The sequence below is a fragment of the Mesorhizobium sp. YR577 genome, assembly GCF_900116595.1.
Taxonomy (GTDB): domain Bacteria; phylum Pseudomonadota; class Alphaproteobacteria; order Rhizobiales; family Rhizobiaceae; genus Mesorhizobium_M.
Map to the genome: position 1 here is coordinate 1 of NZ_FPBI01000029.1, position 57,436 is coordinate 57,436.

Here is a 57,436-nt window from a genome sequence, read left to right on the forward strand (position 1 = left end):
GTTGGCTGTTGCCGCGCTTAGCCGATCTCATGGCCCACCTCCCGGGGATTGACATCCGGCTCAATGCTCAGGGGGCTCGCTTGCAAGGCGACAGATTGCCTTGGACCCCTTTGACCGATGCGCCGGCTGACATTCAAATCGTCTATGGAGATGACATTTGGAAGGATAGAGCCTCACTTCTACTCTCCGAATCTTTTCAGCCGTTTTGTGCTCCGAAACTTCTGGAGGAGCACCAACTGGATTCCCCTCAATCGTTGTTAAAACAGACCCTCATAAGCACATTTCATAACCAGCTTTCCTGGGAAGAATGGTTGAACATACAAGGCATTCACCTCGATAAGACACCCATCAACAAAATACAGTTGGATCCCTCTCATCTTGCTATAGGGGCTGCCGTGGAAGAGTTGGGCATCATTCTTGAAAGCAATGTTTTAGTTGAACGTGAATTGAGTGCAGGAAACCTGGTCCCGCTATTGCCCGATCTTAGCCGCCCAGGGCTCAGCTATTGGATATTTACGCCGTCGACGGAGAGATCGCGCTCTACAATTGACGCTGTTGTCGATTGGCTCAAAGATGAGGCGACCAATGTACATCCGTGGTGGAGCTAGCCCCAACCGTTGAGGTTGGTAAAGGTAAGCGGCCTAGTGCGCCATTTTGGTTATCCCTAGCAGCATCCGCAGTTGCTACCCGGTTCGTCGCGCAGATTAAAGATTGAACGATACTCCAGACGCCAAGCGTCTCTCGCGAGCCGAAGAGCTTGTGCACTTCCGGTCTCCAAGCTGACGAATTATTTTCATCAGTTAGAGCGAAGTATTTGCGCTTTAGATTGTCGCCGCTGGGGCTACGATGCTTGAAGAATGTGATGTCAAATCCGCCGCATCGTGAAAAAGCAACCACAAACTAGAGAGTTTATTTCGTCAATGAATGCAGATGAGCAGACTGCGATCAAGGCCAATAGGTACCTTCTGCGGTATATGGGCGTCGGTGGGGATTTCATACCTTTTGTACCCGAGCGTGCTGAGGGTTCTTGGCTTTACGACTCGTCCGGGCGCCGAGTTCTTGATTTCACGTCTGGACAGATGAGCTCAGTCCTTGGGCACGCCCACCCGGAACTGGTCGAGACCATACATGTCGCCGCTGGCCGCCTCGACCACCTGTTTAGTATGATGCTTTCCAGGCCGATTGTGGACCTGGCTGCGGCCCTGGCGGAACTCGTTCCGGAGCTCCCGCGCTCGATGTTTCTTTCAACTGGAGGCGAGTCGGTCGAAGCGGCAATCCGACTCGCCAAAGTGGTGACCGGCAAATGGGAAGTGGTCGGTTTCGCTCAATCATATCACGGTTCGACCGGCGCTGCTGCTTCAGCCACTTATTCCATCGGACGGCGCGGTCATGGTCCACTCATGCCAGGCGCTTTCGCCATACCCGCCCCGAATGCCTTTCGCCCCCGCTTTCCCGGCGTGACCTGGCAGCAGGAGCTCGATGACAGTTTCGAGTTCCTCGATCGTCAATCGACCGGAAATCTCGCGGCATTTATTGCCGAACCCATCCTGAGTACAGGTGGTGTCATCGACCTGCCCATCGGCTACCTGGCCGCGCTGAAAACCCATTGTGAACGCCGCGGAATGCTCCTCATTGTTGATGAGGCCCAGACGAGCCTCGGGCGAAGCGGGGAGATGTTTGCTTTTGAACGCGATAACGTGGTGCCTGACATTCTATTGCTGTCAAAAACGTTGGGTGCGGGCATGGCGATGTCGTCCGTATCGACCTCCGACGCGATCGCAGAAATCGCCCATATTCGTGGGTTCACATTTGTAACGACGCATGTGAATGATCCTCTGCCGGCCGCGGTTGCCTTGAAGGTGATCGAGATCATCCAGCGAGATCGTCTCGTGGAAAGAGCAAGTGTACTGGGTGATCGCCTTAAGAAGGGCCTGCAGAACCTGATGCAGCATCACGAGTGCATTGGGGACGTTCGTGGTCGTGGGTTGTTGCTGGGCATGGAATTCCTTCCATACGCGGGGCATAACGGCACGGCGATCTCTCAGAGGGTCACGGAAGTGGCGCTCGAACTCGGGCTCTCTGCCAACATAACAGGCGCATATACGTCTGGTGTGATGCGATTCGCTCCGCCAATTACCTCAACCGAGGAGGAAATCGATTTCGGACTAAGCACACTGGACACAGCGATCACAAGAGTAGTTGAGACTCTCTAGATTTGATCGGCAATCTCTAAGGATTGGGAGGTTAGTCGATGGCGCAGGACATCTGCAATGGGATTTCCCGCTAGGTCGAGCCGACAACGAACTAGATCGAGAGTGAAATCGCAAACAAGAATTGACGCCCGCGGAGGAGCGCGGGCGGAAAGCAATGCCGGCGGATAGGGAGGAACTCGTCCGGACCAACCAGAGGGAAAAAAATGAACTTCACCCGTCGTAGCATTCTCGTAGCATCCGTAGCAGCCGGCATCGCCGCCATGCCCGTCATTGCGCTCGCCGAAGAAACACTCAATGTCGGCTCCTTCTCCAACAATCCGCCTTTCGAATTCAAGAATCAAAGCGGTATCTTCGAAGGCTTCGAGGTTGACATTGTCACGGAAGCGGCGAAGCGCGTAGGCATGACCGTAAGCATCGAAGGTTATGATTTCCAACCACTGTTCGCAGCCACAAGCTCTGGCCGTATCGATGTTGCGATATCGTCGATCACGATCACCAGGGAGCGTCTTGTCTCTCAGTCCTTCACCCAGCCATACTACGATTCCGGCATGGGTATTGCTGCAAGGGCGGATGGTGTAGTGAATGGTCTTGCCGACCTCAAAGGCAAGACGGTCGGCTCGCATTCCGGTTCGACCAGCCACAAGTGGCTGACGGAGAACAAAGACAAATACGAGTTCAGCGAAGTGAAAGGCTACAATAGCCAGCAGGATGCCCTGCTCGATCTCGCTGCCGGTCGCGTGGATGGCGTAACGAGTGACGTCCCCAACCTGGAATACGCTTTCACGAAGATGAAGGGTCTCCGAGTGGTGGAGCAGATCAGGTCGGGCGAACAGTATGGTATGATGATGACCAAGAATTCGCCCCATCTTGGAAAGATCAATGATGCGCTGAGCGCGATGAAGAAGGATGGCACAATGCAGGCCATCCACAAGAAGTGGTTCGGCACGAACGCTCCAGACCAATCCTCCACCTTGCAGGAAGCTGCGTTGCCGAAGGGCTGACAGCGTAAGCTTGAGCCGCGTTAGATCGAGCCGGCGGAAAGGGGAACTCCGCCGGTGCGATTCTTATGCATCCGCCACCATGATTCCTTCGAGCGCCAATGACCCTCATCGACACATTCTTCAACGCCGACGTTTTCTTCGCCGCGTTTCCGGCCTTGCTGCGCGGCCTCATCAACACCTTGGCGCTAGGACTTCTTGCCATCTGCCTGGGCATTCCCGCTGGCATGCTGATCAGTCTTTTACGGCTCTATGCACCGTGGCCGATCCGTTGGCTCGCCATCGGTTTCATTGACATTTTCCGCGCGGTGCCGGTGCTCGTAGTTCTGATCCTGATCTATTTCGCGCTACCATTTGTCGGCATACGGCTCTCTGGCTGGGTATCGGCGACACTCGCTTTCACCCTTGTCATGTCTGCATACTCAGCGGAGATTTTTAGAAGCGGTATCGAGAGCATTCCGAAGGGCCAGTTCGAGGCCGCGCATGCACTCGGGCTGTCTTTCTTCATTACACTTCGAAAGGTGGTGTTGCCGCAGGCGATGAAACTCGTGATTCCGCCAACGACCAGCAATTGTGTTTCGATGTTCAAGGACACTTCGCTCGCATCTGCAGTGGCCCTACCGGAACTTTTGAAGGAGGCAAATGACGCACAAGCGTTCTATGCCAATCCAACGCCGCTGATCGGCGCGGCATTGATCTATCTAGCCTTCCTTTGGCCAATGGTTCGGCTGGTCAACTATGTCGAGCGCCGAAGCAAGCTGCCAACCAGCCGGTGAGGTGGCTATCTGTAACCGCCCATAACGTCAGCGGTGAAGATGTTGTTCGCAGCTAATAACCGCTTTGGACGATCTCTTCCTGTTAGCCGCCAGTCCGCTATCGTGAAGATCCTATGGGGATGGAAGGCGACCAGCGCTCTGCCAGAGTGAAGTTGCCAAACATCACCTGGAGGTCAGCATGCAAGCCAACACCACCAAGGCCCCGGCCGCTATCCGCGTCGATCTTGCCGCAATATTTGTCTCGTTAGAACTGTCTCGTTCAAAATGGCTCGTGACTTCGCTTTCGCCAGGTGGAGGCGAGAGAATGTCGAGACACCTCGTGTCTGGGGGCGACATTCCGGGTTTGCTCGATCACGTCGCAGAGCTGCAACGAAAGGCGGAAGTGCGGACAGGGCAGAGCTTCCGGGTCATATCAATCCAGGAAGCTGGTCTGGATGGATTCTGGATACATCGGGTTCTCGAACGCGAAGGCATCGAGAGTTATGTCGTGGCCCCGGCATCCATTGCCACATCGCGTCGCCGTCGGCGGGCCAAGACCGACCGGATTGACGGGGAAGCACTGGTTCGAGCGTTGTTGGCCTACAACCGCGGCGAGCCTCGGGTTTGCGCGATGTTGCGAGTGCCAACGCCGGAGGAGGAAGACCGTCGCCGGTTGGTGCGGGAGCGGAAGGCTCTGACGAACGAGCGGATCAGGCACGTCAACAGGATAAAGGGCCTTTTGTTCAGCCAAGGTGTGTCCGGATACGAACCACTGAAAGGCGATCGACGCAAATGCCTCGACACGCTCATTACCGGAGATGGGCGTCCATTGCCGCCAGCGCTCATGGCGCAGATCAGCCGCGAACTTGATCGCATCGAGTTGCTGATCCAGCAAATCAAGGATGTTGAAGAGGCCCGCGACGCCATGCTCGTCGCGGCAGATGTGCCCACACCGGCCCTGCTGCTCAGCCTCAAAGGAATTGGTCCTGAGTTCGCGGCCGTCCTGTGGTCCGAGGGATTATCGCGCAAGTTCGACAATCGACGACAGGTTGCCGCCTACGCTGGTTTGGTGCCAACGCCCTGGCAAAGTGGGCAGATTAATTGCGAGCAGGGAGTCTCGAAGTCCGGCAATCCTAGGCTCCGGTCGACACTTGTCCAGGTTGCGTGGTTGTGGGTGCGCCATCAACCCAATTCCGCACTCAGCCAGTGGTTCAGGGCGCGAGTCATCCAGAATGGTGGCCGGTACAAGAAGACGGCGATCATCGCCCTCGCTCGGAAACTGCTTGTTGCGCTGTGGAAATACGTGAACGCCGGCGTCGTCATAGAAGGAGCTCTCCTGACGAAACCGTCAGCGTAGACGCCAATCGATCATAACAATCTCCAGGACCGATCAGGCCTGGCAGATCCTCGGGTAGACGAACCGACGAAACTCATGGCCTCAAACAGCCGCTGCTGAAGAATGGTTTCGTCTCTTGGGTCCGAATCCGCCGCAAGCGGGATCATGGAACAGGTGCATGCGCCCTGACCGAATATAAGGTGGACTGGGTTCGTTCGCGAACCGCGTCACGCAAACGGACTCATCGAATGGATCTATGGATTGCTCGGAGGTAGATGACAATGTCGACGTGATGCCGTTTGTAGTTGACCATCCCCATATAAGGGTTTCGGGTGCTGGCAGGCATACGAAAGCCCCTCATGCAGGAACCCGCGGGCCACAGTCGATAGCTATGGGGATTTTTGATTTCGGCTGATGTCAGGGATGGCGTGACCGCCGCTGGCAAGCGCCGGATTGGGCGATAGCCTGACTGTCGTGGCCGGACATACGCCGCAGGCGCAACTCATCGAGGGATTCTCCTTCCAAACCCTTCAGGAGCGCCAGACCATACAGCGGGTACGGAGTGGCTGGACGGCTTGAAGGTCCTGAAGTGGTCAGGGCATCGAGCCGCGACAGTTCTGGCTCCGCGCAAAGCTCGCTGACATACATTCCCGATGACGATCGCCGGTCAGTTGCGTTGCAGTGCCGCCTACTGAGAACGGCTGAGGCTTGCTGGCAGTGATGAAATGAAGTCGGTTAGCTGGTCGCCAAGAAGCTGCACATGCTCGTTTGCGGCTTTCTGCGCGGCGGCCGGATCGCCAGCGTCGATCGCGTCCATGATGCGGACATGTTCGCTCAGTGTGTTCAACATCCGCCCAGGCTGGTAGGTGACGCGCAATCTGTATGAGCCGATCCGTCGACGCAGCTGAAGCGTCTGTTCGGCGATGAAATGCGTGTGGGCCGCCTCATAGAGAAGGTCGTGGAACTGCTGGTTGACCTTGTAGAAGGTGACGGGGTCGCCGTTCTCGTTGGCCTTGACGAGTTCTTCGTGAACCTTTCGCATGGCGGCCCGGTCGGCCGGCGTCGCCCTGCGCGCCGCGAGTTTGGCACAGAGACCTTCCAAAGCGGCCATGACGTCGAACATTTCGATGAGAGCGGGGATCGACAGCACTGCAACATGGGTGCCCTGGCGACCGCGCGTCTCCACTAGGCCAATAGCCAGCAAGGACTTTATGGCTTCGCGGACCGGTGTGCGGGACAGACCGAAACGGCGCGACAGTTCCATCTCGTCCAGCCGTTCGCCCGGCGCAAGGCGACCGTCCAGAATCATCTGTTCAAGCTGCTCACGTAATTCCTCCGAACGGGTCGGAGCGCGGGTTGCCGTCGCCGCATTCGATACGCGAATTTCATCCTGGTCCAATTCGAGCGCTCCTTTGTTTTCCCTGCAATTGGTCCAGCCGGACGATTGTCCGAGGCCATATATACTTTTCTTTCGGGACTGCATTCAATCCATGTCTCTTTTGTATATCAGTTCGGCGATGCAGTTTCTGATCTTCTCCACAATCATTGCGGGGGCCTCAATCATCGGAAAGTGACCGGAGTCGTAGGTGCGGATCGGGGTGGCATCAAAGCAGGGCATCGAATCGGGGTACGCGAGTCGCGCAACATGGGGCGAGTTGAGCAGCATGCCCGGACAATTGATCAGCGGCCAACGCTCCTCGGCATTCCACGCAAACAGGTCGTCCTTGACGTCCAGGGCAAATCCGGGTGCGGCAGCGGCGATCATGCCGTCGGCAATCGACTGTCGCATGGCCTCGCCCGTACTTGGATGCACAATAGTGTCCACCATCATCCGCATGCTCACGGCATAATTCCCGGCGAAGTCATCGTGGCGGCGCCTGATTTCCTCGGCGGGAACATATCCGTAGTAACCGCGGTCAGACAATGTATCGAGCCCGATGAGCGCTTTCACCTGCGCCGGTACAGCGATGGCGGTTTCGGTCGCGATCGGGCCACCCATCGAATGGCCGATAAGGATGGCCTGCGTGATGTCGAGATGAGCCAGCAACATGGCGACGGCGCCACCCATAGCCCTGATGGTCTGGCTGGAAGGCGGCGGCGGAAACATGCCCCCAAAGCCTGGATGGGACATCGCAAGAATGCGGAAGTCTGCAGAAAGGTCCGGTGCGATCAGATTCCAGTGATCGGCGGTGCCGCACCAGCCATGGATCAGCACCAGCCAGTCCCCACGGCTGCCGAAGGTGCGATAGCCGATCTGTCCGCCGAAGGGAGCGTCCAGCGAGGTGAGTTGAGCCATCAGACTGTTTCCGAGATTGCTGCTGGAATTGATCAGCCCTTGATACCGCTCGTGGTCATGCCCTGCGTGAAGTATTTTTGCAGGAGCAGGAACAGCAGGATCAAGGGCAGTGTGGCGACCGTTGCGCCTGCGAAGGTTTCGCCCCAGTTGGGCAATTGCGTCGGTGACCCCTGTTGGGCTATGGCCACCTGGATGACCTGGCGCGCGGGATCCTGGACGATGACCAGCGGCCATAGGAAGCTGTTCCACGAAAACAGGAAGGTGATGAGGCCGAGCGTCAGCATCGGTACCTTCACATTCGGCAACACAATGGAAAAGAAGATGCGGACATGACCAGCGCCGTCGATGCGTGCGGCGTCCTCCAGTTCGACCGGCAATTCTTCGAAGGCCTGTTTCAGAAGGAAGAGGCCGAAGGGGCTTGCGATCCATGGGATCATGATGCCCAGAAGCGTATTCGACAGGCCGAGCCCCGAAACCACCTGATAGAGCGGCACCATCAGCGCTTCGATCGGCAGCAGGAAGGTGAGCAGGATCAGGACAAAGACGATCTTGGCGCCGGGAAAGCTAATGCGGGTCAACGAATAAGCGGCCATCGCGCAAAGCAGCAGGGTCAGTGCAACCTGTCCGCCTGCGACGATCGCGGTGTTCAGGAGAGCGGGCAGGATATTGGTGCGCTGGAACAGCGTGGCATAGTTTTCGCCGGTCGCTCCAACCGGGACAAAAGCCCTCCAGGAAAGCGGTGAGACGTCGTTGAACAGGGTCAACTGGTTTTTGAGGGACGAGGCCACGATCCAGGCATAGGGCGCCAGGAAACAGCAGACGATCACCAGAATGACGAGGACGACGAAAAGGCCACGCCGGATGTCGATGCTTTTCATGTCAGTAGTTCCAGCGGGAGCGTAAGAGTGCCATCTGGGCCATGGATATGGCCAGCACCACCAGCAGCAGGGCCACGGAGAGGGCCGAGGCGTAGCCTGCCTGCTGCATAATGAAGGCCGTGTTGTAGATGTGGTAGACGATAAGGTTGGTGCTTTCCTGTGGTCCGCCCTGTGTCATGAGGAAGGCCGGGGCAAAGGCCTGCAGTGAAAATACCGTCATGATGACGACCACGAACAATGTCGTTCGCGAGAGCAGCGGGATCGTTACGTTCCAGAGCACTTGCCGGCGCGTCGCGCCGTCGATGCGTGCGGCTTCCGTCAATTCCGGAGGCAGCCCCTGGAGCCCGGCAAGAAACAGGATCGCGCCGAAGCCTACCTGTTGCCAGAGGGTCATGGCGATGATCGCCGCAAGAGCCTGGCTGGTGGATGTCAGGAACGGTTGGTTGCCGATGCCCAGAATGCCAAGCACGCCGTTGACGAGGCCATTGGACGGATCCAGCAGAAATGACCACATCGTGGCGACAACCACCGAGGACGTCACTACCGGCAACATTATTATTGTTCGCACGAGACCACGTGACGGCAGCTTCGAGTTGAGGAACAGAGCCAGCGAAAAGGCAACCGGAATAACGAAGAAAACGACACCCAGCGCAAACAGGAACGTGATGCCGAAGCTGGTTGCGGCATCGTCATATTCAATCATGTCGGTGAAGTTTCGCAATCCGACGAATTTTTCGGCCGCAGGATTGAGCAGAGTGTAGTCGTAAAGACTGTTGCGAGCCATCAGCAGCAAGGGCACGTACTGGAAGATCAGCAACAGGATCATGAAGGGTGCAAGAAAGCCGACGGCAACCAGCCGGTCACGCTTCTGTCGCCTTGTGGCGGGTTTTCGCGCTGTCGGATGAGCCTTGGCCGAAACGGCCAGGGCGTAGTCGCCAGCCGGCATTCTTGCATCCATTGCCATTTACCGATCGAGAACGCGCTGAACTTTTTTCTCGGCATCCGCCATCAGTTCGGCCGGATCGCCGCCAAAGGCCACACTACGCAGCGCGTCGGTAACAATTTTGTCGTACTGGGCGAATTTCGGCCCCGGCGGGCGAGGCTGGCCCCATTCCTGCAACTGGTCGACGAAAACCTTCATCGGGTATGCATTGTACGTTTCGAAGCGGGGAAACAGGCTCTTCAGCGTCGGCAGATTGCCGCGCTGGCTGACATTCATGTAGGCGTACTCGCCCCATGACATGTCGACCACAAACTGTGCGGCCATCTCGGGATGCTTGGAGCGTGCGGTCGCACCGAAGGTAGTCGAGCCGGTATGAACGATCGGGGTTTTGAAATATGGAATGGGCGAAATGCCCCATTCGATCTTCGGATCTTTCAGAAGCGCATTCCCGGCTGCCGGTGTATCTATGTAGAAGCAGGCCTTGCTGTCGAAGAAAGCGTTCGGAATGCCGGCCTTCGGGGCGACGCCCTCGGTGTTGAACAGCGAACGATAGAAGGTCAGGGCCTCGACTGCTTCCGGCGTGTTCAGATAGCCTTCCACAGATTTTCCGTCTGGCGAAAGGGCCCAGAAGGTCTTGTAGGCGCTGCTGGATGGATCGGCTTTCGGATCACCGGCGGAACGCTGGTAGATCAGATCCTGATAGACGAGGCCGGGCTGGCCGTTGCCGAAACGGGTCGGGCCGAGACCCCAGACGGTAGCCGCACCGGCCGGTCCCTGCTGGCATTTCTTGAAAGCTTCAAGCGCTTGTTGCCACGTCCATGCGTCTTCGAGCGTTTGCGGCGGCTTGATGCCGGCAGCCTCCACGAGCGTTTTGTTGTAATACATCGCAACGGTGGTCTGCTCGATGCCCGGCGAATAGACTTCGCCATTATAGCTGTGTTCGGCCTTGGTTGCTGGCAGGATGTCGTCGTCCCATCCCGCGGGCAGATATTTGGTTATCGGCAGAAGGATGCCCGCGGCCGCATAGGACTGCGTATTCGGGCCGTCATAGACGATTACGTCCGGCGGATTGGAGCTTGCGGCCTGGACCGAAATGGTGTCGGCCAACTGGGCGAATGGAACCTCGTTGATCTCGAATTTGACGCAAGGGTGTTCCTTCTGCCAGGCTTCCATCGGTGCCGGATAGGGATAATTGCCGGGTGTGCGCAGAATGCGCAGCGTCACGGTCTTACCCGTGCACGCAGCGGTATCCTGTGCGAATGCCCCGGTGCCGCAGAGCGCGGAGGCGCCGAGCAGGCCTGCGAAGAATAGTCTGCGGGATTTCATCCGCTAGTCTCCTTGTTGATTGGGGTCTGTAAGTGCATTCTCGCCGTCCGCGCAGATGGCGCGGCCAGTATCCGTATCGAAAAGCGACATGCGCTCTGCCGCGATGCGCAGCCGCTGGTGACTGCCTTCGGCTGCCGCCTGTTCGGGCGGCAGCATTGCCGAACAAGACACGCCGGCGAATGAGAAGTGCAAAAGAGTGGTTGGGCCGAGCAGTTCGGCCATGTCTACGGATACGGTGAAGTCCTTTGCTCCGCCGGCCAGGAAATGCTCCGGCCTGAGGCCGATTTCGACGCTTCTCCCGACGTAGTGGGCAAGTGCTGCCGTTCTGTCGAAGGGCACCTGCAAAGTTACCCCTTCCAGTTTCAGGACCGGCTTTCCCGCCGCCATCTCGACCTTGGCGGGCAGAAAGTTCATGGTTGGGCTGCCGATGAAGCCTGCCACGAACCGCGTTGCCGGCCGCTCGTAGAGTTCCAGAGGCGTGCCCTGCTGCTCGATCCGGCCCTGGTTCAGCACCACTACCCGATCGGCGAGTGTCATCGCTTCGACCTGATCGTGAGTGACATAAATGGTGGTTGCCTTCAGCCGCTTGTGCAGTCTGCGAATCTCGGTCCGCATCTGCCCGCGCAGCTTGGCGTCGAGATTCGACAAGGGTTCGTCGAACAGAAAGACGGCAGGGTCGCGAACCATCGCGCGCCCCATGGCGACGCGCTGGCGCTGACCTCCGGAGAGCTGCTTGGGGCGACGATCCAGCAATGGTGTGATGTCGAGGATACGCGCCGCATCCTCTACCCGCCTGCGGATCTCCATCTTGTCCATGCCCGCGAGGCGCAGCCCGAAGCTCATGTTCTGGGCAACGCTCATATGCGGATAGAGGGCGTAGTTCTGGAAGACCATGGCGATGTCGCGCTCGCGCGGCTCCAGTTCATCGACGCGGCGGTCGGCGATCCATATCTCTCCGCTCGACACTTCCTCGAGCCCGGCGATCATGCGCAGCGTTGTCGACTTGCCGCAGCCGGAAGGCCCGACAAGGACCACGAATTCGCCGCTGATGATGCCGAGATTCAGGCTTTCGATCGTATTGGCCGAAGCGTTTTCGTAGGTTTTGCCGACATTCTTCAGCGTCACGTCTGCCATGCAGGGTTTCCAGTTTTCATTGCTTCCAGGCCGATCGGCAGCTCTAAACGACGACATTGATGCCATTTTCGTATTCACGCAATACGTATAAGTATGCAAAAATTGATTTTTTGAAAAATAGGCGAGAATTGCCGATAAATGGCGCAAAATGCTTCGAAACTGGCCACTAAAATGCACAGTATCTACTCAATCCAGATATCCTGATCGAATTTCGACAAAAAATCCGATTACAGGGAAAAAAAATTATAGACTTGACCTAAAATTATCGTATGCAGAAAGGATATTTATGTATCCAATCAGGAGACGCAGGTGGAACTCAATCTTGTCGGAAAAACAGCGCTGATCACCGGAGCCTCCCAGGGCATCGGCCATGCGATCGCCAAGGTTCTGGCTGCGGAAGGATGTCATCTTCATCTGGCAGCGCGCAATGGTGCGGCCATGGAGGCGCTCAAGAAGGAACTGGCGCAATATCCCGTGACTGTCACCGTTCATGAAGCCGATCTCAGCACCACTGAGGCGATGGAAGCGCTGGACAGGGCTTGCGGTGATTACGATATCCTCATGAACAATGCCGGCGACATACCGGCCGGCAGCATCGAAGACGTGACCGATGAAGCCATCCGTCGCGGCTTCGACCTGAAGGTTTTCGGTTATATCAGTCTTTCCCGTGAATTCTGGAAGCGGCGCAAAGGCAGGAGTGGCGTCATCATCAACGTCATCGGCAACTCCGGTGAGAACTGGGACGCCGCCTATTTCGCAGGTTCGACCGGCAATGCAGCGCTCATGAGCTTCACCAAGGCGCTGGGCGGCCGCAGTTTGGATCAAGGCATCCGCGTCATCGGCGTCAACCCCGGTCCGGTAGATACGGCGCGCATGCTCAAGATTATGAAGCGGAAGGCCATCGACATGCTCGGTGACGAGTTGCGCTGGGAAGAACTGTACGAAAAATATCCCGGCAAGCGTCCTGCGACGGCCGAGGAAGTGGCCGATCTATGTGCTTTCCTCGCTTCCCCCAAGGCCGGCTACATAACCGGGACGGTCGTTACTATCGACGGCGGTATTGCCGCCCGCGGATCGGTGATCTGATCCGCCATGGCCGATGCTCGTACTCGCAATCGCTACTTCGACGATCTCTCTTCCACACCGGATTTGGCGTGGATGGGCCAGAATACCAACCATGTGCCGGCCCATCCGGCCGTGACCGAGGCGATGACCCGCTCCATCGAGGCGGGTGAGTTCAACGCCTATGCGCCGCCGATGGGCTTCGAGGCGCTCAGAAGCGCGATCGTCGCCGATCTCGGCGTGCCATCGGGCGAAGCGCTGGTGACCGAAGGCGGTGTCAACGCGCTGGCCATGATCTGCAAGGCTCGCGCCAGGCTGGGCACCACTTTGGTGACCACTGACCCGACCTGGAAATGGCCGTGCCTGTTTGCCGAGCAGGCAGGCGCCACGGTGATCCAGATTCCGATCTACGATCCTGCGACCAATTACAAGCTGACACCGGAAGCGCTTCGCGCTGCCGTCGACGACCGTTGCGCGCTGATCTACATCGTCGATCCCAACAATCCGCTCGGCATCCGCTATGAGCGCGAGGAGATAGAGGCTTTCGCCGAGATCGCACGTTCGGTCGGCGCCTTGATGATTCACGATTGCACCTACCGGGATTTTGCCGACGGACACACGCCGGTCTTGCAAGTGGCACCTGAGGGCACTGTCGTCTCGCTCAGCTTCTCGAAATGGCTGGGTCTGGCCGGCATGCGCATCGGCGCGCTCGTGGCCGAGCCTGCTCTTGTCGATGAATTCTCGGCGGCATCTAGCTCCGTGCTGGGTGCTTCGGTGGTGGCCCAGCGGGCGGCCATGGCCGGTTTGTCGGTGAAGGCCGAATGGATGCAGGAAGTGCGCCGCCTCGACCGCGCCAACAAGGCAATGATCGTCACAGCTGCCGAGGCGGCGGGGCTTTCCGTTCCAGTCCAGCCGTCGCACGGCAACTTCCTGGTGCTCGAAACGGTCACGACCGGCGTCACGCCGGAGGCAATCGTGGAGGCTGCGCGCCGCGAAGGTGTGATGATCCGTCAGGGCCGCTATCATACGGCTGCCTTTGGGGATCGTTTCATCAAGGTCTCCACTTCCGTGCCGTCCGCCTGGGCCGAGCGCTTCTGCGAAGGCCTGCCGCGCTACCTCGAAACCGCGCGGACTCTCAACGACGTGCCGGCCCTTTTCTAAGGCTGGCCGGACCACGTCTGAATATATGAGATCACAAGAGAGACGCCCCATGTTCGCGATCGCCAAGGATGGCACCAGGCTCTACTACGAGACCACCGGCGAAACCGGAACGCCGATCCTCTTCATTCATGAGTTCGGCGGCAATTACGATGCGTGGGATCCGCAGATGAGCTTCTTCGCCCGCCGACACCGCTGCATCACCTATGCGGCGCGCGGCTATGCCCCTTCCGATATTCCGACGGACGTCGAGAACTACTCGCAATCGATCGCGGCGGAAGATGCGGTCGCGGTACTCGACGCTCTGGATATCGAAAAGGCGCATATCGTTGGTCTCTCGATGGGTGGATTTGCAACGCTGCATTTTGGTCTCCGCTCCCCCGAACGGGCGCTTTCGCTGACGATCGCTGGCGCAGGCTATGGCACCGAACGGGCGACGGCCGACTATTTCCGCAACACCTCGCTCAAGGTCGCCGATAATTTCGAGAAGGACCCGGTCGCTTTCTCGAAGATCTATTCGCTGGGCGCGAGCCGCGTGCAATTCCAGAACAAGGACCCGCGTGGCTGGGCGGCCTTTGCCGAGCGTCTGTCGTGCCACTCGGCCATCGGCGCTGCCAATACCATGCGCGGTGTTCAATGCCGGCGTCCGTCCTTCTGGGATCTGGAAGAGGAACTGAAGCAGATGATGGTTCCCGCCCTGGTGATGACAGGCGACGAGGACGATCATTGCCTTCAGCCTTCGATCTATCTCAAGAAGACCATTCCCGCGTGTGGTCTCGCCATCCTGCCGAAGACCGGACATACGCTGAATCTAGAGGAGCCGGCGCTTTTCAACGCGTTCGTTTCGGATTTCATCGCTCAGGTAGAGCAGGGCGCCTGGAAGGTGCGGGATCCCCGCGCCGATCCGGGCCAGGTGATGAGGACGGAATAGGCTCATGCCGCGCCGGCCTTCCATATCCGCTGAAAGGCTTTGGGCGCGGCTGATGGCGCTGGGCGAAGACGGGGCCTTGCCCGGCAACGGCGTCAACCGTCAGGCCCTGTCGTCGCAGGAAATTCTCGCCTGGCGCAGGCTCCATGCCTGGGGCGCCGAGACCGGCCTCGTGCCCTCAACCGATGCGGCCGGCAACTTCTTTCTTACCCTTGAGGGGGCTCTTCCTCACCTAGCTCCGGTCCTTGCAGGAAGCCATATCGACAGCCAGCCCACGGGCGGCCTTTTTGACGGCGCCTTCGGCACCCTTGCCGCATTGGAGGCCGTCACGGCGATCGCCGAGGCTGGCACGAAACCGGAGAGGTCAATCGTGGTGGTGGCCTGGATGAACGAGGAAGGAAGCCGGTTTGCTCCCGGCATGATGGGTTCGGACCTTTTTGCCGGCTCGCGCACGCTCGATGAGGTCATGGCGACCAGGGATGCCGATGGCATGACTGTGGGCGAAGCACTGAGGACAGTTCATGACGCCTTTCCCGATCTAGAGCACAAGCCACTCGGCTTTCCGATTCACACCTATATCGAGCCGCATATCGAACAGGCGGACTTGCTAGAGCGAAGCGGGGCGGTCATCGGCGTCGTTAGCGGTATCCAGGGCAAGAAGACTTACGAAGTCACGCTGAGCGGCCACGAGGCGCACGCCGGTACAGAGCCCATGGAGCGCCGTCGGGATGCGCTCCAGGCCTTCGCCCGGATTGCCGTACGGATGCAGGACGCAATGGCAGGAGACGACGTGGTAAAATTCACCATCGGCCGGGTCGAAGTGGAGCCCAATGCACCTTCGGTCGTCCCCGCCAAGGTGACCTTCCGCATCGATCTGCGCCATCCCGACAACGCTACGCTGGACCGATTTTCGGCACGCCTGGAACACATTGTGGCGGATGAGGCCGCACCTTGCAGGCATCAAATCCGCCGTCTTGTCGATGCCCCTTCCAACGGCTTCGATGCCGGCCTGCAGCTGGCCATTCGCACTTCCGCCGCGCGGCACGGCTATCCCGCATTGGACCTACTTTCCGCCGCCGGCCACGATGCGCGCCAGATGGCGGCGCTTGCTCCCAGCGCCATGATCTTCATTCCCTGCCGTGGTGGCATCAGCCATCATCCCGACGAATGGGCCGAACCTGAACACGTCGCGGCCGGGGCCACCGTTCTTCTCGACCTGCTGCTCGAACTGTCAGGTCTTTCTTCCAACCAAGGAGTTGCATGATGAGCACTGCCAATGACATGGCCGAAATGCCGGTCCAACTGCCGCGTGATCCAGCTAACGCCGCCGAAGCCCGCAGCCGCTATTTCAATTCCGGCAACGCGTTCAACATCAAGCTGCCTCCTGTTCCGGGCAAGATCTTCACCGACGAACCGGCCAAGGCCATGAAAATGGAAGCGACCGGCTTCAGCAACTGCGACCTCTCGGAAAATTTGCAGTGCGCCTTTCCTGCGACCACGCCGCTGATGCTGGCGCGTTATGCCGTGGTCAAGGCGGGCGAGAGGCTTGATACGACGCTGAACAATACCGCCTCGATCTGGTATCTCATCAGGGGCAAGGCAGACCTCGTCGTGGGCGACGAAAAGGCCGTGCTCGGCAAGGGTGACGTCTTCCTTCTGCCCGGCGGCGTGGCTTCCGCCATCACAGGCCAGGAAGACAGCGTCTTCTGGGCCGTCGGCAATGATCCGCAACTGAGGTTCGATGTCTCCGCGCCAATCACCGGCGAGCGTGCGGCGGTAAGCTTCGTGCACTACCCGGCCGGAGAGATCACGCACCAGCTGGGTGTCGTCTACGGCTCAAACGCCAATGCCAACACATCCGGTCACGCGTTGATCTTCTCGGCGGAGAAGACCGAAGGGGCCCGCAATATCACCCCGACGATGACGCTTTCGCTCAATACGCTGAAGCCCAAGAGCGAGCAGCCGCCTCACAAGCACAACTCGGCTGCGATAACGCTCGTCATTAATGGCGATCCTGCCTACTCGATGGTCGCGGATACCAAGTGCGAGTGGTCGCCCTGGGCCACGCTTGTCACGCCGCCAGCCGCCAAGCATAGCCACCACAACGACGGCAGCACGCGGGCGGAATTCCTGATCGTGCAGGATGGCGGGCTCTATTACCACGCGCGCACCATGGGCTTCGAGTTCTACTGATGCGGCTGATCATCGATACCGATACCGCGGGGGACGACACCTATTCCCTGCTGCTTGCGATGCGCACGCCAGGTTCCACTCTGGAGGCAGTGACGGTCTGTGTCGGCAATGTTCCGTTCGACCAGCAGGTCGAAAACGCACTGGCGACCATCGAAGCCGCCGGTTTCTCAGGCAAGGTGCCGGTTTATTGCGGCGCGCGGCGCCCCATGGTCAAGCCATGGGAGGCCTCCACGATGCACGGCAATGACGGCATGAGCGGCGCCAACCTGCCGCTCGCCTGCCAGCGCCCCGAAACCATACATGCGGTGGACGCCATCATCGAACGGGTGATGGCCGAGCCCGGCGAGATCGACATCCTTGCACAGGCGCCGCTGACCAACATCGCGCTTGCCGTGATGAAGGAACCGCGCATCGTCAAGGCCGCGCGCCATCTCTGGATCATGGGCGGGACCGACAATTCTGTCGGCAACATCACGCCCTGCGCGGAGTACAACTTTTTCATTGATCCCGAGGCTGCGCGTATCGTCTTCGAGGCGGGATTCAACATCACCCTGTCGACTTGGACGCTGACTTTGCGTTCGAGCGTGTTCGACGCCGATCAACTCGAAGAAATCTTCGCAATGAAAACGCCGCTGTCGGAGTTCTACCGGAAGGTTTCGGCGGTACCGCGCCAGACCGCCGAAGCCCGCTATGGCCGGCCCATGAGCACGCATCCCGACTCGCTGACCTGTGCGTGCGCGCTGAATCCGGCGCTGATCGAATCCGCTCGGGATGCGGTGGTGCGGATCGAGACTGGCGGGGAAATCACCCGCGGTTTCTCGGCTATCCATCCGCCGGTGCTGGGCAATCGCTGGCCGGAATACAAGGTCAACGCCCGTGTCATCGAACAGGCTTCCAATCAGGGCTTCTTCCAAATGTTGAAGCAGGCCCTGGCGGCGGATTTACGTGCCTGACAACGTGAGAGCCGGTCGGGCACGTCCGGTTGGAAATCCCGGGGAGGTGATATGACCCCGCCTGTTCGTTTGGTTCCCGAGCTAATGTGCAGCCGGGCTGGGCGCAACCCGCACAATGCGGCGGCATAGATTGGAAACGCCTGATTTTCGTGCAGGCCGCTGCATAAAAAATGGATTTACCTGCACGCCAGATTTAAAATTCTGCATGCAGAAATTCACAATATGAATTCACACAACCCAAAATGCGACCTATGAGTGTATATCTCGTGAAATCCTGCCCCCAGAGGGTGGCAGTCGCATAAGCCTCAACTCTAGAGGTGCCATTTCCCGGTTGGCATGGGGTTTGCTTGTATCCTGCCTGTAAATAATTGCATACGCGCAGGATCTGGCGAATGAGTGATGGGACGATTGCGTTGACCAGCGATTATCACGGCCGTGGCAGCGCCATGGGACTGATCGAGTTGCTGCAGCCGGCAAAGGCACGAAGCGTTGCGGTAGCCGAGCATACGGCCGTGGACCCCAACAAGCCGCTGATCGAGCTGCGCAACGTCTCCAAGACCTTCGGCGCGGTGAAGGCGCTGCAGGATCTCGAGGTCGCGATCAAGCCGGGTGAACTGGTTACGGTCGTCGGTCCTTCGGGCTGCGGCAAGAGCACGCTGTTCAATATTCTGGCCGGCCTGGAAGAGCCGGATCCCGGCAACATTCTCAGGCTGCGCGGCCAGAGCTCCATGGCGTCCGATCTGCTCGGCCAGGTTTCCTTCATGCCGCAGCGCGACCTGCTGCTGCCGTGGCGCAACGTCATCGACAACGCCATCCTCGCGCTGGAGATCGAAGGAATGCCACGGGCCGAAGCGCGCAGGCAGGCATTGCAGATGCTGCCGGAATTCGGACTGTCAGGCTTTGAGAAGCAATATCCGAACCAACTGTCCGGGGGCATGCGCCAGCGCGTCGCGCTGATGCGCACCTTCCTGTTCAAGCGCGACCTTATGCTGCTGGACGAGCCGTTCGGCGCCCTCGATGCATTGACGCGTACCATGATGCAGCGCTGGCTGCTCGACGTCTGGCAGAAGCACAAGCGCACGGTGCTGTTCATCACGCATGATGTCGATGAAGCGATCTTCCTGGGTGATCGGGTCCTGGTGATGACCGCGCGTCCGGGACGGATGAAGCTTGAGCAGAAGGTTGACCTGCCACGCCCGCGCAAGGCCGACATCGTGACGTCCCCAGAATTCATTGCGTTGAAAAAGACGCTTCTCGAAGCGATCGAGGAGGAGAGCATGAAGTCGTTCATGGTCTCGGGACACTAGAGAATATGAGGAACCGACAATGAACGACTATTATTCCGGCCGCCCCGCCCATACCTCCGAAGCCGAATGGAAGGCGCGGGTCGATCTTGCCGCATGCTATCGCATGGTCGCGCGGCTCGGCATGGATGACCTCATCTACAATCACATTTCCATGCGCGTGCCGGGGCATGACGACCAGTTCCTCCTCAACCCTTACGGCTTCCTGTTCGAGGAGATCACCGCCTCCAGCCTCGTGCGGATCGACACCGAGGGTAACAAGCTCGACGACACGCCTTACACCGTCAACAAGGCTGCCTTCGTCATCCATGGCGCGATCCACAAGCACAGCCATGACGCCGCCTGCGTGCTTCATACACATTCCGATGCCAGCGTGGCGATCTCCTGCCAGAAGGATGGGCTGCTGCCACTCAGCCAGTTCGCCATGCGCTTCTACCAGCGCCAAGCCTTCCATGATTACGAAGGCGTGGCAATCGACCTGGAGGAGCAGGAACGGATTATGAGCCATCTGGGCTCCAATCGCGTCATGCTGATGCGCAACCATGGCATTCTCACCGTGGGGCGCACGCCCGGCGAAGCCTTCATGCTTCTCTACTATTTCGAACGCGCCGCGCGCATCCAGCTCGACCTTCAGGCCGCATCGGCTTCCGGCGTAGCCCTCGTCGTGCCCCCGCATGACGTCTGCGAGAAGGCCGCGCGGCAGTTCTGGGAAAGCAAGGGCGACATTCTCATCGCCGGCGAAAGGGAGTGGCCAGCCTTTCTGCGTCAGCTCGACCGGGAGGGGTCGGACTACCGGCGCTGAGCCGGATTGAGGGAACAACGATACTAACAACAACCACCAGAGAGGTTAAATGCTTAATCGACGTAACGTAATTGCCGCCTTGGCGGCGGTAACCCTCGGCGCGCAGGGGCTGGGGCTTGGGATCAGACAGGCTGCTGCCCAGGAAATGGCGGACGCCAGCCTGCGCCTCAAATGGCTGACACAGGCCCAGTTCGCCGGCTTCTATGTTGCCCTCGAGAAAGGCTACTACAAGGAAGAGGGCATCAACCTCACCATCAATCCCGGCGGCCCCAATCTGCTGACTGAGAACCTCGTGGCGACCGGCGCCGATACCTTCGGCCTTTCGGGCGGTACGGACAGTGTCTTCGCAGCCCGCGACAAGGGCATGCCCATCGTCTGCATCGGCGTTTCGCATCAGGTCACGCCGTTCGTCTTCGTTTCCCACAAGGACGGGCCGGTCAAGGCGGTCGCCGATTTCAAGGGCAAGAAGGTCACGACCTGGTTCACCGGTGCCAACCATGTCTTGTCGGCGATGCTTTCGAAGGCCGGCATCACTCCTTCCGACGTCGACATCCAGCCGCAGCAAGTCTCCGTCACGCCCTTCGTCGACAAGCAGATCGATGTCGTGACCGCGACCCGCTACAACGAGCTTTACGTCATCAACCAGCGCGTCGGCGCCGAAAACCTGCAGCTCTTCGTGCCGGAGGACAGCGGCGTTTCCTTCCCGCGCGATACCCTGATCGTTTCCGAGCAGACCGCCCTGCAGAAGCCCGAACTGGTCGAAAAATTCCTGCGCGCCAGTGTCAAGGGCTGGAAGCAGGCCTTTGCGGACGAAAAGGACGCAATCGACATTATCATGAAGATCGCGCCTACGCTCGATCGTGCCCAGCAGGAGTTCATGCTGGCGGAGGTGAAGAAGCTGATGGTGGCCGGCAAGGGCGACACCGAAGGCATATTCACCATCGACAAGGACGCGGTCGGCTCCGCCAACGATCTGCTCGCCGAATATGGCGTGATCTCCAAGCCTGTCGACATTGATGCTGCCTTCAATCCCGGCTTCATCAACAAGATCCCCGGCGCGGAAAGGCGCTTATGAGCGCCGCCAATGCCATAGCCTTGCCCGTCGAAAGGACGGGCAAGGTATTGAAGGTTCTCAAGCCGCTGCTCGGGATCGCCGCGGCGCTTGTCTTGCTCGAACTCATCGTCATCGCCTTCGACGTGAAGCCCTACTATCTGCCGCGTCCCAGCGCGATCTTCTCGTCCATCGCCGCAACCCCGCAGGCCTATCTTTTGGGAATATGGCGAACTTTCCTCGAGACGGCTTTCGGCTTCGTCGCCGGCAGCCTCTTCGGCGTGGCCATAGCGGTGATCTTCCATCGCTGGGTTGCGCTGAAGGAGTTGTTTTTTCCGCTATTCGTGGTCTCTCAGACCATTCCGGTCATCGCCTTCGGCGCGGTTGTGGTGCTGTGGTTCGGCAACACGCTGTTTGCCAAGGCTGTGATTTCCTTCTACATCAGTTTCCTGCCGGTAACGGTCAACACCATGCTTGGCTTCTCCGCAGTCGATCCGCGGCAGGTTGCGCTTATGCGCAGCTTCGGCGCATCCGATGGCCAGATCCTTCGCCGCCTCTATCTTCCGGCAGCCTTGCCGCAGCTCTTCGTCGCGCTGAAGCTCGCCTCTTCGCTTGCGCTGGTAGGAGCCATCGTTGGCGAATGGTTCGGCGACACGACCGGCCTCGGCGTATTGCTGCTTCAAGCCATGTACAACGAAAATGTCATCGGCATCTGGGCCACCATCGTCGTATCCGCGTGCCTGGGCATGGGTCTGTACGGCTTCGTCTCCTGGATGGAGCGACGCATCGTCTTCTGGGGGATCGAGCAATGAGTGCATTCCTGGCAACCGACGGTGCGCGCCAGATCGCGCGCGGTTTCGCCGGCGCGTTCCTGCTCGCGGCGATCTGGGAACTTTCGGCGCGCGGCCTCGACCTGCCAGCCTATGTGCTTCCTTCCGTCAGCAGCATTCTGGCGGGCATGGCGCGCGACGCAGCGAGTCTGCTTGAGGCGGCCCGGTTTACCGCGACGGAAGCCTTGGCCGGCTATGTGCTCGGCTGTCTCGTCGGGATGTCTGGCGCCGTCATCGTTGCGATGATCCCAAGCGCCCGCAGCGTGGTTCTGCCTCTTGCCACCGCCATCAACTCGGTGCCGGTGGTCGCCTATTCGCCACTCGTGTTGCTGTGGTTCGGCGTCGGCATGACCTCGAAGATAGTGATGGTGGCGATTGCCGTCAGCTTCACTATCTTCCTCAGCACCATCGCGGGACTGGACAGGGTGGACCGCAAGTCGGTCGATCTCATCCGTTCTTTTGGTGCCGGCCGGTTTGCGGTTCTGTGGCGGCTGCGTCTGCCAACGGCATTTCCGCTCATCATCGCGGGCATGCGCGTTTCCACCGTGCGCAGCGTCATCGTGGCGATCGTCACCGAAATGCTCGGCGCCTATGGCGGCCTCGGTTGGGTGATCTATCAGGCCGTGCTGCAGATCGACTTCGTCAAGGTCTGGGCGGCCATCATCGTCGCTTCCGCGATCAGCCTCGCCTTCTTCGGCGCGATCAGCTTCGTGGAACGGCGCTACATTTTCTGGAGATAACCATCAGCATGACACGCAAGATCCATTTCGGCCTGTTCCTTCTCGGCACCGGCAGCCATGTCGCCGGCTGGCGGATGCCAGGCGCGATGGACAGCTTCCAGGACATCGAGATGGTCAAGCAGATCGCCGTGGAGGCCGAGCGCGGCAAGTTCGACCTGATCTTCATGGGCGACAACCTCAACGCCGATCCGGGTGCGCACCCGTCCTATACGGCGCGGCTGGAGCCTCTGACACTACTGGCGGCCATTGCCGGTGCGACCAAGCACATCGGCCTCGGCGCGACCGCGTCGACGACCTATGGCGATCCTTTCAGCGTTGCCCGCATCTTTGCCTCGCTGGACCACATCAGCTGCGGCCGTGCGGCCTGGAACGCAGTGACGACGGCCAATCCTGCGGCGGCGGCGAATTTCGGCACCATGCACCCCGATCACTCCAGGCGCTACGAGGTCGCCGAGGAGTTTCTGGGTGTGGTTCGCGGCCTTTGGGACTGCTGGGCGGACAATGCGATCGTCGCTGATCGCGAGAGCGGGGTCTACATCGATCCCGTAAAGGTTCGCGCCCTCGATCACGAAGGTACGCATTTCAAGGTCAAGGGGCCACTGAACATCAGCCGCTCGCCGCAAGGCCAGCCGATCATCTTGCAGGCAGGCGGCTCGGGCCCGGGCCAGGAGTTGGCCGCCAAGTCGGCCGACGTGGTGTTTTCCGTCACGCAGGACCTTGACGAGGCGCGGGCCTTTTACGCCTCGCTCAAGGGGCGACTGCCAGGATATGGCCGCGAGCCAGATTCCCTGATTGTCTTGCCCGGTGTAATGCCGATCGTCGGCCGCACCGAACGCGAGGCGCACGACAAGCTGGCGCAACTGCAAGGCTTCATCAGTGAGACGAACGCGCTGTCGCTGCTCAGCGACCGGTTCGGCATCGACATGAGCATCTATGATCTCGACGGTCCGGTTCCGGAAGGTCTCGTTCCCTCCGACAGCTATCATGCATTCGCACGGGTGATGCTGGACAAGGCAAAGCGCGAGAACATGCGGCTGCGGGACGTATACAACTTGATGGCCGCCGCTCGCGGCCACTGGGTGCTCTGCGGAACGCCGGACTACATCGCCGACACGCTTGAGACGTGGTTCACGACGGGAGCGGCAGACGGATTCAACGTTATGCCCTCCTATTTCCTTGGTGGGCTCACGGACTTCGTCGACATGGTGGTGCCTATCCTCCAGGCCCGTGGGCTCTACCGGACGGAATACGAAGGCAGAACCTTGCGCGACCTCATGGGTCTGGCGAGGCCGGAAAGAATTTAAGGTCGGGAGAATGACCACGGTGGACGAACATATTTCACCCGTCGACAGCCAATGTTTCCGTGAAGGTATGTCGCGGTTCGGAGCGGCGGTGAACATAATCACGACCGCTGGCCCGGACGGTCCGTACGGGTTCACGGCGTCGGCCGTCTGCAGCGTCAGCGATACGCCGGCGACGCTGCTGGCCTGCATAAACAGGTCCAGTTCGTGCTTTCCCGTCTTCGAGAAAGCACGTCTCTTCTGTGTGAACACGCTGGCACCCAGCCACGAAAGGTTGTCTAACCTGTTCGGAGGCAAAACCGGAATGACCGAGCGCTTTGCCAACGGCAGGTGGGTAAACGGAAAATCAGGCGTGCCCGTTCTCGAGGATGCGGCCGTGAGCTTTGAATGCGCCCTTGTTCATTCTGTCGATGAGGGAACACATCGCGTTCTTTTTGGGCACGTTCTTCATCTCCGCACGGCGGAGCGCGACGACGCGCTGATCTATCTGGCGCGTCGCTACCACAGCATAGGGCAAACAGCCTCGAGGAAGCCGGACAAGGAATGCCGCATCGTTTCGGCCGCGATGGTCAGGAGATAGCAGCCTGATCAGTGTCCATCCTAGGGGACGCATGTCAAACTGCGATCTAGAGCAGATGTCGTCGGCCATATAGCATGTCGCGAACAAGCGTTGCGACGGCGATGTTTCACTTCAAGCGAGCAGTAGATTCCTAATCAGCTTCTCGCGCTTCAATGCGCCTGCGATTCATGCACAATGGAAAAAGTTAGTCTTCAACGTTCTCTAGGAGTGCTTGCGACGAATTTTGGATGTGGCGCCTCATGGCGAGTTCGGCCGTCTCCGGATCAGGGTCGGCCAACGCATCGACAATTCGTGAATGCTCGACAAAGGCGCGTTGAGCGCGGTCCGGCACCTTCCGCAACTGCCGGTGGTATAGGCCGATCAAGGCGGCATAGTCTTCACAAAGAAACTTGATCAGAAACTCATTGCGGCCGCACTGCGCGATAAAATTGTGAAAATCGCTGTCAAGTTTGCGATTCAGAAAGCCGGCCATGCCGATACTCTCAAGCCTTGCCCGTTGTCCTTCTATTATTCGATGCAATTCGGCGATCTCGTCGTCGGTGATGATCTTGGCGCCTAGACGCGGTGCTCTGGTCACGACCTTGCGTTCCTCAAGGCGACGAAGCGCTTCGCGCAACGACCCACGGCTGATGCCGAAACGCAGCGTAGAACGACTTCGCCTCGGTCAGAGCAATAACTCGCCGCAAATCGCGAGATTAGGGTTCGCTTTCATTCAAGACCAGCTATTCGTCCACTTTTGACTCATCGGTGACCTCCGCCGGTCCGTGTTGCGAATCTGTTTCGCGGCGAAGTGATCGTGGAGGATCGGAATATATGGGCGACTTGACTGGGGAATTCCTCGCACGCGAGAAGCACCGGCAGAACACGAAGGAAAGCTGACAGAAATGGTACTGACGCGAAGTCTCTCTTGGTGGCACTTGCCGATGCTAGATCATGAAATCACGCGCTCTGTTCATCCGGAACGAATTGGGGAACTCCACCTCCGAACGACCAGTCGATGTCCGTGTTCTCGACAAAGCAGATCATTACGTCAGAAGGAGCGATTCCGCAGGCAGATTGGAGTTCTTCACAAAGACGCCTGAAGAATAACCGTTTTTGCGCAGTAAGTCGTGGCCTCGATATGATTTCGAACAATGTGAATTGGTCAGTACGATTGAAACTGAATCCAGTATCAAGAGCGCGCATATGACCGGGCTCGTATTGCAAGAGAAGTTGATACCGATCTGTCTGCGGTACCGAGAAGGCTTCGACAACTGTGCTATGAGCAGCATCAAGGAGCCGTTTGATGTATTCCTGTTCATGCCCTTGATGAATGTGAATTTTAAGCAGTGGCATATTAGCTCCATTCGAGGGTGAACAAGACAAAATGCTGGCGGTAGATCAGCTGGACCTGCCGCGATAGTCAGGTGAGGGGCTGATCCCTTACGAATTGGCTCAAGAGCGTTTCGGCGCCGCGTGCGAGCAAGCCTACATCGACTCCGATGGCGAGGAAGCCAGTGCCCTTAGCCAGAGCCATTTCTTGGAGAATGGCGTCGCCGGTCAGGAGGCCGGCTGGTTTTCCTGCCGCCTTGATCCTGCCGATGGTCTCGATGACCTTTGCCTGCATGCTCGGATGGGTCTGGTTGGCCCCAAATCCAAGGCTTGCCGTGAGATCAGCCGGGCCGATAAAAAGGGCATCCACGCCCGGCACGGCAGCGATAGCTTCCAGATTGTCCAGCGCCTCCTGTGTCTCTATTTGGACGATAACGCAGAGGTCATCTGCGCCGTGGTCGAAGTAGCCGGTTTCGCGACCGAAGCGAGTAGCTCGCGTCAAGCCGGATACTCCGCGTATTCCGTCTGGCGGATAACGGGTGGCGCGAACCGCGGCCTCGGCTTCGGCGACCGTCTGGACATAGGGGATCAGCAAGGTCTGGGCGCCTGCGTCGAGAAAGCGCTTGATCAGCACTGTATCGTTTGCCGCCGGACGGACGACCGGCGCGACTGAGGGATAGCCGGCAATGACTTGTAGCTGCGGCAGGACCGTGAGTGGATCACCCGGAGAGTGTTCGGTGTCCAGCAGCAGCCAGTCATAGCCCGCCCCCGCCACGACCTCCGTGGCAAAGGATGAGGGGAGTGTGCACCATAGGCCGAACTGCTGGCGGCCTTTTCGGAGAGCGGCTTTGAAGAGGTTCTGCGGCATGGGATCAACTCACGCGAAAGAGACGCCGATGGCGCCAAGTGGGCCGTAGTCGGCCTGGATGACGTCGCCGGAAGCAATATCGACGGGACGTGTGAACGAGCCACCGAGAATGAACTGGCCCTTCTTCAGTACCTCGCCCTGATCGGAGAGCTTGTTGGCCAGCCACGCCACCCCGGCAGCCGGATGGCCCATGATCGCGGCGGAGACGCCGGATTCCTCAATCACGCCGTTTTTGGAAAGGGTCGCCCCAATCCAGCGGATGTCCACGTCAAAGGGCCTGACCGGTCGACCTCCGATCACGACCCCGCCGGAAGCCGCATTGTCGGCGATGGTATCGGTTATCGAGCGCGGCACGTCGGTGCGGTAGTCGATGATCTCTAGCGCCGGTACAACCACGTCGGTTGCGCGCATCACGTCATAAATGTTGCAGCCGGGTCCGGTCAGATCTGCCTTGAGGACGAAGGCGAGTTCCACCTCCAGCCGTGGCTTGATGAAACGGCCTGCCGGAATAGTCTGGCCGTCACGGAACATCATATGGTCAAGGAGTGCGCCGTAATCTGGCTCGGTCATCTTGGAGGCCATCTGCATGGCCCGCGATGTCAGCCCGATCTTGTGGCCGACCATCCGCCGACCCCGTGCCAGGTGATACTTCACCCAGCGGCGCTGGATCTCGTAGCTCTCCGACAAGATCAACTCTGGATGGGTCCTGGACAATTGCGGAATGACCGCGAGGTTCATCTCGGCTTCGAAGAGCGAAAGTGCGGCTGCATCCAGTTCGGTATCGGTAAGGGGCATATTGATTCTCAAGTCTTGGGTGGAGAGAGACGATCGGCAGGCGGCTCAAGCCATGAAACCCAAGCCAACCCCGACGGCTTGGCGTTGTTTGGTAAATCTTCTTTCTAGCTGCATGTGATTCCTGCGTGGAGCTGGCTTAGAGATAGCTCCGTACGGGTTCAGAGCAACGCCAAAGGCCGCAAAGGCGAACCCGTCGCACCGTTGATACGAAGAGGCAGTGCCGCAAAGGCGAAAACGCCGGCGCGTGCTTCGCTCAGCTCCTCCAGATTCAGGTTCTCGATAATATGAACCCCGCTTTGTGCGATGAGGATCAAGTGTACTTCCAATGTGATGTTGTGGTGGTTCATCACTTCGAAAGCGGACGTATCGGAACCCACGCAGAAGGGCTTGCGTTCTGCAAGCCAACGCCCGGCCGCCACGCCGGGTCCAGGAGCGCCGAGAGAGTCCAACCCCAAATAGGTTTGCGATCGTGACCAGTATTGGCCCCATCCCGTGCGTACAAGCACGATGTCTCCCTTTTGGAGGGTGGTATTGGCATCTTCTTCCGCTGCTTTCAGATCATCGACTGTGACTTCGTAGGCAGGATCAAGGGCGGCTAGCCCGCGAATTCTGGCGACATCGAGAAGGACGCCTCGCCTGAAAATAGGACCAATTGTTTCGGCGCCGTGTACTTTGAAGAGGTCGGTGCCCGTTTGCTCGTTCGTGGCTTCATGGCAACCAAAGAGACTACCGTGATCCGAGACGTGGCAAATCGCATCGATATGGGTCGAAGAATGGGTACTCATGACAATTAGCTCGTTTGAGGACGAATGTCCGCATGACCGGAGAACGTCTCCATGTCTATTGTTGAGCGTGATGTGAAATGGCGGGTGCGCGGGGTGAACCGGCATACCCTTTTGCATCGGATGGCTGAGGTCGATCTGTCTCAACGCGCTAGTTGCGGCAATCCAGGAGTCGACGGGATTTTGGACATGCTTCTGGAAGTTCATTGGAGGTCGACACCTTTGGTTTCCGGGAGAAAGATCAGGACAATCAGCCCTGCGAGAAGAAAAAAACCGGCGGTAAATGCCAGCGCGCCACCGAGGCCGAAGTGGCCGGACATAACACCTACGAGTGCGGGGGAGATTGCGCTGACGGCGCGCCCCCCGTTATAGATGAAGCCCTGAGCTGTTGCGCGGACATTGGTCGGAAACAACTCGGCGAATGTCGGCGCAAACCCGCTGTAGAAACCTGTGCCAAAGAAAGCGACAACCGGACCGAAGATCAGGAGCGCGGTCGGTGACGTGATCAATGTGTAGCCTGGAACGCAAAGCGCCGACGCTAGGAAATACAGGATGAACGTTGCCTTTCGGCCTAGGGAATCGGCGAAGTATCCGAACGAAATGAACCCCAGTGCTGCCCCAACCTGCATCACAACGATCCACGTGGTCGATTTGACGAGGCTCAGTCCCGGGCCTCCCGCTTCGACGGGCGTCGCAAGCCACGTCGGAATCCAGGTAAAGAGACCCCAGTAACCACACATAGCCGCCGCCGTGAATGCGAATCCAATCGCGGTGTTACGACCATGTGTTCCGGAAAGCGCACGGAATGTTTGGCCGAGGGTGAGACGCTCTTTCTGCTGCTTCCATATCTCCGGCTCGGGAGTATGCCGCCGAATCCAAAAGGCGAGCACGGCCGGAACGATTCCGAAGAAGAAGGCTCCCCGCCATCCGACAATCGGTACGAAAACGGCAGCAACGATCGCCGCAATAGCATAGCCGGTCGCGAATGCGCTCTGTACCCAGGCCATTACCTTGCCGCGATGGCGTGCCGGCCAGGTCTCGGTGATCAGCGCGGCGCCAGCAGACCATTCGCCCCCGACACCGAGGCCAACGACCAGCCGGAACAACAGTAAGTGTGTCACATCCTGCGAGAAGCCGCATAGGACTGTGCCAACGGAATAGCATAAGATAGAGAGGACCATCGAACGCGTCCGCCCGATACGATCGGCCAGGAAGCCGAACAGCAAGCCCCCGAACGCGGTGGCTATCAGGGTGCCGGAAGCGATTGTGCCGGCAAAGGATCGATCCATGCCGAGGTCGATGCTGATGTAGGATATTAGCATGGCAAACAGCATGAGATCCATGACATCAAGCGCCCACCCAAGATAGGAAGACCAGAATGTCTGCCATTGCGCTTTGCTGGCGCCGACGTACCAGCGATGATCGGACGTCCGGTTCGACAAGATAGGTTCAGATAATGTACTCAAAGTTTCCTCCCGTAGCCGTTAATAGCTGCCTGAGCAGCTCAGCCGCTGCAAGGCGGACGCGCAAAATGACGTCGTCCGCTGCCTCATCTCCCGACGAGAAGAGGTATTGAGGAGGAGGCCACGATGCAATTGATGCTTTTTCAAGCCGGTTGTGAGCAGAACTTACACGGCGCGACCGGCTGGGATCAGAAGGACACTCCATGTCAGTAAACTATCGTTCCTTGCCCTCTTTGCAGACCTTGAAGTGCTTTGAAGCAGCGGCACGGCTTGGAAGTTTTTCTCTCGCGGCGGAAGAGCTGTGCATCACGCATAGCGCGATCAGCCACCAGATCCGCAGCCTCGAGGAGTCGATAGGCCAAGCCCTTTTCCAGAGGGTCGGAAATCGCATGGTGCCGACGCTGGCGGGAACCACGTTGTCGGTGGAAACGCGCCGGGCGCTCGATTATTTGAGCCAAGCTTATTCGGTCGCGAACATTGCCGCCACGGCAGAACGCGACACGCTCGTTTTTGCGACGCAGTTTGCGATCATGGAGCATTTCCTGCTGCCGCGACTGCCACAGATGCGCGACGTGCTTGGCGATAGCGCACTTCATTGTCAAAGCGTGGCAGACTTGGTGGAACAATGTTCCGATGAGGTTGAAGTGGCGTTGTTCTATGGCACGGGTGAGAGCCCCGGCATGATCACAGAGAAGGTCGCTGACGAGGAGGTTTTTCCAGTCTGCAGCCCGAGGTTTCTTGAGGCCAATCCTAAGCTTTCACTGAAGACGCTATCCAACCACTCGCTGCTCCTTCATTCTCGGGTCACCTGGAATCTATGGCTTGAGAGAGCACATCTGCCAATCGAGTACCCCGCAGATGCATATCTCTTTGACGATATCGCGCTAACGATACGAGGAGCACTTGCCGGACATGGTATAGCAATGGTTCGTTCCCAACTTGTGCGGGATTACATTGCTGATGGAAGGCTGGTTCGCCTATTTGACCTCGCTGTACCGGGCGTCTTCGGTTATCATCTCGCTTGGAAAACGGAGCAGACACGTCTTCGCCGTTCGAGCCTTAGAGATTGGATCTTCCACGCGCTGGCGGAGTGACCTGCTCGCGCAGCCAGATAATCTTGACGCGCTGCCTTATTCAGCGCCGTCGGATACAAGCACCTTGCGGCGCGTACATCGTTTACCGCGGACGGCGATCAGACCGTACTGGAATGGCGCAAGATCAAATAATGACGGGCAGCGGTTCAGATTGCGGTGTAGGGCCGTTGCTTCGACAGGCGGTTTTCGTCGTCGATCAAGCGAAGACGGGTAGGGGCCCCCATCGCCCCACGTCCAGAGCACGAGGTTTAGACCGCCCTCGGCGGCGCCGGGGCGAAACTTCTGACAAGCAACGCCTGATAGCCGCCGGCGATCAGCCGTCGGGCAAAGCTAGCGTTTTGGCCTGTCCATTGCCTTCATATGGTCGTGCCATGCGCTGTCTGCCCGCACGGCCGCATCCAGACCTTCTGCCTTCAGCGCTTGTTCATCTGGGCAGTCGCCATCGATCTCGGCGTTCGTAACAGACCTCTGTCGTTGGCTGGAGATTGCCAACCTGATTCGCTTCCTGCAGTGCCGCACGATACCGGCTGTGATTGGCTGCGAAATTCGTCAAGCGCATTGCTCCCAATTTGCCCGCTGCGATCATGGTAGGTGTCGGCAATATTGTAGCTGATGCGCCCTGTCGGGTAGTGTGACCTGATCACCTCCACGGCTTGGCCCACGTGCTCTCTGTTACCCTCAAATTCTTGTTTTGTCGAAACCCCGTATCGAGACTTTAAGCCGTGCTTTGGCGTCATTGGCGACGATGGGCGCTGACACCGGTGAATTCGATCTCGGCCGCGTTCCCTTGATCCGCCCGGCACGTCCAACGCAAAGTGTGGCTGCTCATGTCTTACGGGCGGACTTAACGTACTTCGTAACCACGCTCGCGACTTCGCTTGCGCTGGCAAATTCGCCCCCATCAGCCTCAGTGAGTCCGGCTTGGATCTCAGCCGGCGGCCATTCCTCTTTGGACACGTAGTCCTCGATGGCCTGGGCTGCCAGATAGGACCGGGAACGGTCGGACATCGCGGCTATCTTGTCGAGCTTCGAAACGGTTCATCCCGCACGCGTACAGTGAAGGCGGCTATGACCTCTACTTCCTTGGTTCACTATGATCATCAATGAACCACAATGGTTCGTCAGGCGGAGAGGGCGCCGTCCTGTGCGAACGCACTGCGCTGCATCTACTCGTAGTAGAATTACAAAGCGCTCACCGACAGCTTCCTGCAAGTGCAATCCACGAGAATCCTCTGCTAGCCGAAATGCCTTTCGCATTCTAGGAATTCCGTCATCATCGGATTCCAAACGCGCGTTATCTGGTATGCCTTTTGACGTGAGCTCCTGACATCTGAACCGTTGGCGCCATCACATCGTCGTTCCCTTGAAACAGAACTTTCACAGATGTGAATATTTAGGTCATATCGCTGAGGTACTTGCTGGCCTCATATCCGTAGCCCTAAGCTTGTGCCGTGGTAAGAAACCGGGGATGGGAGGATCCGCATGTTTCTTCGCGGCGGGCTTGAGGCTCGCCAAGGCTGACGAGCGATTCTTCGCCTATTGGTCACGAGATATCACCAGCATATAGAGCAAGCCCATTTCGGGCTCCAGAAGCTTGCTGCCTGCGTTGATGGCAGTGGCCTTACGCACAGCATTCGGGAGGAATGACATGCAGTTTGTTGCCGGAAAGACGGCTTTCATCACCGGTGGTGCGAGCGGCATCGGCCTTGGAATGGCTCAGGCCTTTGCCGCAGCTGGAATGAGGATTGTTGTCGCCGACATTGATGAGGCAGCCCTGTCGCGTGCCGAAACTACGCTCAAGCAGAGCGGCGCAGACATTAAGACTGTAAGCTTGGATGTTTCCAGCGGGGAGGCATGGAAGGCGGTTGCAGCGGATGTCGAGGCGACATTCGGCCCAGTGGATGTGCTTTGCAACAATGCCGGTGTCGCACAAGCTCGGATCACTTTCGACAAGCATCTTGAACTTGTCGATGTTCCAGATGACCTCTGGCATCTTCTGATGGAGACGAATGTCACAAGCGTATTCAATGGCATAAAGACATTCGCGCCGAAAATGATTGAACGCGGAAACGGCGGTCACATTGTGAATACGGCCTCGATGGCCGGGTTCCTGGCCCCTCCAGGATTGGCTGTATACGTCGCATCGAAATTCGCCGTCATGGGTCTATCGGAATCCGCGGCAGGCGAGCTGGCGCCCCACGGTATCGGCATGTCGATTCTTTGCCCGGGTGGCGTGCAATCCAATCTGGTCGCCACGACCGCCTCGCGCCGGGCCAGTCTTCCCGGAGCCAGCCAGGGACCGGCGGCCAGCCTTATCACCGCGCCGCTTCCCCATGCACCGAAGATGAGCCCACTCAAGGTGGGCGAGCGTGTTCTCAAGGCGATCGTCAACAACGAACTCTACGTCATTACTCATCCGGAATACGAGCCTTTGATGGAGGAACGTTTTGCAGCCGTTCGGGCAGCAATCGGAGAATCCGCCGAGCCCGGCTACCTTGATACGCCGACGATGCTCGAACGCTCGCGTAGCCAGATCTATCTCGACCAGGCTTCCCGCAAGCAGGGTGCAGGGAGCAGCATCCAATGAATGCGCTTGAGCGGCTGGTTATTCGCGATGAGTGCATGCAACTGATGACCGCCTATTGCACGCATCTCGACGCCCGCAATGAAAAGCAGTTTCTGGATATATTCACGGAAGACGCCATCTGGACCAAGCTTACGGAGCCGACAAGCGAAACGACCGGGCGCGCGGCGATTGCCGATCTGTTCCGCAAGCGGCCGCCGAGCATTCTGTCGCGCCATCTCATGCTCAACCACACCATCACCATTCACGGCGCCGACAGTGCCGACGGCGTGGCAGTCGGTGTCGTGATACGCGGCAATCGTGATCGCGAGACGTGGCCGATGCCATTGCGCGGCGTCGAACTTGTGCTCGAATACCGTCTATCGTTCCGGCGGGAGCCCGATCGCTGGCGCATCAACCGCTGCGACACCATGAGGCTGCTGGACGTCGAAGCGGTCTCACAGTGAGCGCTTTTCAACCCCTGGCGGAGCAGAGACGCCGATGCTGCGTTTCCTGATACAACGCGGGGCGCTTTCGATCCTCGTCTGCCTCATGGTCATGGCAGTCAGTTTCCTGTTGACGCGTCTGTCCGGCGATCTTGCAGTTTCGATAGCCGGTCCGAACGCCACGGGTGAGGATATCGAGATGGTACGCCAAGCTTATGGACTGGACCGCCCGCTCATCCTTCAATTCCTGGAATGGGCGTCAAGCGCGCTACGCGGAGATTTCGGAGACTCCTATTTTTATCACGCGCCGGTGGCCACACTCATCTTCGAGCGGCTTCCCGTCACCATCACGCTCGGCCTCGTCGGTTTGAGCATTGCCATCATTATCGGCATTCCGCTTGGCATTGTGGCTGCGCTATACGAGGGAACGGTCTTTGACCGGGCGATCGCGTTCTTTGCGCTGATAGGCCAGGCTCTGCCCAATTTCTGGCTCGGGCTGCTGTTTGTCATCTGGTTTGGTGTCTATTGGCAGCTGCTGCCGATTTCCGGCGTCGATACCTGGCAAGGCTACATCATGCCGGGCATCGTTCTGGCCTCATCTTCCATACCGGTTCTCATGCGCTTGACGCGAAGCGGAATGATCGACGCTTTGTCTTCGGACTATGTACGCACAGCTCGCGCCAAGGGGCTGCGTCACTCGAGCGTGGTTCTTAAGCATGCGCTGAGAAACGCCGCCATGCCCGTGGTCTCTATCGCCGCCGTGCAATTGGGGTTCATGCTTGGCGGATCGATCATTATCGAAACCGTCTTTGCGCTGAACGGCGTCGGCTACCTCGCATGGGAGGCGATCAGCAAGAACGACTTTCCGGTGGTGCAGGCCGTCGTGCTGTTCCTCGCCGTCATCTTCATCCTGCTCACCTTCCTGTCTGATGTCGTCAACGCCATGCTCGATCCGAGGCTGCGGATATGATGAGCTTTTTCGTGCGCGTGGGCGCTCCCCGTCACCTCGATGTTCGCCGGTTCTTCGTCCTGCTCGGGTTGTTGATCGTTGGAATTGTTGTCGTGGCTGCAATCTTCGCGCCGCTCATCGCCACGCACGATCCGTATGTCCAGAACCTCGATCTGCGCATGGTTCCGCCTTCCTGGATGGACGGAGGCGGTAGCGAGCATCTGTTCGGCACCGACCAGCTTGGCCGGGACTATTTCTCACGGCTCGTTTACGGCGCCCGCATTTCGATGACCATTGGCCTGCTGACCGTCATCATCTCAGGTTTGATTGGCATTTCGCTTGGTGTGATCGGAGGCTTCTTCGGGGGGAGGGTCGACAATGTCGTGATGTTCATCATCACCTGCCGCCTTTCGATCCCCTTGATACTCGTCGCTCTGACCGTGGTCGCGCTTATCGGGAATTCGCTCGCCGTCGTCATCGTCACGCTCGGTTTCCTGCTCTGGGAACGCTTCGCGGTCGTGGCCCGCACCACCACAATGCAGGTCCGGCACCGGGAGTTCGTCGATGCCGCCCGCGCCGCCGGCGCCTCCCTTTCCCACATTCTGATCCGGGAGATTCTTCCCAGTATCATGCCGCATCTGATCGTGGTCGCGACGCTTGAGATGGCAATCGCGATCATGCTTGAGGCAGCGCTCTCATTCCTCGGTCTTGGTGTGCCTCCGCCGCTTCCTTCATGGGGTCTGATGATCGCAGAAGCGCGCGATTACATGTTCTTCACCCCGTGGGTAATCATGATCCCGGGCCTGTCGCTGTTCATCCTCGTTTTCGGCATCAATCTCGTCGGTGATGGCATGCGCGACCTTATCATGGGGAGCCGCAGCCGTTGAGCCCCGTCCTTGATATAGCCGGTCTGCGGGTCTCATTCCCGGGTGGAACAGATGCCGTTCGCGGCATTTCGCTATCGATCGAAAAGGGCGAGACGCATTGTCTTGTGGGAGAATCCGGTTGTGGCAAGTCCGCGACGTCGCTCGCCATCATGGGGCTTCTGGCGCGCAACGCGACCCGCAAGGCTGACGCGATCTGCTTCAACGAGCAAGACATCTCTCGATACTCCGAGCGACAGATGCGGCGTGTACGCGGCGACAAGCTTGCGATGATCTTCCAGGAGCCGATGACCAGCCTGAACCCGGCCTATACCATAGGCTCGCAGATGGCCGAAGTGTTCCAGCGCCACCGCGGCGCCACCCGCAACCAGGCCTTGGATCGTGCTGCCTTTCTGCTGAAGAAGGTTGGCATCACCGCACCTGAGATGCGGCTTGGCCAATATCCGCACGAATTGTCGGGCGGCCTTCGCCAGCGCGTGATGATCGCCATGGCGCTGATGTGTGAGCCGGAACTGCTGATCGCCGATGAGCCCACCACCGCTCTCGACGTCACCGTGCAGGCCCAAATTCTCTCGCTTCTCGTCTCCATACAGAAGGAAAGCGGTCTGGCGATTTTGCTCATCACCCACGATCTCGGGATCGTCGCTCGAATGGCCGACCGTGTTTCCGTGATGTATGCAGGCGAGATCGTTGAAAGCGGGTCTGCCGCGGCGCTTTTTTCGAACCCGCTTCATCCCTATACGTGCGGCTTGATCGACTGCATTCCGGTTCCTGGTAAGCAGCGGCGTGACCAGCCATTGGCCAATATTCCCGGTGTTGTGCCGAGGATCGGGGCGGGCTTTGCCGGTTGTGGTTTCCGAGACCGGTGTGCATTTGCCTTGCCCGAATGCAGCCGAACGGTCTCTCTGAGGTCGCTCGGCGAGGATCACAGCTATCTCTGCCACCTCCTCCCGGACGTATCACGAGAACGTGCCGCATGATGATGCCGCCCAAACAGCATCCGACGCATCCGGCAATCGAGGTTCGCAACGTCGCCAGAATTTTCAGCCGCTCCAGCGGGCTGTTTGGCTCCGCGCAGGAACTGCGCGCCGTCGATGGGGTCTCCTTCAGCGTCGGTTTCGGCGATGTGTTTGGCATCGTCGGCGAATCCGGTTGCGGCAAGTCCACATTGGCACGCCTTATTCTGGGCCTGCTTCCAGTCTCGTCCGGCGAGATACTTGTCGATGGATGCGATCTGGCGTCGCTGGACCGACGCGCGCGTGCAAGGCTGATACAGCCTGTCTTCCAGGATCCGTTTTCATCACTGAACAGTACCCAAAGAATTCGCGACATTGTCGGCTTGCCGCTGAAGGCACAGGGAAACATCCCATCGAAGGAACGTGATGCGCGTGTCATGGAGATGCTGGCGCGTGTCGGTCTCCCCGGAGATATGGCGGACCGCTATCCGGCGCAACTCTCCGGCGGGCAACGTCAGCGTGTCGCAATCGCCCGGGCCCTTGTCCTCAAGCCCCGGATCGTGGTCTGCGACGAGCCCACCAGCGCACTCGACGTTTCGGTACAAGCGCAGATACTCAATCTGCTGGCCGAGCTTCGTCGCGAATTCGGCCTGACGCTTATATTCATCAGCCATAACCTTGCGGTGGTCGAACATATAGCGAGCCATGTCGGCGTGATGTATCTCGGCCGCATGGTCGAAAAGACCGAAAGCGAGCAGTTGTTCGCATCCCCGGCCCACCCCTATACGCAAGCGCTGCTAAGTTCCGTACTGACGCCGGAGCCAGGCAAAGGCATACCGGATGTAGGCCTGGGCGACAGCTATCCGGACCCCTCGAACATTCCGTCCGGCTGCCGCTTTCACCCGCGCTGTCCGCTCGTCTTTGACAAATGCGCCCTGACCGTGCCGGCAGAAACCGTGCTGCAAATCAGGACGATCGAATGCCTTCTTTTTGAACCGGAAGAGGATTCCGCAAGATCGAGCGCTCTCATGCAAAGCAGCCGGGTCAAACAAAACGACGCAGTCATACCATCGAGTTGATGGGTTTCAGGGAGGAATTCATGCATCTAAGAAGTCTGTTGGCTGGCGTCATGCTGGCAGTATTGGCCGGATCCGCACCTGCGTTGGCGGGCAAGGCAGACGACACATTGCGCGTCACGCTGCGCGACGCGATCCCCAATGTGGACCCATATTATAACACGCAGGCGGCCGGGTTGATCATTGCAATCCATGTCTGGGACACGCTGCTGATCCGCGATCCTGAAACCTTCGAGCTGAAGCCTGGGCTTGCGCTGGAGTGGAAGCTCGTCGACGACCGGACCACTGAGTTCAAGCTGCGACCGGACGTGAAGTTTCATGACGGCGAACCTTTCACTGCGGACGACGTGGTCTACACGCTGAACACGATCATCGCAGACAAGAAGGTGGCGACGCCGAGCAACTACACATGGATCGAAAAAGCGGAGAAGGTGGACGATCTGACGGTTCGCGTCATTGCCAAGAAGCCTTTCCCGGCAGCCCTTGCCTATCTATCTTCGATTACGCCGATCTGGCCGAAGGCATACCGGGAAAAAGTCGGGGCGGAAGAGTTCGCAAAAAAACCGATCGGCACCGGACCCTACAAGATCGCTGCAATCGACAGCTCGGGGGAAATCCGCCTTGAGCGCTTCGACGACTATTTCGCAGGAAGCCCGAAGGGCAAGCCGGCGATCAGGAATATCGTCTTCCGCGCGGTTGCAGACCCCACGACCCAGATGGCCGAATTGATCGGAGGCAAGGCCGACTGGATTCAGGACATCAACGCCGATCAATTCGAAAGCCTTTCGAAGCTTCCCACAGTCAAGACATTGCGCGCTGAAGTGCAGCGTATCGCCTATGTCAACCTGGCAGGTGGCGGACGCGACAACCCGGACAGCCCGCTCAAGAACATCAAGGTTCGCCAGGCGATTTTTCATGCGATCGATCGCGAGACCATGGCCAAGCAGTTCATGCCGGGCGGCTCGGGCGTTCCGGACATCGTTTGCTTCGATACACAGTTCGGTTGTGATCAGTCGAAGGCGGTGCACTACGACTACGATCCGGAGAAGGCCAAGGCGCTTCTTGCCGAAGCTGGCTATCCCAACGGCTTCGACACTGAACTCTACACCTATCTCACCCCATCCTGGGGCGGCGCGATACAGAATTACCTCAAGGCCGTCGGGATCAATGCCACGATCCAGCAGCAGGCCGTCGCAGCGGTGATCAAGGCAGCGCAGGAAGGCAAGACGCCCTTGGCTATCGCAGCGTGGAGCGGGTTCGGTATCAATGAGGTATCGCCCTATTTGCAGTATTTCTTCACAGGCAACGTTCTGGATCAGGCGCGGGACGAAGAAATCCACAAGCTGGTGGATGCTGGCGGATCGACCAACGATGAGGCTGCACGTCTGAAGGCCTATAATGAAGCTTTCCACCTGATCAGCGAGCGTGCACATTTTCTGCCGCTGTTCAGTTATGTGAAGAACTATGGAATGTCGAAGGACTTGAATTTCAAGGCGTTCAAGGACGATTGGTCGCGGTTCTATCTGGCAACCTGGAACTGAAACTGAAACTCGATCCACTGGAACAAAAACGCCACCAGCAAAGGTGGCGTTTTTGTTCCTTAGAATAGAAGAAACCTGCGGAGCAGGTGACGTTTCCTATTTCATCTCGGTGATTTCGATATCTCAGTGCTTCCAGGCAGCGAAGCCACCCTGGAGGTGGCTCACACGATCCAAACCCATTTTCGAGCGGTCTTTGCCGAAAGCTCCTATCGCCAACCGCTTGCACAATAAAGGACGATGCGCTTGCCTTCTGCCAGAATTGGTTTGTGGTAGGGCTTTTCGGGATCGATCTTGCCTTCGCGCGACAGTTCTCGGGATAGCGCAGATCCACGAAAAGCACGTCATTATCTCCCAGAGCGGCCTTTGCTTCATCGACATCGAGTGTGTCGACAATGACATTGGCTTGCGCCAAAAGTTGCTTGTAACCCTTTGTGATCATGCCGGCGCCCGCTCCGTCTCGGTGAGCAGCCCGCGCACCGCTGCGAGCACGGATTCCGGTTCGGTGCGTATCATCCAATCCGGGCTCACATCGGAGAAGATCACCTTGCAGTTCCTGTCGACTATCACTATGGCGGGCATAGGCAGTTCCCAGGTTCCCGTGCCGGTGACTTCACCGATCGGCTTCCCATTGGCGATCGCGGCCTGACGCGATGGCTCGTCATAGCTGTAGAGGATACCGAGGTAACGCGAGAGCCTGTTGTCTCGATCTGTGGCTACAGGGAAGCTGAAGCCGTGCTTTTCCTTGATTTCGACCAGACGCTCCGGCACCTGAGGGCTTATGGCAATGAGACCCACACCCAGCTCTGCGAGAGTGGGAGCCAGTTCGCGGTCGTAGTATGGCAGCGCGACATTGCAGACCGGGCAGCCGGCGAAGCGGAAGAAGATCATCACAAGCGGCCCGGAAGCCAATAGACTGTCTCGTGTCAGTCTTGCGCCGCCAACCTCCTCGAGCACGAAATCAGGCACGAGATCACCGGCCTTGACGAAGTCGGCTTTATTCTTGGTTTCAATCAGATGGCTGCGTTGGCCGGCGCTGATTTTCAGCGCATTCGGATCCATCGTGGCCACGCGCTTTGCTTGGAAGTCTTCCATGACTTCCCTGAGTGACTGGTGGTGCGACATGACTGCTCTCCTTTGTGGTGCTCCTCCCGGAGCAATAGTAGGTGATGGAGTATTTTCCTCAGGCGCCTTTGGGCCTGTCCCAGGCCACGCTGGGTGGCCGATCAAGTTGAAGCTTGGACGCGGGTGGTCTGGCCTCCGGATGGACATAGATGAAGCCAAGCCAGTTGTTTGGCCGCACGCGGATGTATTGCGGTGGATAGGCTATGTCGGCACCGAGCGCAGCGGCCGCATGAATGCCCCATCGCGGATTGTCCAGCATCGGCCTGGCCAGAGCTACGAAGTCGGCCTCATCATTGGCAATAATCGACTCGGCCTGGTCGAAGCGCCCGATCATGCCGACAGCCATTGCCGCCAGGCCAGTGTTCTTTTTAATAGACGTCGCAAATGGCACCTGATGGCCGGGTGCTGCCGGAGGAATGGATATGCCCGGAGCAATATTGCCGGCAGACATGACGACATAGTCGAGGCCCGCCCGCTCAAGCTCTTTCGCGAAGACGACTGCATCGTCAAGGCTGAAACCATCGGGGTGCCAATCAGTGCTGTTGACACGGAAGCCGAACGCCTTTTCCTTTGGCCAGACGGCACGCACCGCACGCACGACTTCCAAGGCAAAGCGCATGCGGTTTTCGAGCGATCCGCCCCATTTGTCGAGCCGCTTGTTGGAAAGCGGCGACATGAAATTGTGGATCAGATATCCGTGCGCACCATGAATCTCGACGAGATCGAAGCCGGCGCGATCGGCACGTTTCGCGGAGCGTGCGAAAGCCTTGATGATGCGCAGCATGCCGACTTCATCGAGTTCTTCCGGCACCTGCCAATGCTGATCGAAGCCGATCGGTGAAGGCGCAACTGGCTTCCATGCACCTTCATCCATCGGTAGAGGCTCGCCACGCCAACGATCGGGGATCGTTCTGGTAGCCGCCTTGCGTCCGGTATGGGTAAGTTGGATGCCTAGTTTGGCAGCCGATAGCTTCTTCGCTTCCGCGACGAGCTCGGCCAAGGCCTTTTCATTCTCGTCGCTGTAGATTCCGAGGCAGCCGAGCGTGCCGCGACCAATATCCTCGACGGCGGTCGCTTCCATGATCACCAGCCCGGCGCCCGACATCATCAGGTTGCCGATATGGATCAGGTGCCATGGCTGTGCCGTCCCCTCGATGGCGCTGTACTGACACATCGGCGACACGACGATTCGGTTCTCGAGATCGAGCCCGCCGATTTTACCGTCGCTGAAAAGTGCACTCACCCTTGTCTCCTCCGCATGGCCGCATTTCGGAGACCGGCATAATGGGCGAACGCAACCATCCCGCAACCTCACTGCACCGGCTGGAGCCAGTTTCATGGATGTGAATTGTCCGTCGCGATGCGGGTGTTGCGAAGGGGCTGTGTGGTAATCCGTATTTGCCGCCGTATGAGGGCAGGTACTTCACGGTCTTCCGCCGTCGAGCCTAAGAGGACATCGCAACAGCTTCTCAAAGACAAAAGCAGTTCGCGATGACACTCATGCGGCGATGGCGAGGATTCCCGGCATGACGTTTCAATGCCTTGCGGATGAAGCGCTTGGCAGCCACCAATCTCGGTGCTCGCTGAAGTAGAAATCGACTGCATCACCGGTCGTATGATCGGGAACAGGCAGTTCCAGTCCCATCAGCGCAAGCACCAAACCCAGCAACCCTTCAGTCTGGCGCAGTCGCAATCCGAACACCAACCCCAGCGGCAAGGCGGTCTCAACTGCCAGATCGGAATATCATGGTTAGCCACCGCGTGTCTTGCGGCGCTGGGATCGGCACCGTCACCTCTAGGCAGCAGTATGTCGTGATAACGAAGGACCCTTCTCTGACGATCGTGCGATGGACGAGGACTACGCTTCAGTATCACCCGTCGCACCGAGCAGACCGTCGAGGGTCCGCGCCGCAGCTTGCAGACTGGCAATCGCCCGTGCTGTGTCGAGGTCCTCCATGGCGACCACACCGATCGAGAACTCCTGCGTTCCCGGATTCGCGTCGGCGCTGCGCAACCTCACCGCCACACCGATCGCGCCCTTTTGGAGCTGGCCGCGTGTCAGGCTGTAGCCCTCCGCTCGGGCCTGTCGTACCGTCTCAGGATCATCCGGTCGCGGCGCTCGCCCGGCGAGGATCGCGATTCCGGCCGCCCCCCGCTCCAGCGGGTGCCTGCTTCCAACCCGGTATCCGACACGGATCAACTGACCCGAAGGCTCCTCAACCAAGATGGCGACGCAATCGACGCCGTCGGCAAGCGCGACGAACGCCGTCGCGTCTGTGTCAGCGGCAAGGTCGCGCAGCAGCGGCTCCGCCAGCACCTTGAACTGAGGCATGAACTGATTGGCGATGGCGGGGATACCGATGCCGAGGAAAACACGTCCTTCCTTCGACCTTACGACCATCCCGTGCGTCTCCAGCGTCGCCACGATGCGATAGGCAATGGCGCGGTGAACGCCCAGGAATCGCGCAATCTCCGCGACGGTGACACCCTCGCGGGACCGGGCCACGTGGCCAAGAGTCACCAGTCCCCGGTCGAGCGTCTGCAAGGTGGTTGTCGTCTTGTCCGTTATTTCCTGACCTCGGTTCGCGATCGCCATGCTCACCCATCTGGGACCAGTATTTCCCACAATTGCCGAAAAACGATTCGTCTGGTATTGTCTTTATCAGAACATTTTGTGCGATAATAGAGACAAAGCGAGAAATCTTATGCAGGAGCAGGCAAAGGATGATGAAGTTCCCGGAGCACACGCAAAGGCGTCCGCCTGTCCGTTCACGGCACACCCTGCAAAAGATCCCAACGGCTGCCCGGTTTCTTCGCGGGCAGCAGCCTTCGATCCGTTCGAAGAGGAGTACCAGCTGGATCCCGCAGAATGCCTGCGATGGGCGCGCGAAAGCGAGCCGGTCTTCTACAGCCCCAAGCTCGGATACTACGTCGCGACGCGCTACGAGGACGTGCAGCACATCTTCCGCGACAATGTCACCTTCTCGCCTAGCGTGGCGCTGGAGAAGATCACGCCCTTTTCCAACGAGGCGCAAGAGGTCCTGAAAACTTACGACTACGGCATGAATCGCACGCTCGTGAACGAGGACGAACCGGCGCATATGGAGCGGCGGCGGGCGCTGATGCATTCCTTCAATCCGGACCAATTGGCCGAGCACGAGCCCATGATTCAGCAGCTTGCATGCGAGTTCGTGGATCGTTTCGTTGACCGGGGCGAGGCGGACCTGGTCGAGGACATGCTGTGGGAGGTGCCGCTGAGCGTCGCGCTGCATTTCCTCGGTGTGCCCGAAGAGGACATGAGCAAGCTGCGCGAGTATTCGATCGCACATACCGTCAACACCTGGGGTCGTCCGACGCCCGACCAGCAGGTCGAGATCGCCCACAAGGTAGGGCATTTCTGGCAGTTGGCTGGCCGCGTGCTGGGGAAGATGCGCGCAACGCCCGACGAGCACGGCTGGATGCGCTACGCCATCCGGCGCCAGAAGGACGTGCCGGACGTGGTGACCGACTCCTATCTGCATTCGATGATGATGGCGATCATCGTGGCGGCGCATGAGACGACCGCGCACGCTTCAGCTAACGCCTTGCTAGCTCTGCTGCAGAACCGTGCGCTGTGGAAACAGCTGTGCGAGGATCCGGACCTAATCCCCAATGCAGTCGAGGAATGCCTGCGCTTTACAGGCTCGGTTGCCGCGTGGCGGCGCATCACGACGCAGGACACCATGGTCGGCGGCGTCTCCATCCCGGCGGGATCGCGGCTTTTGATGATAAGCGCTTCGGCCAATCACGATCCCCGCCATTTCGAGAACCCCGACACGATCGATCTCTACCGGGCTAACACCACCGACCACCTGACCTTCGGCTATGGCAGCCATCAGTGCATGGGCAAGAACATTGCCCGGATGGAGATGCGCATCTTCATCGAGGAACTGACGCGCCGCCTCCCCCATATGGAGCTGGTGCCGGGGCAGCGATTCACCTATGTCGCCAACACCTCGTTCCGCGGGCCTGAACATTTGCGCGTGCGCTGGGACCCGGCGCGCAATCCCGAGCGGCTGTCCGGAACGAAGTCGACCCCGAAGCGGAATTTTCCGATCGGAGCTCCCTCTAACAAGGATGTTGCACGGTCGGTAACTGCCTCCGCGATCGAGCCAGAGGCTGAACGGATCGTGCGGGTCACCCTAACGGCCCGCCCCGGCGAGAGCCTGCCCGGCTGGACGCCGGGCTCGCATATCGAGTTGGTCCTGGGCGATATAGTGCGGCGTTATTCGCTTTGCGGCAGACCAGGCGAACCCGCGTGGGATATCAGCGTCCTGCGGGAAAACGAAAGCCGTGGCGGTTCGGCCTATGTCCACGAGCAGCTGCGCCAGGGGGCCGAGGTCAAGGTCCGCGGACCCAAAAACCATTTCCAGCTCGACGACAGCCACATTGGAGGCTTCGTCCTGGTGGCGGGCGGCATCGGTGTCACGCCCATCGCCGCGATGGCCGACCGGCTCAAGAAGCTCGGTCGCTACTATACGATCCACTACTGCGGGCGGGCGCGCCGCTCGATGGCGCTGCTCGACCGGCTTGTCGATGATCACGGCGGCCGGCTCATGATTTATCCGGCTGAAGAAGGTCTGCGGCTGGATGTCGCCGCGCTTACCGCGGCAGCCGACGACGGCACTCAGATCTACGCTTGCGGTCCCGAGCGGCTTCTCGACGCACTTGCCGGCGGCATGGCGGAGCGTCCAGGGCAACTGCATGTCGAACATTTCACTGCGACCGAAACGCGGCTCGATCCCAACAACGAGATCGTGTTCGACGCCGAACTCAGGGATTCCGGTCTGACGGTGCGCGTCGCGGCCGACCAGACGCTCCTGGAGGCGGTGCGAGCCATCGGTATCGACGTCCAGAGCGATTGCGAGGAAGGTCTTTGTGGGACCTGCCAAGTCGATGTGCTGCAGGGCGATATCGATCACCGCGACCGGGTGCTTACCGGCGAGGAGCGTGGTGCCGGCGATCGCATGATGGCGTGCTGTTCGCGCGGACGCGGTAAGCTGGTGCTGAGCCTATGATGCTTCCGTCGCGATTGGACGATAATGCCAGGAAGAGGGAACCGGTTTTCGGACGACTTCACGGTTTCGCTTGTGATCCTGCCGGATCTGGCGGCGCCGAGGGATTCCGCCTGGCCGCGCCATAGTCCGCGACAATCGATGAAGCTTGCGGGGCCCGCCCGGCCGGTGACTGTTGGCAGTCATAGCCTGCCGGAACTTCACGAATTGCGCGCGGGCGGCAGCGGCACGCGCGCTAAGTGCTATCCGTGGCGCCGCGTCGTTAAGCGCAGGCGCCTTACAGATATTCCCAGATGTCCTTGTCCTTGATCGCTGCGGGATCGCCCCTATAGGGGATCGTCCTGCCGTCCTTCACGATGCAGATCGTGTCGACGGCATCGAGGAGCGACAGCACGTTCTGCTCCACGACGATGGTGGCGACGCTTTCCTCGTTGTTGAAGCTGCGGATGGCGCTCATGAGCTGATGCACAACTACAGGCGCAAGCCCCGTGGTCGGCTCATCCAACAGCAGCACGCGCGGCTTGCCGATCATGCCGAGCGAGATTGCCACCATCCGCTGCTCGCCACCGCTCATCAGCCCGACGGCCTGCCTCTGTCGCTCGCGCAAGCGCGGGAATAGGTCGTAGACGAACTCCTTGCGCTGGCGGCGCTTGGCCTCGCTCCAGCCGTTTGTCAGCACGCTCAGCGCCATGTCGATGTTGTCGCCCACACTCAAGCCCGGGAACACGTTGCGTTCCTGCGCGACGTAGCCGATGCCGGCGGCGAGGCGCTCGCGCACAGCGAGACGAGTGATGTCGCGACCGTCGTAGCGGATGGTTCCCGCCCTTACCGGAAGCAGGCCATACAGTGCGCGCAGCAGGGTCGTCTTGCCTGCTCCGTTCGGACCGATGATTCCGCACAGCTCGCCCGTCCTGACCGCGAAATCGATGCCGTGCAGCACTTCGTGACTGCCGTAGCCGGCCGCAACTTGGGCGGCGTTGAGAATGGCCTCGCTCATGCTACTGTCCCAGATAAAGGCGCACGACGTTGGGATCGCGCAGCACGTCGTCCGTCTCGCCCTCCCGGAACACCGTGCCCAGATGCATGAAGACGACCCAGTCCGCCAGTTGGCGCACGAGCTTGAGGTTGTGCTCGATGAAGAGGATGGTCCGCCCCTCGTCCGCAAGGTCGCGGAAGCAGTCCGAGACATGGTCGACGAGCCCTTCTTCCAGCCCGGCGCACAGCTCGTCGAAGCACATAAGCTTCCGGTCGGCGGCTAGCGCCTGAGCGAGCATCAGCAGTTTCTGTTCGCCATAACTCAGCTGCGAGGCGAGCACGCCCGCATGGCCCTCCAGCCGACAGAAGGCGAGGATGGCACGCGCTGCCTGCTCCTGCGTCGCAATGTCGACGGGAACGAAGGTCCGCAGCAGGCTGATTGCCAGGGCTTCCTCGCGCGGCGAACGCGCGGCCAGCATCACCGATTCCAAGACGGTGAGGGATTTGAACGAGCGCGGATGCTGGAACGTGCGAGCAAGGCCGGCCCGCGACCGTAAATGCGCGCTGCTGCGCGTGATGTCCACGCCGTCGAGTACGATTGTGCCAGCATCCGGCCGGATCAAGCCGGAGACGATGTTGAGCAGCGTGGACTTGCCGGCGCCGTTCGAACCGATGAGTGCCGTCACCTTGCCACGCCGGATTTCGACGCTGAAGCCCTTCAGCACTTCGATGCCGCTGAACTTCTTGCGCAGGCCGTTCAATTCCAGAGCCGCGATCATGCCTTGCCTCCCGCCGCCTTTGGCTGGCGATGGCCGAGCAGCCCTTCCGGCCGCACGAAGACAACGACGACGAGGATGAGGCCGTAGACCAGCTGGCGCATGGCGGCACCGACTCCGGTCGGCAGAGGCACGAACTTCAGCACCTCGGGAAGTGCCAGTAGCAAAGCTGCTCCGAGCACCGGCCCGCGCAATGTACCCGCGCCACCAAGCATTACCATCAGGAGGATGAGGATGGAAACGCTGATGTCGAAACTGCTCGGATCGACATAGCTCACATAGTGGGCGTAAAGGCTGCCTGCAAAGGCGGCAACCGCACCCGACACGGCGAAGACCGAGATCTTCAACATGGCGACGTTCTTGCCGAGCGCGATGCAACCGGTCTCGTCGTCCCGCATCGCCTGAAGCACCTTGCCGTAGGGTGAGTGTGACAGACGCCAGACCACAAAGAACCAGAATGCGCTGCAGACGGTTGCGAATATCAGGAAAGACAGGCCCGACAGCTTTATGCCGAAGATCGACAGCCTCCGTATGCCTGGCAGGCCAGCGCTGCCGCCGGTAACATTCGTCCAGTTGACGAGGAGGATCGTCACCACGCTCTGGACCGCGATCGTGATGATGAGAAGATGGATGCCTCGGACACGAAGCGCGGGAAGCGCGACGGCCGAGCTCAAAGCCGCTGCACAGGCCATTCCGATGAGGATCGCGAGGAAGGACGGCACGCCGTTTATGGAAAGCAACGCGCTGGCATAGGCGCCGATCGCGAAGAACGCCGCATGGGCAAGCGACATTAGCCCGGCAAATCCGACGAGCAGATCGAGCGAAATCGCTAGGATCGCATAAATGTTCAGCGTGATCAGGAGGTGGATGACGTATTGCATGGCGAAGCCTCAGGTCTTGCCGAAGAGGCCCTGGGGCCTGAATAGGAGCACAGCATAAAGGATGACGAACGTTACCAGTAGCCGCCATCCGGCCGCGAGATACCAGACCGTCGCGCTCTCTGCGATGCCGACCAAGATGCCCGCGACCAGCGCGCCGACGATGCTGCCACGGCCGCCAATGATGGCCACGATGGCGGCGACCAGCACGATGTGCAGTGCGTCGATAGGGCGGACGCCGGTGCTGTAGAGCATGAAGCCTGCCGCGGGTACCACCAGCGCTGCACTCACCACGGCGGCTTGGCGCGCCACGCCCGGGATATCGATGCCGAGCACCTGCGCAAGATCGGAATTCTGCGCCACCGCCTGCATACGCTTGCCATGGACGGTCCGATGCATAAACCAGATCAGCGCAATGAAGACGAGCGCCGTGGTGGCGACGGTGGCGACCGCGAATGCGTCGAGCACCAGAACGACCTTCGGTGCCAGCGGCATGCGCATGTCGCCGGCGTCGAGTGTCGCGCCGTCCAGCCCAAAGGCCATCACCAGCGTATATTCGATGACGATCAACGCGCCAAGCGAGGCTGTCAGCATGCCCATCTCCTCGGTCCGCCGATCCTTCAATGGCTGGTAGATGAGCCGGTGCGTTCCCAGACCGAGCAGGACTGCCACGGCCAGCGCACCGACGACGCCGAGCGGCAAAGGAACGCCGAAGACGCCGACGAACAGATAGAGCGCCAGGCCGGCCGCGATCAGCACCCCGCCATGGGCAAGGTGGACCACGTTCGACACCCACCAGGTCAAAGAAAAGCCGATGGCGACCATGGCATAGATGCAGCCCGTCACGAAGCCGTCAACGATGAGATTGGCAAGAAGGCTGTATGAACTCATTGTCGAGATGCGCTCGTGGCTGGCCTGCCCGGACGATCGGGCCGAAGTTACTTCAGATCGGCGACCTTGACGAATTTGCCGTCCGCAACCGTCTTGACGAAGTCAGACCGGCGCACGCTACCGTCCTCGAAATTGAAGACATAGCTGCCTCCGACACCTTCATAGGTGGGGAAACCCGCTTTAAAGGCAGCGCGGAAATTGTCCGCGGTGACCTCCTGCCCAGCCTTCACCATCCCTCCGATGATACCGGCATAGAGCTTGATCAGGTCATAGTGATTGGCCTGATGCACATTGGGAACCCCGCCGTTCTTCGCCGCGAAGGCATTGACGAAAGCTTTGCCCTTCGGATCAGTCGTCGAAGCATCGAAGCCGGGCGTGGAGAAGAAGCACTTCGTCGCCTTGTCGCCGATCGCAAGAACCTCCGGATCCTCGAAGGCGCCGAACGACAGGAAGTATCCTTCGTAGCCGAGCTCGCGCGCCTGGCGCACGATCTGCGCGGACTGCTTGCCTGTAGATGTCGTGATGTAGATTGCCTCGGGTGCTGCGGCGATCATCTTGAGCATAACGGCGCGGAAATTCGACTCGTCGATCTGGTGGGTTTCCTCCACCGTGATTTCTCCGCCGAGATCCGTCCACGCTTTACGGATGACCTTGCTGACGCCCGTCCCCAGATCGCTGACGATGGTGAGGATTCCAAGCTTCGAGACCTTTAGCGCGTCGCGGGCATAGGGCAGAATCTGTTCCGCGGAGTCGTCGGCATACATCCATGTGGACTGAAAGTTTGGAGAAATGCCCCGTACCGCGGGCGACGCCGTGCTTGCCGACAGGAGGTAGACTCCATCCTGCTCGGCCAGCGGAACGACGCCGACTACGACCGCTGTCCAACCGGTGACGATGATGCGCGCGCCATCAACATCGACCAGCTTGCGGTAGCCGTCGATCCCGTTTCGCGCCAGGCTCTGGCTGTCTTCTGCGAGCAGGCGCAACTGCCGGCCCTCGACTCCGCCGCCGGCATTGAGTTCATCGACGGCCAGCGCGGCACCTGCCATCATCATGTTGCCGAGCTTTCCGGAACCGCCGGTCAGCGGCATCAGAAAGCCGAGATCGATGGTATCGGCGGCCGATGCCGGGAGCGGCAGCATAGAAGCTGCCGCGAAGCCAGCCATCCCGCATACGAACTGGCGGCGCATCAATTTAAAAGTCACCGTGAAACCTCCCGATCAGCTTCGACTTATGTCGCCAGGCAGCGCATGCGCTGTCGGCTCCTCCCAAGGCTTTGCTATTACACCTAATCATATATGTAAAGTATTATTTCGACTGCCCCCTTGCTTTGTCGCCTGGCCTGCTTCAAAAGGTGCACGGCCCACAGAGCGCATTACCGATGAGCCATTTGTTCTCGGATAAGGTTTCACTCACCTTCCAGCTTGCCCAGTTGCTGCGCAACAGGATCAAGCAGGGCGTGCTCGCGCCCGGCGCCCGCATCCCACCTGAGGTCAAACTTGCGGAGGATTTCGGCGTTAGCGTCATCACTGTACAGCGGGCGCTGAAGGATCTCGAAAGTGACGGGCTGATCACCCGGCATCGCGGCCGCGGAACCTTCGTTGCCGAACGGTCGGCGCTGGCGGCTACTCCCGTTGAACGGGAAGTGTTGGCGGTGATGTTTCAAGACGAGTTCGATCCGGGAACTGAGATACTGTCTTGGGCACTTGTCGATCGCCCTACGACCCTCGCAGGTTTTGATCCATCTATCACCTCGGTGAAGCTCCTACGACGGCGCGTGCATCGCGGCGGAAAGCCCTGGAGCTACGGCTCGATCTACGTCTTGCCAGAGGTGTCCAAGGGCCTAAAGACGGCGGACATCAAACGTTTTCCAATGTTTCGCCTGATGCGCGATAAGCTCGGTCTGGAGCTGAAGGACGTCGATCTGTCATTCTTCGCGGAAGTTCCCACGCCCGAAACCAGCCGCGCGCTTGGCATTGATCCCGTCGCGCCGGTGATGGCCTTCCGCGGCGTCCTGCGCGACGTTGAGGACCGGGTGCTGACGGTCCTCGAGCTCTACTATCGCGCCGATCTCTTCGCGGTGAAGCTGCATCTCGACCTCAAGAATCCAATGCCGCTTCCGTAAGGCCCGGAGGCCTGCGGGAGCCGGCCAGATCGGAACTGACGGCGATCCGCTTGGCGAATGCGCCGAATTCGGCCAGCGCGTGGCCGGCATTTTCGAGGAACGGGTAGAGGCTGAAGATGTGGAGCCGCTCCTCGTAAAGGCGTAGCGTCACATCCACGTCGGCGGCGCGAGCATGGTCCGCAAGGCGTCGGGCGTCGTCGACTAGGACCTCCGTTCTGCCTGCTTGGATCAGCATCGGCGGCAGGCCATGCAAATCTCCATAGATCGGCGAGATCAGGGGATGATCGGCCGCTTCCGACTGGAAGTAGCCGGTCGCCATGTAAGTCAGGATATCGCGATCGATGATCGGATCCTGTCCCTCGCGCTCGTGGATGCTCGGGCTGGTCAGGCTGTTGTCGGCAAGCGGCGAAAGCACGAGAATGCCGCCTGGCCTAGGCAGGCCGACGTCGCGGATGCGCATCGCCGCAGCCACCGCGAGGCCACCGCCGGCTGATTCGCCGCTGAGGATGACGTTCGTCGGCTCGAAACCCTGAGTAAGCAGCCAGCGATAGGCCTCGACCGCGTCTTCGAGGGCAGCCGGGAACGGATGTTCGGGCGCCAGCCGGTAGTTGAGGGCAAAACATCGCCCATCGACGGCCTGCGCCAGCCGCTCGCAATATTCGGTCGAGCAATCGGCGGAGCCGAACGCGAAGCCACCACCATGGAGATGCAGCACCACGCGCTGTCGCCCCGTCTCCTCCGGGTCAATCCACAGCGCGTTGGCCGTACCAATCTCCACCTTCGAAACCTTAGTCGACGGCTTGGGCTGGAACTGGCCGAAGAACCGGTCATAGCCGCGCCGCAGGCCGCGCACGCCGCACGCCTCCTCTTCGGCCGTGAACAGGTCGTGCCACATGCTCCAGGCTTTGGCCTGCGCCGAGGTATCTGTGTCGTAGACCGAGCGGATGCCGCGCTTGTCCGACGCGATGTGCTTTTCGCCCGAGGCCTTCACGACGTCATAGGAATACAACCAGCGCCAGATGGTCGCCGCCAGGGGATCAAGCTGCGCTAGGCCCTTCATGCGGCCGTCACGTGCCTTGGCCTGGATGTGGTCACTCTCTGTCCAGAAGATGTGTGTCGAGCGGGCCGTCGTCTGCACCTTGGTGGCGCGTGGCCGACGCCGCAGCTCGTAGTCTGCCAGTGCCTCGGGGATGTTGTGCTTGCCGTGCCGGGCGAGCGTGGCGGCCAGCATGCTGCCGTCCTCCAGCGCCTGACAGGCGCCCTGCGCCAGATAGGGCAGCATTGCATGCGCCGAATCACCGAGCAGCGTAGCGCGTCCCACGCTCCAGCGCGGCAGGGGATCGCGATCGTAGAGGCCGGTCACGAAAGCCTCGTCGATCGAATCGACCAGCTTCATCAGGCGTTCGTTCGCGCCGTGCATGGAGGCGCGCAGGTCATTGAGATTAGCGGAGGCATCCCAGGACTCGCGGTGCACCTCGGTCGCCGGCACCACGCCCCCGAAATTGAAGAGCATGCCAGGACGTACCCAGTATGCCCAGACCATGCGGTCGGCGCCCGCCCATCCATAGAATCGCTCCTTGAAGGCCATGTTGCGAATGCGATCGGCGGGGATCAGTGCTCTCCACACTAACTTGCCGGAAAAGACCGTGCCGCCATCGCCGACGAGTTTCTTGCGGATCACCGAATGGATGCCGTCCGCGCCCACGAGGACGTCACCCGAAATCTGCTCGCCGTCCGCCAGTGTCACCCGGACACCGTCGGCATCCTGGTCGAAATCGGCTACCCTGGCGTTGAGCCGTAGGACGCCCTTCGGCAGCGCATCCGCCAGGATGCCAAGCAGATCGGCACGGTGGAACTGATAGAAGGTTTCGCCGTAGCGCTCGGCGGCAGCCGGGCCGAGCGGCATATCCGAAATGATGCTGTCGTCGTCGAAGGCCAGGACGCGGAAGGACACCGGCCGCACACCGACGGCGTCGGCATCCGACAGCAGACCCAGCTGCTTCAGCACCACCGTCCCGTTGCTCGAAATCTGCACGCCCGCGCCGATCTCGCGCAGCGCCGGAGCGTGCTCCAGCAAGGTTACCCGCATGCCGAGGCGTAGGCACTGCAATGCGGTAGACAATCCGCCAATGCCGGCGCCGACAACGATGACGTGCATTTCCCGTCCTCCCAGAATTCCGTCGAAAGACGCGCCGTAACTTCGACGCGCCATGATGCAATCACGCGGTATTACATATAAACGTATATGTAAAGAACTTATTGATCGGATGGCGAGGTTCGATAGGTGCGGCGGATGATTGGGATCAGGACCATTGAGACAAAATCGGGCCGATTGAGAGGGGATGGTTTCTGCGCCCGGCCGGCGTTCCGAACGAATTCCAAAGCAATAGCCGATGATCAGCATTCGAATCGTCAGTTCCGGATCGATCGAGGACTCCCCGATTTCGAGGCTGAACTCATGCAAGAGCGAAATAACACTCCCAGGCGCGTTGATGACTTCAAGTTTCCCGTACGACAGCGAAATGCTCGATGAACGATCTTAGAATCCCGAGCCGAGCTAAAGATTTAGGGAAATACAAATAGAACGCCGGTCTCTGGACGCAGAATTCCGGTAGAATTTCGATGAGGTAGCCGCGAGCCAATTCCTCTTCGACACCTGCGCGAAGCGACCATCCAATACCGAAGCCCTGCCGAGCGGCTTCAACGACAGTTCGGAGATCGTTGAATATCAGCCGCCCGCTCACTGCCACGGAAATCTCACTGCCGGGGGTCTTGAAGCGCCACTCGGCAATCCGGCCGGACGTGATTTGCCGATGTCGGATACAGCTATGCGACAACAGGTCTCCGGGATTTGACGGGTGTCCGTATCGCGCGAGATAATCAGGTGAGGCGATATAGGCGCCATCTTGCGGTCGCGACAGACGCCGAGCGATCATGTCGTTCTGCAGATGATCGCCGAGGCGAATGCCAGCATGGAACCCTTCGGAGACGATATCGACCAGCGCCTCGTTGATCGCGAACTCCAGTTCCACGTCCGGATATGCCGTTTCGAAGGCCGCTAGCTTTGGGGCGATAATCAGTTGCCAGGCGCGGTAAGGCAGTGTGATTCTCAGCTGCCCTGATTTGTTCTCGGCCGCATCGCGCGCCGTATCCAGGGCCACCTCGATTGCCCCGACCAGGTGCCGCGTGCTGATGAACAAGGCCCTTCCCGCATCCGTCATGGTGACGGAACGGGTGTTGCGGGTGAGCAGCGGCGTCCCGAGACGTTCTTCGAAGACTTTGAGCTGGTGCGAGATCGTGGGTGGATTGACACCAAGGGCACGAGCGGCCGCTCGCAACGAGCCAAGCTCGGCGATTGTCAGGAAGGTCTGGAGCCCAGGCAGCTCTGCCCGCGTCATGATTGATTAAAATAATCGAACATAAAGATGAAATTATAACGGCTATTCGCAATTATCAATCGGAGCGACATTGGGAATGCTATTTTGGAGATACCAATGTTCATCGCATCGTCCCGCCGAAGTTCTGTCTTTACAGGCGTGACCGTCATCCTTTTCACGGTCTTCACGATGGCCCTGACGGATGCTTTCGTGAAATCGGCCAGCGCCGACATGACGCTCTGGCAGATCTATGTTCTACGGTCGATCATCGCCATTCCGGTGCTGTTCTTGCTCGCGCGCGGCTCGGCATGGCCGGCCGCGCCGATCTGGGTCGCTCTTCGCAGCCTAACCCTTGGATTGATGTATCTCGCCATTTACGCCGCGATCCCGATGCTCGATCTCTCGGTGATCGCCGCATCTCTCTACACCGGCCCTCTATTCATCGTCGTGCTATCGGCGATCGTTCTCGGCGAAAGGATCGCCTGGTATCAGTGGGCGGGCATGGTGGTGGGCTTTGTCGGGGTGCTTGTGATCGTGCGCCCTGCGACGGCCGACTTTTCACCATTGTCGCTGCTCCCGGTCGTTGCGGCTTTTCTTTATGCGGTCGCCGCTGTCTTGACCCGCGCCAGGTGCCCAATGGAAGAGCCGCTCACTATGGCTTTATGGCTGAATGCGATTCTTCTTGCTCTTGGATGTATCGCCAGCGTTGCCGTCGCGTGGTCGGGAACCGGATTGGCCTACGACTATCCGTTTCTTTTGGGCCGCTGGGCCGAGATGGATGCCGGCCAATGGCGGATCATTTTTACCCTGGCGGCTTTGATCATTGGCGTCAGCATCGGCTTGGCCCGGGCCTATCAATCGGAACATCCGCAGATAATTGCGACGTTCGACTATGCCTATCTGATTTTTGCGGGATTTTGGGGTTTCGTTTTCTTCGGCGAGGTTCCTGACAGGATGACGCTAGCCGGCATGGCTCTCATCGTGCTGGCTGGCCTGATCCAGCTTTTCGCGGAACGTCTGGTCGGAAACGTTGCCCGATCCTTTGAGCCATGCTGTCGCCGAACGGCAGAATGAGAGCCTTGATGTCGCACCCTAGCTCCTAGCCACATCTCTCCTCTGGCTGGGCGCACATCCTGCTGATCGGCGAATATCTCTGGCCCATCGAGACAAAAGCTTAGACCAGATGAGCGATTGCAGCGGCATCACCGCTAGGTTTTCCTTCTCGAGCCGATGACGGCCGGAAAGGAAAAATACTATGGAAAGAATAGTTTATGTCGGCCTCGACGTTCATGCCGATACAATAGCCGTTGCGACGGCTGAAGAAGGGCGGGACGGCGAAGTCCGTTTTCACGGTGTCACTGAAAACACCGGCGATTCTGTTTTGCGATTGACGAAGCGGCTTGTCGCCGGAGGAACTCACCCGGTTTTCTGCTATGAAGCCGGGCCCTGCGGCTACGGCCTACATCGCTTGCTCACAAAGCTGGGGTTTGATTGCGCTGTTGTTTCGCCGGCCATGATTCCGCGTCGCGCCGGTGATCGGATCAAAACCGATCGTCGCGATGCAGAAATGCTTGCGCGGCTGTGGCGCGCCGGCGAACTGACGCCGATCTGGACACCAGATGAGGAGCAGGAAGCCATGCGGGATCTGATCCGCACACGCAAGCAGGCTCTGGAAGCGCTCAAGATTGCAAAACAACAGCTGCTGAGCTTCCTGCTTCGGCATGGTCTTCGCTATGATCGGCCGAGCTATTGGACGAAAATCCATTGGCGCTGGATCAACGAGCTTCGGAAATTTCGCTATCCGCATCAGCAACTGGCCTTTGAGGAACTGAAACGGACCATTCGCCAGATCGAGGAGCGCATCGGCACGTTGGATCAGGCGATCGAAGATGCCGTGAAGGACTGGCGTTTTGCGCGACTTGTCGACGCGCTCCGTGCGCTGCGTGGCGTCAACACGACAATTGCCGCAACGCTGGCCGCCGAGATCGGCGACATCAGCCGCTTCTCCAATCCCCGGCAACTCATGGCCTGGTTCGGATTGGTTCCGAGTGAGCATTCGAGCGGCAGCACGACACGGCGCGGACGCATCACGAAGACCGGCAATGCCTTGGCTCGCACCATGATGGTCGAGGCGAGCTGGTCGTACCGACATCCGCCTCGCGAACAGCATCCCCATTTGAAGCGCAGCCTTCATCTTCCGCAGGAGATAAGAGACATCGCCTGGAAAGCGCAGACGAGGCTCTGCAAGCGCTATCGCGATCTTTCGAAGACTGGAAAACCGCAACCGCGTGTTCTGACTGCTGTTGCCCGCGAACTGGCCGGCTTCATCTGGGATATTGCCCGTAAAGTGCCAATTCGAGCGTAGCGCACATAAATCCTGCTGCCTGTGCAGCATGCTGGAGATGTCGGCCAAGGATAGGGAACCCTCGACACACGTTGGGACAAATATCCGTTCTTAGAGAGAGGCAAGCCCGCATCGAATATGGTCAGGCGGCTAACAATCCGCGGATGAGAGTATGATAAACCATCGGTTCGGCCACCATCTCCAGCACCGTGCACAGGCTACATCAATTGACCTACTCCGCGCAGGCGGGGTAGCTTAACTGCGTCCGGAAAATCTAAATCGCCCCAGCCGGACCCGACCCCAATAAGGACTTTACAACCGTGGCAACACTAACTTTTCAAGGCAATAGACCCTAATCTGCCTTCGAGGAGAATATCGTGGGGTG

Annotated in this window: 53 protein-coding genes and 2 pseudogenes (1 of these 55 cut by a window edge); 30 read left to right on the forward strand and 25 right to left on the reverse strand. The window is 59.3% G+C overall.

The annotated features are described in order from the left end of the window. From BM413_RS27970 to BM413_RS27990, 5 genes are all read left to right on the forward strand, one after another. On the forward strand, positions 1-608 hold a 608-nt coding region (locus tag BM413_RS27970), incomplete at its 5' end, for a LysR substrate-binding domain-containing protein (RefSeq protein WP_244538058.1). 366 nt (positions 609-974) lie between these two features. After that, the gene (locus tag BM413_RS27975; protein ID WP_348272945.1) at positions 975-2,213 is read left to right on the forward strand and encodes an aspartate aminotransferase family protein; all 1,239 of its coding nucleotides are present in this window, start codon (positions 975-977) and stop codon (positions 2,211-2,213) included. Positions 2,214-2,416: 203 nt separating this feature from the next. Beyond that, a complete protein-coding gene (locus tag BM413_RS27980; RefSeq protein WP_091918139.1) occupies positions 2,417-3,214 on the forward strand; it encodes an ABC transporter substrate-binding protein in 798 nt (265 codons plus the stop codon). Between the two features lie 98 nt (positions 3,215-3,312). Next, positions 3,313-3,987: an amino acid ABC transporter permease gene (locus BM413_RS27985; RefSeq protein WP_091918140.1), complete on the forward strand. Its 675-nt coding sequence runs from the start codon at positions 3,313-3,315 to the stop codon at positions 3,985-3,987. 178 nt (positions 3,988-4,165) lie between these two features. Next, the gene (locus BM413_RS27990) at positions 4,166-5,323 is read left to right on the forward strand and encodes an IS110 family RNA-guided transposase (protein WP_091918141.1); all 1,158 of its coding nucleotides are present in this window, start codon (positions 4,166-4,168) and stop codon (positions 5,321-5,323) included. 667 nt (positions 5,324-5,990) lie between these two features. Here BM413_RS27990 and BM413_RS27995 read toward each other — a convergent pair. The 6 genes from BM413_RS27995 to ugpC form a co-directional block, all read right to left on the reverse strand. After that, the gene (locus BM413_RS27995) at positions 5,991-6,701 is read right to left on the reverse strand and encodes a GntR family transcriptional regulator (protein WP_244538059.1); all 711 of its coding nucleotides are present in this window, start codon (positions 6,699-6,701) and stop codon (positions 5,991-5,993) included. 84 nt (positions 6,702-6,785) lie between these two features. After that, entirely contained in the window at positions 6,786-7,598 is an 813-nt protein-coding gene (locus BM413_RS28000) for an alpha/beta fold hydrolase (protein WP_091918143.1), read from the reverse strand. 32 nt (positions 7,599-7,630) lie between these two features. Further along, positions 7,631-8,476, reverse strand: a complete 846-nt coding sequence (locus tag BM413_RS28005; RefSeq protein WP_091918144.1) for a carbohydrate ABC transporter permease — start codon at positions 8,474-8,476, stop codon at positions 7,631-7,633. Between the two features lies 1 nt (position 8,477). Further along, entirely contained in the window at positions 8,478-9,422 is a 945-nt protein-coding gene (locus BM413_RS28010; protein WP_175544471.1) for a carbohydrate ABC transporter permease, read from the reverse strand. 18 nt (positions 9,423-9,440) lie between these two features. Next, positions 9,441-10,745: an extracellular solute-binding protein gene (locus tag BM413_RS28015; RefSeq protein WP_091918146.1), complete on the reverse strand. Its 1,305-nt coding sequence runs from the start codon at positions 10,743-10,745 to the stop codon at positions 9,441-9,443. Between the two features lie 3 nt (positions 10,746-10,748). Next, complete coding sequence (gene ugpC / locus BM413_RS28020; RefSeq protein ID WP_091918147.1) at positions 10,749-11,879, reverse strand: ABC transporter ATP-binding protein; 1,131 nt, start codon at positions 11,877-11,879, stop codon at positions 10,749-10,751. Positions 11,880-12,188: 309 nt separating this feature from the next. Between ugpC and BM413_RS28025 the strand changes: the two genes are divergently transcribed. The 13 genes from BM413_RS28025 to BM413_RS28085 all read left to right on the forward strand — a co-directional run bounded on the left by BM413_RS28025 (position 12,189) and on the right by BM413_RS28085 (position 24,781). Then, complete coding sequence (locus BM413_RS28025) at positions 12,189-12,965, forward strand: SDR family oxidoreductase (RefSeq protein ID WP_091918148.1); 777 nt, start codon at positions 12,189-12,191, stop codon at positions 12,963-12,965. Positions 12,966-12,971: 6 nt separating this feature from the next. After that, a complete protein-coding gene (locus BM413_RS28030) occupies positions 12,972-14,102 on the forward strand; it encodes a pyridoxal phosphate-dependent aminotransferase (RefSeq protein ID WP_091918149.1) in 1,131 nt (376 codons plus the stop codon). Positions 14,103-14,151: 49 nt separating this feature from the next. Further along, complete coding sequence (locus tag BM413_RS28035; protein ID WP_091918150.1) at positions 14,152-15,030, forward strand: alpha/beta fold hydrolase; 879 nt, start codon at positions 14,152-14,154, stop codon at positions 15,028-15,030. Positions 15,031-15,034: 4 nt separating this feature from the next. Continuing rightward, the gene (locus BM413_RS28040) at positions 15,035-16,291 is read left to right on the forward strand and encodes a hydantoinase/carbamoylase family amidase (protein WP_091918151.1); all 1,257 of its coding nucleotides are present in this window, start codon (positions 15,035-15,037) and stop codon (positions 16,289-16,291) included. Further along, complete coding sequence (locus tag BM413_RS28045) at positions 16,291-17,220, forward strand: cupin domain-containing protein (protein WP_091918152.1); 930 nt, start codon at positions 16,291-16,293, stop codon at positions 17,218-17,220. The genes BM413_RS28040 and BM413_RS28045 overlap by 1 nt, the downstream gene beginning before the upstream one ends. Continuing rightward, positions 17,220-18,173 (forward strand): nucleoside hydrolase, encoded by a 954-nt coding sequence (locus tag BM413_RS28050; protein ID WP_091918153.1) that lies wholly within the window; start codon positions 17,220-17,222, stop codon positions 18,171-18,173. The genes BM413_RS28045 and BM413_RS28050 overlap by 1 nt, the downstream gene beginning before the upstream one ends. A gap of 392 nt (positions 18,174-18,565) precedes the next feature. Then, positions 18,566-19,480 carry an ABC transporter ATP-binding protein gene (locus tag BM413_RS28055; RefSeq protein WP_175544472.1) on the forward strand — a complete coding sequence of 305 codons (915 nt, stop codon included), beginning with the start codon at positions 18,566-18,568 and terminating at the stop codon, positions 19,478-19,480. 19 nt (positions 19,481-19,499) lie between these two features. Beyond that, on the forward strand, positions 19,500-20,279 hold the full coding sequence (locus tag BM413_RS28060; protein WP_091918154.1) for a class II aldolase/adducin family protein: 780 nt from the start codon (positions 19,500-19,502) through the stop codon (positions 20,277-20,279). 49 nt (positions 20,280-20,328) lie between these two features. Beyond that, positions 20,329-21,354 (forward strand): ABC transporter substrate-binding protein, encoded by a 1,026-nt coding sequence (locus BM413_RS28065; RefSeq protein ID WP_091918155.1) that lies wholly within the window; start codon positions 20,329-20,331, stop codon positions 21,352-21,354. After that, on the forward strand, positions 21,351-22,142 hold the full coding sequence (locus BM413_RS28070) for an ABC transporter permease (RefSeq protein WP_091918156.1): 792 nt from the start codon (positions 21,351-21,353) through the stop codon (positions 22,140-22,142). The genes BM413_RS28065 and BM413_RS28070 overlap by 4 nt, the downstream gene beginning before the upstream one ends. After that, the gene (locus BM413_RS28075) at positions 22,139-22,900 is read left to right on the forward strand and encodes an ABC transporter permease (RefSeq protein ID WP_091918157.1); all 762 of its coding nucleotides are present in this window, start codon (positions 22,139-22,141) and stop codon (positions 22,898-22,900) included. The genes BM413_RS28070 and BM413_RS28075 overlap by 4 nt, the downstream gene beginning before the upstream one ends. Positions 22,901-22,908: 8 nt before the next feature. Then, the gene (locus BM413_RS28080; RefSeq protein WP_091918158.1) at positions 22,909-24,204 is read left to right on the forward strand and encodes an LLM class flavin-dependent oxidoreductase; all 1,296 of its coding nucleotides are present in this window, start codon (positions 22,909-22,911) and stop codon (positions 24,202-24,204) included. Between the two features lie 10 nt (positions 24,205-24,214). Next, positions 24,215-24,781, forward strand: coding sequence for a flavin reductase (locus tag BM413_RS28085; RefSeq protein WP_091918159.1), 567 nt, complete (start codon positions 24,215-24,217; stop codon positions 24,779-24,781). A 184-nt stretch (positions 24,782-24,965) separates the two neighbouring features. On the opposite strand, the gene BM413_RS28090 is transcribed toward BM413_RS28085, so the two are convergent. The 6 genes from BM413_RS28090 to BM413_RS28115 form a co-directional block, all read right to left on the reverse strand. Next, on the reverse strand, positions 24,966-25,424 hold the full coding sequence (locus BM413_RS28090) for an FCD domain-containing protein (protein ID WP_091918160.1): 459 nt from the start codon (positions 25,422-25,424) through the stop codon (positions 24,966-24,968). 296 nt (positions 25,425-25,720) lie between these two features. Further along, a complete protein-coding gene (locus BM413_RS28095; protein WP_091918161.1) occupies positions 25,721-26,116 on the reverse strand; it encodes a tautomerase family protein in 396 nt (131 codons plus the stop codon). Positions 26,117-26,183: 67 nt separating this feature from the next. Continuing rightward, positions 26,184-26,960, reverse strand: coding sequence for an HpcH/HpaI aldolase family protein (locus BM413_RS28100; RefSeq protein ID WP_091918162.1), 777 nt, complete (start codon positions 26,958-26,960; stop codon positions 26,184-26,186). A 9-nt stretch (positions 26,961-26,969) separates the two neighbouring features. Beyond that, positions 26,970-27,755 (reverse strand): 2-oxo-hept-4-ene-1,7-dioate hydratase, encoded by a 786-nt coding sequence (gene hpaH / locus BM413_RS28105; RefSeq protein ID WP_091918163.1) that lies wholly within the window; start codon positions 27,753-27,755, stop codon positions 26,970-26,972. A gap of 158 nt (positions 27,756-27,913) precedes the next feature. After that, the gene (locus BM413_RS28110) at positions 27,914-28,744 is read right to left on the reverse strand and encodes a cyclase family protein (protein WP_091918164.1); all 831 of its coding nucleotides are present in this window, start codon (positions 28,742-28,744) and stop codon (positions 27,914-27,916) included. Continuing rightward, entirely contained in the window at positions 28,741-30,003 is a 1,263-nt protein-coding gene (locus BM413_RS28115; protein WP_210188991.1) for an MFS transporter, read from the reverse strand. Before BM413_RS28115 ends, BM413_RS28110 begins: the two co-directional genes overlap by 4 nt. Positions 30,004-30,203: 200 nt before the next feature. Between BM413_RS28115 and BM413_RS28120 the strand changes: the two genes are divergently transcribed. Next, positions 30,204-31,094 carry a LysR substrate-binding domain-containing protein gene (locus BM413_RS28120; protein ID WP_091918165.1) on the forward strand — a complete coding sequence of 297 codons (891 nt, stop codon included), beginning with the start codon at positions 30,204-30,206 and terminating at the stop codon, positions 31,092-31,094. Positions 31,095-31,919: 825 nt separating this feature from the next. Here BM413_RS28120 and BM413_RS28125 read toward each other — a convergent pair. Then, positions 31,920-32,164, reverse strand: a pseudogene (locus BM413_RS28125) (CopG family ribbon-helix-helix protein). Between the two features lie 578 nt (positions 32,165-32,742). Between BM413_RS28125 and BM413_RS28130 the strand changes: the two are divergent. The 7 genes from BM413_RS28130 to BM413_RS28160 are packed head-to-tail and all read left to right on the forward strand — an operon-like array spanning position 32,743 to position 39,509. After that, positions 32,743-33,681, forward strand: coding sequence for an SDR family NAD(P)-dependent oxidoreductase (locus BM413_RS28130; protein ID WP_175544474.1), 939 nt, complete (start codon positions 32,743-32,745; stop codon positions 33,679-33,681). After that, the gene (locus tag BM413_RS28135; RefSeq protein WP_091918167.1) at positions 33,678-34,124 is read left to right on the forward strand and encodes a nuclear transport factor 2 family protein; all 447 of its coding nucleotides are present in this window, start codon (positions 33,678-33,680) and stop codon (positions 34,122-34,124) included. The genes BM413_RS28130 and BM413_RS28135 overlap by 4 nt, the downstream gene beginning before the upstream one ends. Before the next feature lie 34 nt (positions 34,125-34,158). Then, positions 34,159-35,073 (forward strand): ABC transporter permease, encoded by a 915-nt coding sequence (locus tag BM413_RS28140; protein WP_091918168.1) that lies wholly within the window; start codon positions 34,159-34,161, stop codon positions 35,071-35,073. After that, the gene (locus BM413_RS28145; RefSeq protein ID WP_091918169.1) at positions 35,070-35,939 is read left to right on the forward strand and encodes an ABC transporter permease; all 870 of its coding nucleotides are present in this window, start codon (positions 35,070-35,072) and stop codon (positions 35,937-35,939) included. The genes BM413_RS28140 and BM413_RS28145 overlap by 4 nt, the downstream gene beginning before the upstream one ends. Next, positions 35,936-36,916: an ABC transporter ATP-binding protein gene (locus BM413_RS28150; RefSeq protein WP_091918170.1), complete on the forward strand. Its 981-nt coding sequence runs from the start codon at positions 35,936-35,938 to the stop codon at positions 36,914-36,916. The genes BM413_RS28145 and BM413_RS28150 overlap by 4 nt, the downstream gene beginning before the upstream one ends. Next, complete coding sequence (locus BM413_RS28155; protein WP_244538061.1) at positions 36,823-37,971, forward strand: ABC transporter ATP-binding protein; 1,149 nt, start codon at positions 36,823-36,825, stop codon at positions 37,969-37,971. Before BM413_RS28150 ends, BM413_RS28155 begins: the two co-directional genes overlap by 94 nt. A gap of 20 nt (positions 37,972-37,991) precedes the next feature. Continuing rightward, positions 37,992-39,509, forward strand: coding sequence for an ABC transporter substrate-binding protein (locus BM413_RS28160; RefSeq protein WP_175544475.1), 1,518 nt, complete (start codon positions 37,992-37,994; stop codon positions 39,507-39,509). Positions 39,510-39,944: 435 nt separating this feature from the next. On the opposite strand, the gene BM413_RS28170 is transcribed toward BM413_RS28160, so the two are convergent. The 4 genes and pseudogenes from BM413_RS28170 to BM413_RS28185 form a co-directional block, all read right to left on the reverse strand. After that, complete coding sequence (locus tag BM413_RS28170; RefSeq protein WP_091918172.1) at positions 39,945-40,631, reverse strand: peroxiredoxin-like family protein; 687 nt, start codon at positions 40,629-40,631, stop codon at positions 39,945-39,947. 58 nt (positions 40,632-40,689) lie between these two features. Continuing rightward, positions 40,690-41,874, reverse strand: coding sequence for an NADH:flavin oxidoreductase/NADH oxidase (locus BM413_RS28175; RefSeq protein WP_091918173.1), 1,185 nt, complete (start codon positions 41,872-41,874; stop codon positions 40,690-40,692). Between the two features lie 366 nt (positions 41,875-42,240). After that, positions 42,241-42,411, reverse strand: a pseudogene (locus BM413_RS28180) (transposase); the annotation flags it as partial. Positions 42,412-42,489: 78 nt separating this feature from the next. After that, positions 42,490-43,227 (reverse strand): IclR family transcriptional regulator, encoded by a 738-nt coding sequence (locus BM413_RS28185; protein ID WP_091918174.1) that lies wholly within the window; start codon positions 43,225-43,227, stop codon positions 42,490-42,492. 109 nt (positions 43,228-43,336) lie between these two features. Between BM413_RS28185 and BM413_RS28190 the strand changes: the two genes are divergently transcribed. Further along, positions 43,337-45,688: a cytochrome P450/oxidoreductase gene (locus BM413_RS28190; protein WP_091918175.1), complete on the forward strand. Its 2,352-nt coding sequence runs from the start codon at positions 43,337-43,339 to the stop codon at positions 45,686-45,688. A 274-nt stretch (positions 45,689-45,962) separates the two neighbouring features. On the opposite strand, the gene BM413_RS28195 is transcribed toward BM413_RS28190, so the two are convergent. Genes BM413_RS28195 through BM413_RS28215 form a run of 5 tightly spaced genes read right to left on the reverse strand, consistent with a single transcriptional unit; the run spans position 45,963 to position 50,410 of the window. Next, complete coding sequence (locus BM413_RS28195) at positions 45,963-46,682, reverse strand: ABC transporter ATP-binding protein (protein ID WP_175544476.1); 720 nt, start codon at positions 46,680-46,682, stop codon at positions 45,963-45,965. Position 46,683: 1 nt separating this feature from the next. Next, positions 46,684-47,439 carry an ABC transporter ATP-binding protein gene (locus BM413_RS28200; RefSeq protein WP_091918177.1) on the reverse strand — a complete coding sequence of 252 codons (756 nt, stop codon included), beginning with the start codon at positions 47,437-47,439 and terminating at the stop codon, positions 46,684-46,686. After that, the gene (locus BM413_RS28205; RefSeq protein WP_091918178.1) at positions 47,436-48,317 is read right to left on the reverse strand and encodes a branched-chain amino acid ABC transporter permease; all 882 of its coding nucleotides are present in this window, start codon (positions 48,315-48,317) and stop codon (positions 47,436-47,438) included. The genes BM413_RS28200 and BM413_RS28205 overlap by 4 nt, the downstream gene beginning before the upstream one ends. 9 nt (positions 48,318-48,326) lie before the next feature. Further along, positions 48,327-49,205, reverse strand: a complete 879-nt coding sequence (locus BM413_RS28210) for a branched-chain amino acid ABC transporter permease (RefSeq protein ID WP_091918179.1) — start codon at positions 49,203-49,205, stop codon at positions 48,327-48,329. 47 nt (positions 49,206-49,252) lie between these two features. After that, positions 49,253-50,410, reverse strand: coding sequence for an ABC transporter substrate-binding protein (locus tag BM413_RS28215; RefSeq protein ID WP_139238679.1), 1,158 nt, complete (start codon positions 50,408-50,410; stop codon positions 49,253-49,255). A gap of 125 nt (positions 50,411-50,535) precedes the next feature. Between BM413_RS28215 and BM413_RS28220 the strand changes: the two genes are divergently transcribed. Further along, positions 50,536-51,330: a GntR family transcriptional regulator gene (locus BM413_RS28220; protein WP_139238680.1), complete on the forward strand. Its 795-nt coding sequence runs from the start codon at positions 50,536-50,538 to the stop codon at positions 51,328-51,330. Here BM413_RS28220 and BM413_RS28225 read toward each other — a convergent pair. Further along, positions 51,305-53,488, reverse strand: a complete 2,184-nt coding sequence (locus BM413_RS28225) for an alpha/beta hydrolase fold domain-containing protein (protein ID WP_244538066.1) — start codon at positions 53,486-53,488, stop codon at positions 51,305-51,307. The genes BM413_RS28220 and BM413_RS28225 overlap by 26 nt on opposite strands. A 340-nt stretch (positions 53,489-53,828) precedes the next feature. Next, the gene (locus BM413_RS28230) at positions 53,829-54,728 is read right to left on the reverse strand and encodes a LysR family transcriptional regulator (RefSeq protein WP_091918183.1); all 900 of its coding nucleotides are present in this window, start codon (positions 54,726-54,728) and stop codon (positions 53,829-53,831) included. A gap of 96 nt (positions 54,729-54,824) precedes the next feature. On the opposite strand from BM413_RS28230, the gene BM413_RS28235 reads away from it, so the two are divergent. Further along, a complete protein-coding gene (locus BM413_RS28235; RefSeq protein ID WP_091918184.1) occupies positions 54,825-55,781 on the forward strand; it encodes a DMT family transporter in 957 nt (318 codons plus the stop codon). Positions 55,782-55,962: 181 nt separating this feature from the next. Further along, positions 55,963-57,072 carry an IS110 family RNA-guided transposase gene (locus tag BM413_RS28240; RefSeq protein WP_091918185.1) on the forward strand — a complete coding sequence of 370 codons (1,110 nt, stop codon included), beginning with the start codon at positions 55,963-55,965 and terminating at the stop codon, positions 57,070-57,072. A gap of 331 nt (positions 57,073-57,403) precedes the next feature. On the opposite strand, the gene BM413_RS28250 is transcribed toward BM413_RS28240, so the two are convergent. Then, on the reverse strand, positions 57,404-57,436 hold the final stretch of the coding sequence (locus tag BM413_RS28250) for an FUSC family protein (protein WP_210188992.1). It continues 1,971 nt past the right edge of the window; the window shows 33 of its 2,004 coding nt (coding positions 1,972-2,004); its start codon lies beyond the right edge, outside the window — the gene reads right to left on this strand; its stop codon occupies positions 57,404-57,406.

Excerpts from the sequence above, each read along its gene's own strand:
- BM413_RS28230 (WP_091918183.1), bottom strand. The coding sequence starts at position 54,728 with ATGACGCGGGCAGAGCTGCCTGGGCTCCAGACCTTCCTGACAATCGCC.
- BM413_RS28055 (WP_175544472.1), top strand. The coding sequence starts at position 18,566 with ATGAGTGATGGGACGATTGCGTTGACCAGCGATTATCACGGCCGTGGC.
- hpaH (WP_091918163.1), bottom strand. The coding sequence starts at position 27,755 with ATGCCCCTTACCGATACCGAACTGGATGCAGCCGCACTTTCGCTCTTC.
- BM413_RS28070 (WP_091918156.1), top strand. The coding sequence starts at position 21,351 with ATGAGCGCCGCCAATGCCATAGCCTTGCCCGTCGAAAGGACGGGCAAG.
- BM413_RS28095 (WP_091918161.1), bottom strand. The coding sequence starts at position 26,116 with ATGCCACTGCTTAAAATTCACATTCATCAAGGGCATGAACAGGAATAC.
- BM413_RS28170 (WP_091918172.1), bottom strand. The coding sequence starts at position 40,631 with ATGTCGCACCACCAGTCACTCAGGGAAGTCATGGAAGACTTCCAAGCA.
- BM413_RS28060 (WP_091918154.1), top strand. The coding sequence starts at position 19,500 with ATGAACGACTATTATTCCGGCCGCCCCGCCCATACCTCCGAAGCCGAA.
- ugpC (WP_091918147.1), bottom strand. The coding sequence starts at position 11,879 with ATGGCAGACGTGACGCTGAAGAATGTCGGCAAAACCTACGAAAACGCT.
- BM413_RS28000 (WP_091918143.1), bottom strand. The coding sequence starts at position 7,598 with ATGGCTCAACTCACCTCGCTGGACGCTCCCTTCGGCGGACAGATCGGC.
- BM413_RS28030 (WP_091918149.1), top strand. The coding sequence starts at position 12,972 with ATGGCCGATGCTCGTACTCGCAATCGCTACTTCGACGATCTCTCTTCC.
- BM413_RS28195 (WP_175544476.1), bottom strand. The coding sequence starts at position 46,682 with ATGAGCGAGGCCATTCTCAACGCCGCCCAAGTTGCGGCCGGCTACGGC.
- BM413_RS28130 (WP_175544474.1), top strand. The coding sequence starts at position 32,743 with ATGCAGTTTGTTGCCGGAAAGACGGCTTTCATCACCGGTGGTGCGAGC.
- BM413_RS28145 (WP_091918169.1), top strand. The coding sequence starts at position 35,070 with ATGATGAGCTTTTTCGTGCGCGTGGGCGCTCCCCGTCACCTCGATGTT.
- BM413_RS27975 (WP_348272945.1), top strand. The coding sequence starts at position 975 with ATGGGCGTCGGTGGGGATTTCATACCTTTTGTACCCGAGCGTGCTGAG.
- BM413_RS28235 (WP_091918184.1), top strand. The coding sequence starts at position 54,825 with ATGTTCATCGCATCGTCCCGCCGAAGTTCTGTCTTTACAGGCGTGACC.
- BM413_RS28010 (WP_175544471.1), bottom strand. The coding sequence starts at position 9,422 with ATGCCGGCTGGCGACTACGCCCTGGCCGTTTCGGCCAAGGCTCATCCG.
- BM413_RS28200 (WP_091918177.1), bottom strand. The coding sequence starts at position 47,439 with ATGATCGCGGCTCTGGAATTGAACGGCCTGCGCAAGAAGTTCAGCGGC.
- BM413_RS28080 (WP_091918158.1), top strand. The coding sequence starts at position 22,909 with ATGACACGCAAGATCCATTTCGGCCTGTTCCTTCTCGGCACCGGCAGC.
- BM413_RS28210 (WP_091918179.1), bottom strand. The coding sequence starts at position 49,205 with ATGAGTTCATACAGCCTTCTTGCCAATCTCATCGTTGACGGCTTCGTG.
- BM413_RS28075 (WP_091918157.1), top strand. The coding sequence starts at position 22,139 with ATGAGTGCATTCCTGGCAACCGACGGTGCGCGCCAGATCGCGCGCGGT.
- BM413_RS28065 (WP_091918155.1), top strand. The coding sequence starts at position 20,329 with ATGCTTAATCGACGTAACGTAATTGCCGCCTTGGCGGCGGTAACCCTC.
- BM413_RS28135 (WP_091918167.1), top strand. The coding sequence starts at position 33,678 with ATGAATGCGCTTGAGCGGCTGGTTATTCGCGATGAGTGCATGCAACTG.
- BM413_RS28155 (WP_244538061.1), top strand. The coding sequence starts at position 36,823 with ATGCAGCCGAACGGTCTCTCTGAGGTCGCTCGGCGAGGATCACAGCTA.
- BM413_RS28160 (WP_175544475.1), top strand. The coding sequence starts at position 37,992 with ATGCATCTAAGAAGTCTGTTGGCTGGCGTCATGCTGGCAGTATTGGCC.
- BM413_RS28050 (WP_091918153.1), top strand. The coding sequence starts at position 17,220 with ATGCGGCTGATCATCGATACCGATACCGCGGGGGACGACACCTATTCC.
- BM413_RS28085 (WP_091918159.1), top strand. The coding sequence starts at position 24,215 with ATGACCACGGTGGACGAACATATTTCACCCGTCGACAGCCAATGTTTC.
- BM413_RS28040 (WP_091918151.1), top strand. The coding sequence starts at position 15,035 with ATGCCGCGCCGGCCTTCCATATCCGCTGAAAGGCTTTGGGCGCGGCTG.
- BM413_RS28120 (WP_091918165.1), top strand. The coding sequence starts at position 30,204 with ATGTCAGTAAACTATCGTTCCTTGCCCTCTTTGCAGACCTTGAAGTGC.
- BM413_RS28045 (WP_091918152.1), top strand. The coding sequence starts at position 16,291 with ATGAGCACTGCCAATGACATGGCCGAAATGCCGGTCCAACTGCCGCGT.
- BM413_RS28035 (WP_091918150.1), top strand. The coding sequence starts at position 14,152 with ATGTTCGCGATCGCCAAGGATGGCACCAGGCTCTACTACGAGACCACC.
- BM413_RS28185 (WP_091918174.1), bottom strand. The coding sequence starts at position 43,227 with ATGGCGATCGCGAACCGAGGTCAGGAAATAACGGACAAGACGACAACC.
- BM413_RS27980 (WP_091918139.1), top strand. The coding sequence starts at position 2,417 with ATGAACTTCACCCGTCGTAGCATTCTCGTAGCATCCGTAGCAGCCGGC.
- BM413_RS28240 (WP_091918185.1), top strand. The coding sequence starts at position 55,963 with ATGGAAAGAATAGTTTATGTCGGCCTCGACGTTCATGCCGATACAATA.
- BM413_RS28015 (WP_091918146.1), bottom strand. The coding sequence starts at position 10,745 with ATGAAATCCCGCAGACTATTCTTCGCAGGCCTGCTCGGCGCCTCCGCG.
- BM413_RS28110 (WP_091918164.1), bottom strand. The coding sequence starts at position 28,744 with ATGAACTTCCAGAAGCATGTCCAAAATCCCGTCGACTCCTGGATTGCC.
- BM413_RS27985 (WP_091918140.1), top strand. The coding sequence starts at position 3,313 with ATGACCCTCATCGACACATTCTTCAACGCCGACGTTTTCTTCGCCGCG.
- BM413_RS27990 (WP_091918141.1), top strand. The coding sequence starts at position 4,166 with ATGCAAGCCAACACCACCAAGGCCCCGGCCGCTATCCGCGTCGATCTT.
- BM413_RS28190 (WP_091918175.1), top strand. The coding sequence starts at position 43,337 with ATGCAGGAGCAGGCAAAGGATGATGAAGTTCCCGGAGCACACGCAAAG.
- BM413_RS28100 (WP_091918162.1), bottom strand. The coding sequence starts at position 26,960 with ATGCCGCAGAACCTCTTCAAAGCCGCTCTCCGAAAAGGCCGCCAGCAG.
- BM413_RS28140 (WP_091918168.1), top strand. The coding sequence starts at position 34,159 with ATGCTGCGTTTCCTGATACAACGCGGGGCGCTTTCGATCCTCGTCTGC.
- BM413_RS28005 (WP_091918144.1), bottom strand. The coding sequence starts at position 8,476 with ATGAAAAGCATCGACATCCGGCGTGGCCTTTTCGTCGTCCTCGTCATT.
- BM413_RS28225 (WP_244538066.1), bottom strand. The coding sequence starts at position 53,488 with ATGCACGTCATCGTTGTCGGCGCCGGCATTGGCGGATTGTCTACCGCA.
- BM413_RS28205 (WP_091918178.1), bottom strand. The coding sequence starts at position 48,317 with ATGCAATACGTCATCCACCTCCTGATCACGCTGAACATTTATGCGATC.